This window comes from Acinetobacter sp. KS-LM10, from assembly GCF_036896575.1.
In the GTDB taxonomy this organism is placed as follows: Bacteria; Pseudomonadota; Gammaproteobacteria; order Pseudomonadales; family Moraxellaceae; genus Acinetobacter; species Acinetobacter avistercoris.
Map to the genome: position 1 here is coordinate 2,422,203 of NZ_CP145906.1, position 57,671 is coordinate 2,479,873.

The window sequence follows — 57,671 nt, forward strand, 5'->3', positions numbered from 1 at the left end:
TCAATTGCGTTGCATCCATTTTATCGGATAAAGCCAGTTGCTGACTCAGTGGAAAAAACTCAAAAACATACGCAGACTGAGGAATAATCTTTAAAATTTTACTTTGCTGTTCGATGGTCAATTTCTGAATATGCAAAGCCAAGGTTGCAGCATTGGTTTTATCAGTGATCGCTAAAAGACCAGATATATCTTGTTGTTCTAATGCAGAAATTATATTTTTCTGTAGGATATCCTGAGCAGACATTTTAACCTCTTATATTCATTATCATGTATGACCAAACCCAATTCTAATGGGTCTTTGAATGGATCTTTGAATAGACCGCTGAGAAGATGAGATCATCTAAATTTAATCTCAGCTTATAATTATTAGCTGCTCTAATAAAAACTTTACTCATCTGACTTTCTAAATAAACTTTAATAATAATCAATTAGATTTAATAACAATCGATTAGACTTCTTTCAAAATTTAGTATTCACACAACACACTCATTATGCCTATTTCCTCATCCTAAGCTTCTTCCAAAGGGATAAGGTATTTTTATATCTCAATATATTGCCAATCAATTAAAGGAGAAGAGGCTCAATAAATTAAAAAATCAAAGAACAAATCTCTAGAATACGTCCATTCCAATCTTTAACTTACTACCTTACTTTTAGTGCTAAAGATAGAGCGAATCAGTACATACATAAAGGGAATAAAAATCAAAACCAATAACGTTCCAAAAATGACACCACCTAACACACTCACACCTATCTCTTGACGGCTCGCAGCACCGGCACCCGCCGCAAAAACCAGAGGAACAACACCTGCACCAAAAGCCAAGGAGGTCATTAAGATTGGACGTAAGCGTAAACCCGCCCCTTCAATGGCTGCTTTGACGGCAGTTAATCCGCGCTCTTGCGCTACAGCAGCAAACTCTACAATTAAAATTGCATTTTTACATGACAGCCCAATTGTGGTTAAAAGTGCAATTTGGAAGTAGATGTCATTTGGAAAACCGACAAGCCAACTAAAAATGATATTGCCACCAATACCCAGTGGAATCGCAGCGATCACCACTGTTGGTATGGTCCAACTCTCGTATAAGGCAGCCAAACACAAGAAAATAAATGCAACGGAAATCAAGTACAACCATACGGCTTGAGTACTCGACTTTTGCTCTTGAAATGATAAACCACTCCATGCAATCCCTAAACCTTCATGTTGATCCACCAAGGTCTTGAGATCGCTCATCGCATCTCCAGAACTGACATTCTTTGCTGTATCAGCCTCCATCTGCAGCGCAGTATAGCCTTGAAAGCGGTTGACCACATCCGGTCCGCCATCCCAAGTGACTGTTGAGAAATTACTAAATGGAATCATTTCGTTGAGATTATTACGCACTGACCAGGCATTTAAGTCTTCTGGTTTCGAGCGATATTCTGCTTCACCTTGCATCATCACACGTTTGATTCGACCACGATCGATGAAATCATTCACATATGAACCGCCCCAAGCTGAAGAAAGCGTACTATTAATTGCTGATTGTGAAAGACCATTCACCATCACTAATTTTTGATCGATATTAACTTTCAATTTTGCTTTATCAGGATTCGATCTTTTGCCTAAATTTTCAAAACTGCTAAAATCTCGTGCTTTTTGTTCCATTAACAAGAACTGATCATTTAGATACTTACGGCCTTGACCATTGATATCCTGAATCCAGAACTCCACGCCATTGGTGTCTCCTAAGCCACTGACTGCACCTGGCAAGTTCACCATTATGCGTGCATTTTTATGCCCTTTAAAATGATTGATTGCTCGCTCTCGTATTGCTTGCGCAGAGTTATCGGCACCTGTTCGATCATCCCAGTGTTTTAATGCAACAAAGCCTGTTCCCAAGTTTTGTCCTGTACCAGAAAAGTTGCGCCCATAACGGATTTGAACCAACTCGACATTTGCGGTTTCTTTTTCCAGAAAATATTGTCTAATTTCTTCCCCCACTACACGACTGCTCGACATCGGTGCACCCTCAGCTAAGTGAAACTGAACGCTGATGAAACCTTGATCTTCACTTGGAATGAAACTTGTAGGCAATGATTTATACATCAATGCAAACACACTGATTAAACCCGCAAAAATAACCAAAACCACCCATTTCAAAGCAAATGTCTTTTGAACTAATTTTAAATACTGACCTTTCAATGCATCCATGTTCTTGTTAAACCAAATCGCCCATCGCTGAGGCTTGATATTTGGTTTTAAAATTAAAGCACATAAAGCTGGCGTCAGTATTAAAGCAACTAAGAGTGATAAGGACATCGCTGCAATTAGCGTGATCGAAAACTGGCGATAGATCACGCCTGTCGAACCACTAAAAAATGCCATAGGAATAAAGACCGCTGTCAATACGACGGTAATACCAATCAGTGCACCTGTCATTTCCTGCATGGATTCAATGGACGCCTGCCGTGGTGTCATATTGTGCTCATGCATTAAGCGTTCGACATTTTCAACCACCACAATAGCGTCATCAACCAGCAGTCCGATGGCCAATACCAGTGCAAATAAGGTCAGGGTATTAATGGTCATGCCGAGTGCATACAAAACGGCAAAAGTTCCAAAAATAACAATCGGTACAGTTAAGGTCGGAATTAAGGTTGCACGCCAACTTTGTAAAAACAAGAACATCACCAGCACCACCAAGATGATCGCTTCAATCAATGTTTTAATGACTTCTTTGATTGATTCTTGAACAAAAGGTGTGTTGTCGCGTGGATAAACGATCTTATAGCCTTCAGGCAACTTTTTGGTGATTTCGTCTAAAATCGATTTGATCTGTGCAGAGGTTTCTAAAGCATTTGCACCCGATGACATAGAAACGGCTAATCCACCAGATGGAAAACCATTAATTGTATTAAAGGCTTGATAGTTTTCCGCGCCCAATTCGACTCGGGCAATATCTTTTAAATAAACAAAACTTCCGCCTGCAGAGGCTTTAACAATAATATTATTAAATTCTTCTACGGTTCTTAACCGAGAGCCTGCTGTCACCTTGGCATTTAAATATTGGTCCTCTACTGTCGGTAGATCACCAATCCCACCTGCAGCTACTTGTGTATTTTGAGCTTCAATAGCACTCCGAACATCACTTGGCATCAGCGAGTATTGTTTCAGTAAATTGGGATTTAGCCAAATTCGCATTGCATATTGGGAGCCAAAAACATCGACCTCACCCACACCTGCAACTCGAGCAATTTCTTGTTCAATGTGATCTGCTAAATAATCAGATAGCTCAATATTATTACTCTTATTGAGGCTATCGTATAAACCGACCACCATAAAGGTGTCGCTTAAAGACTTATAAACGTTCACCCCTTGTCTTTGCACATCATCCGGCAAACGATTGATCACGCCATTAATGCTGTTTTGAACTTGTACTTGAGCAGTGTCAGGATCCGTTCCATTTTCAAAGCTGAGACTAATACGACTTCGCCCTGAAGAGTCACTGCTTGAGCTAAAATAAAGTAAGTTATCGATACCCTTGATTTGTTGTTCTAAAACTTGGGTCACACTTTCTTCTACTGTTTCAGCATCTGCCCCTGTATATGTTGCAGATACAGTAATCCGAGGAGGCGCAATATCAGGATAACGCTCCACAGGTAAGCTATTGACTGCAAAGATACCCATCGCCATAACGATGATTGCGAGTACGCCTGCAAAAATAGGACGTTCAATAAAAAATTTAGATAACATTCGTTTATTTCATTCTTGCGTTTATTTCATTCTTGGATGAAAAGAAAAATACAATGATTAAAAACAGATCAAGCCGATTGATCTTCCGTGACAACTCATAAAAAAACAAGTTTAAATAACAGAAACCTTTCAGATTTAGGAAACTATGAAGAAAATATGAAGGCGCGATCAAAGGCCCCATGATTAGAAATTAAACTTTAAAATATGCTGTATACATTTCAGTGTTCTATCGATTGAGATGTGTTTAAAATTGTATGAAAGAGTGATCTCAATTTAATACACTATTCGTGTCATCTTAATGAAAAAATAACCATAGATACTCTAAGCACTATGAGAACTTTGAATGGAAACTCGCTATTGTTTTTATTTCATATCGCATGATGGTTTTCAGCAATAAAAACAAGGCCAATTTTAAAGATGAATAGCCCTTTTAACTTATAAAAATTGAGTATCTGATGATAAAAAAAATCTTCCTTTCAAGCAGTATTTTACTTTCACTCACAGCCTGCAATAGTGATGATGACAATAACTTTATTTCTACGCCACCTCAAGTTGAAGAACCTAAAATTTTAATTATCGGTCACCGCGGAGCAAGTGCCTTAAGACCTGAACATACGTTGGCTGCATATCAAAAAGCCATTGATGATGGTGCAGACTTTATAGAACCTGATTTAGTTTCAACAAAAGATGGTTTTTTGGTGGCACGTCATGAAAATGAAATTGGTGGAACCACCAATGTCAGCACGCTCGCCCAATTTGCTGATCGTGAAAAAACAAAAATAATTGATGGGATAAGTTACAGAGGTTGGTTTACTGAGGACTTTAGTCTCGCTGAGTTGAAACAACTTAAAGCGAGAGAACGTATTCCAAAAATCCGCCCAGCCAATACTCAATATAATGATCAATTTGATATACCGACCTTAGTAGAAATACTTGATCTTGCTCAAAGTCATTATGTTAAGACAGGCAAAGTGATTGGCTTATACATCGAAACCAAACATCCAAGTTATTTTCAAAATTTAAATCTGCCACTTGAAAATACTTTGCTCGATACGCTCGCTAAACATCCATATAGCCGAGATATTGCCCCTGTATATTTACAATCTTTTGAAGTCAATAATCTCAAATATATTCGTCAACAACTGGATCAGCTTAAAACCATTAAACATGCAAAAGTCATCCAACTTTACAGCGGTAAAACCGAAATTCCAGCAGATGGTGTTCTACAAAATTCTTCTGTTAATTACGGTCAAATGGCAACACCTCAAGGTCTTGTAGCCGTATCGAAATATGCAGATGGTGTGGGTCCAAGCAAAACCTATATTGTTCCAAACACCCTTCCTGCTACGCCAACCTCATTTGTGAAAGATGCCCATGCAGCAGGACTCAAAGTTCATCCTTATACTTTACGTCCTGAAAATGAGTTTTTGCCTGACTACTTAGATTGCAGCAATAAACCTGAAGAAAAATGTGAAACTGGTGCAATCGCTGAAATGAAGATATTCTTCAAGGCCGGTGTTGATGGTGTCTTTACCGATGATCCTGCATTGGGTCGCAAAGCATTAAATGAATATTTAAAAGAATCAAAAGCGACTCCTTAATATTTTATTTCATCACATTCATCCATTAACACACACAAATAGGCATAAAAAAGGCTCATTTTGAGCCTTTTTTATGCCTAAATTTTTAGTTCCGTGGAATCGGCTGGGCTTTAACGACTGGTGCATCTGCAAGCGGTATCGTCATTGCAGGTACTGAAGTATTTGATAATTTACTTTCAGCTTTTAATTCTTTTTTTATGACTAAAGCAGGTTGAATCACTTCTTGAGCTTGTTCATGTTCTGATAGTTTTGGTTCTACTGGCTGCTCTTGATCTTGGATCACAGTCACAGGAGTCACAGGAGTCACAGGAGTCACAGGAGTCACAGGAGTCACAGGAGTCACAGGAGTCACAGGAGTCACAGGAGTCACAGGAGTCACAGGAGTCACAGGAGTCACAGGAGTCACAGGAGTCACAGGAGTCACAGGAGTCACAGGAGTCACAGGAGTCACAGGAGTCACAGGAGTCACAGGAGTCACAGGAGTCACAGGAGTCACAGGAGTCACAGGAGTCACAGGAGTCACAGGAGTCACAGGAGTCACAGGAGTCACAGGAGTCACAGGAGTCACAGGAGTCACAGGAGTCACAGGAGTCACAGGAGTCACAGGAGTCACAGGAGTCACAGGAGTCACAGGAGTCACAGGAGTCACAGGAGTCACAGGAGTCACAGGAGTCACAGGAGTCACAGGAGTCACAGGAGAACCTACAGCAATCCACTTAAATTGAGAAGCATTATTTTTCTGAATATGACCGATACCCGGAAATGGCATATGAGCAGCAGCCACCAATGTTTTATTCTGTGCAACTTTATTAAAAATATCTAAGCGTGTTTGAGCGGCTTGCTGCGCATCGACATCAAAGTCGACTGAAAATTTTGGCTGCTCAAATTGTAATTGGTACGAATGTGCCACATCACCCAAAAACAATAACTCTTGATCAGAACTACGCAATTTAAAACTTCGATGTCCGGGTGTATGGCCTGCTGAATTGACGACCTCTATACCATTAATTACTGACCCATCTTTAAATGTACGAAAACTCATAAATTGCTTATACGGCGCAATAGCTTGTGATATTTGAGCGAGCGTTGATTTAAAATTTTCTTGTGAACTCAAAGGGATTTTCGAAATGGCATTTGGCTCTAACCAATATTTTTCTTCATCTTCATGAACATAGACTGATGCATATGGAAATACGGCTTTACCTGCTTTACTGATTCCACAAACATGATCTGGTTGGAGATGCGTCAAAAACACAGTATTTATTGTATTTAAATTATAACCCGCGGCCTCAATCTGCTCTGCGGTTGAACCTAGTTTTTCTCCAAAACAGCTCGCGGCTCCACTGTCAATTAACATCACGGATTGACCATCGTCGATTAAGAATGCATTTACAGGGGTTTTAAGTGCTGATTGAATCCCGAATTGATCCAGTAAAATCAATCTTTCTTCATTTGTAATATTTTTATTAAATGATTCACGCTCAATCTCTAAATAACCATCCAGCAATGCCACAATTTTATATGGTCCGAATGTATAAACATAAAAACCAGTTTGACTTGGATTTGCCATAACTGTTGATGGTATCGCTTCAGCAGAATGTAATGTTTGTACAGCACCAAGACCAAACATCGCTGCTAAAAATAAGGCTTTCATTTTCACTCTCATTCAATTTAATTCTATTTAAGCGAAGTTAATACGCTAAATTTAATTCTATTTAAGATTAGGGTTTAGGAATTTAAAAAATATTGTTAAGACGTTGTTTAAGCAAATCATACTATAAGTGAGCTTGTCGATGGTTGGAACGATATTATTTCTTCACTCTTTTTCTTTAAAATACAAATAAAATAAAGATTCAAATCATACTTTTTTATTGATATTGAGTAATCCCTTCCCGCTTTGGTAAAAGATTAGGATGAAGAAATAATCTTGATGAGTGTCTGCTGTGAATAATGACTTTTGAAAGATATATATGACTCAAGACTAATATCAATCGATCCCTTTTAATTCCTCAATGCGCCAGCATGAATTACTGAATAAAGCTTTAAATGGTATCGGATAATCCACTCATTAAATGGCTTTAAAACCATCAGGTATTATTTGATTAGCATTTAGACAAGTATTACGACACTGTTTAAAGATAATGTTTAAAGACAAAGATTTAAGACAAATTTTAAGTTCATGATGACCTAAACAGATACAACATCTTCTTTAGATCATTACTGAATTTTTTCATCTAAAAATATAAGCTGATAAAAGGGTTTAGAAATCAACTTGATAATACGACTAGCTTAAATTTTAATATAATTTAAAAAATGATCGTTTCATCTTGAGTCATGATTACATAATGACTTTAACACCCACCTTAGGTGATAACAAAATCCCTTAATCAAGTAGATTTTAAAGTCAAAATGTAATCCATTCTCATCAATATAAATTGATATGAATCAGATAGTTTTATCTAAATTAGAAATTTAACTGCATAGTTAGACCAGCAACCCAGGCATTATCCACTTCTTTTACACCACCTGGTTGGAAAATATACTGAATATTTGGACGGAACATCACTGCAGGCGACCAACGATAGGTATAGTTCAATTCAACGTTAACTTCGTTATGTTGAATCGGCTGATATAAGCTATTGCTATAATCACTCACCGTTAAACCATTCAATTCATTTTTTAAGTTCTGTGCATCACGAACTCGATCGTTGACATCTAAATGAATGATACCAAGACCGATTGAGTCTTTTGGACGGCTATCAAATGGCCCCTTGTACCAAACGGCAAGCTGTTGCGTTGCTTCAACTTGCGCAGTGCTCTTATCATTTACTACCAAGCTTACTGAGGCAAATAGACCACGGTTTTTATCGCCATCACGCGCGGTTAACTGCTGTTGTGCGCCTGCCCAGATACCATGTTTTCTTTGATGTTCTTCGTTATTTTTAACATCAGTAACATCTACATTGGCATAAAAACCACCGAGTTTATATTCTCCTGCTAAATCGTTCAGTTTTGGCTTCCAAACGACCTCAAGTGGAATAATCGCACCTGAAGTTTCATCCATCATTAAGTTGAAACCACGATTTTCAAGCATATTTTCTGGATTGATTTCATATAAACCCGTTGCAACCGACCACTCTGGTGCAAACTGATATTTCACATTGGCAGCCCAACCTGATACAGGGAAGTTGTACCAGATACTTCCGTTGGTTTTACCGACCTGATTACCGCAAAGAAGTAAGTTTTGGAATTCACACTGACTACCACCAAAGTCTTCATTGAGTCCCATACGACCTGCTTTAACTTGCAGGGTATTCTCCATAAAGCCTTTCTTGATCCATGCTTGTGTTAAACGCCAGTTTTGACCACGACCGTAAGTTTCTTGTGTATTACTAAAATGTCCTGCACGTGGATCAGCAATACGTTGCCCAGACAAAGATTGACCATCACGTTTAGTAATCACCACACTGGCTTCAGTGTCTTTCCAACCTGCTATTTTTTCTAAATCGAGCGCTGTACCGAGTGTCAACGTATAGGCATGTAGAAGTTTATTATCATCATTATAACCACCATCTACATTGGTTGCACTTTCGGTAATAATTGAAGTATTAAATTTATAACCTTGATCTAACAATGCTTGACGATTGCCATTCCAGTCACCCAATAACCATTGTCGATCTTGCGACCAAGGCTCATTTGCAATTGAATTTTGACACATGAGTACAGCACTACAGATGATCGTCATCCGTAGAGAATAAGAGAGATTCATGGAATAATCCTAAGATAAAGACAATTTTTAGTCTTAAATTAAAAATACAAAAGATATTTGAGGCTTTATATATTACAAGAAATTTTGATATCAAATGACAAAAAATGATAATTAATGCATTTTTTCTTATATAAATACTTTATAATGTGTTTACTTTATCTCCCCGTGATAAATTTATCACATAAGTTTATCATTTGAATACTGACGCTAATCGGTCATTATTGAATATCTCAAAATATTTAAACTGATGAATTTTTTAAATAAAAAAGGTTTTATAGCACTAAAGCCTTTGAATCAATAATGTCCGATTGACATGTTTTAACGTTTATTTGAAATAGCCGAATTCAGCAAAATAGAAAATTTCATGTCTTTTGCGCAACTGGAATTCAATTTATCAATAAACGTTCTGTTGGGTCAAAATGAATTATCTGCTAATAAGTTTATATTGGGAAAAATTCAAGTTCTCAATGTTTAGCGATCAGCAGGATTCATGTTTTGGCTTTTAAAATTATCGAAATTATTGCTGGTTAATCATTTAATCCATTTTTCCTTCCAAAAATGGACTAAAGTTTAATCAAAACCATAACAGAGAAATCGAATATGTTAAACAAAATCACGAGTATTGTTATTGCAATATTCGCTCTTGCTTTAATGTATATGAGTGTCAAATTACTGATGGTTGGCGGTAGTTCAGCCTACTTTATCATCAGTATTGCACTACTCATTACAGCAGTTTTATTATTTCTTCAGAAAAAAATTGTCCTCACTTTCTATGCAGTGGTGATGTGGGCCATTCTGATTTGGATTTTAGCTGAAGTTGGTTTAGATAAATGGCAATGGATACCACGTGGTGCTATTTTTGCATTTATTGGTTTCTGGTTATCATTACCATTTATCGTCAAACCTTTATTTAAAGCTGCCTCTACAACACCAGCATCTGAAAATCGTAAGTTTCATCCTTTTTTAGGTGGAACTGTCGGTATCATGATCGTGATTGTATTTGGCTTGTTATTTCATGATTCAATTCGTGAAAAAGGCAATATTACCAATACTGCTGAAGCATCAAATGATGCTGTTGCTGACCAAGATTGGGCGGCATACGGTGGTGGTGAAAATGCACTTCGTTATTCAAAATTAGATCAAATTAACGCAACAAATGTTAAAGATCTTGAGCTTGCATGGGAATATCACACAGGTGACGTTCGTGATCCAGAAGTAGATGCTTCTGAATACACATTCCAAGCAACCCCGCTTAAAGTGAATAACACTTTATACCTCTGTACTCCAAACAACCAAATTCATGCTTTAGAGCCTGAAACTGGTAAAGTTAAATGGAAATACATCCATAAACGCGAAGGTTCATACTTACAACAACATCAAACATGTCGTGGTGTAAGTTACTTTGATGCGAATGCAACAAAAACTGCGCCTGTGGTTGCAACTACTGTCGCAGCACCAGCTCCTGTTGTACAAGAGTGTAGTAAACGTATTATTACAACGACTGCAACCAATCCAAAACTGATCGCATTAGATGCCGACACGGGTAAATTGTGTTCTGGTTTTGGTGAAAATGGCTCAGTTGATTTAATGAAAGGCATGGGTAAAGTATTACCACATGTTTATATGCAAACAGCTGTACCACTGATTGCTGATAATTTAATTATTGTTGGTGGTTCAACCATGGACAACGGTTATGCAACTGGAAATCCATCTGGTGTAATCCGTGCTTATAATGTCATGACTGGTGATTTAGTTTGGAACTTTGATCCTACCAATCCTGATATGACTGCACCATTGGCTGAAGGTCAAATCTATCCATATGACAGTCCTGTAGCATGGTCTACATTCACAGCTGACACAAAAAATGGTTTAGTTTATATTCCATTTGGTAATGGCTCACCTGACTTATTAGGTCTTGATCGTGACTTAACGAGTAACAATGAAAAATTCCGTGACTCGTTGGTTGCACTTGATCTTAAAACAGGTAAGTTAAAATGGAGTTTCCAAACTTCATATAACGACCTATGGGATCGTGATAATCCATCACAACCTTCGTTGTTAGATATTGATTACAAAGGTACAAAAGCACCTGCAATCATTCTTCCAACTAAAGTCGGTAACATTTTCGTGTTGAACCGTTTAACAGGCGAACCTGTTTATCCAGTTGAGCAAGTAAAAGTATCTACTGAAGGTAAAATCGGTGAGCAATACGCACCAACTCAACCAAAATCTGCATTGAACTTCATGCCTGAGACATTGACTGAAGCATCTATGTGGGGAATTACCCCATTTGACCAAATTCAATGTCGTATTGAGTTTAAAGAAAGCCGCTATGACGGTAATCCTTGGACACCTGCAACTGAACAAGGCTCAGTGATCTTCCCAGGTAATATTGGTGTATTTAACTGGGGTTCAGTATCCATTGATCCAGAGCGTCAAATCTTAATCGGTTCTCCTGTGCGTTTGGCATATATCTATACGCTTATCAAACGTACTCCAGAGACTGAAGAAACACGTTTATTCACCAAAGAAGGCACGCCTTACTGGAACGAGAATTTTGAAGGCCAGTATGCAACCAAAATCAAGCATTTTGCTTCTGGCTTAGGTATTCCATGTAACGCTCCACCTTGGGGTCGTTTAGCGGCAGTCGATCTTAAAACAGGTAAAACTGAATGGATGCGTCGTATTGGTAATACTAAAAACTTGAAAACAACGTTCTTACCAGGTCGTTTCCCAATTGGTTTCAATATGGGTATGTTGGCGCATGGCGGTACTTTAACCACTAAAGGTGGCGTAGTATTCCAAGGCGCAACAGCGGATAATTTCTTCCGTGCTTACGACATCAATACAGGTGATAAACTTTGGGAAACTGAACTTCCTGCGGGCGGTCAAGCAACGCCTTCTACGTTCATCGGTAAAGATAACGCACAATATGTTGTTCTTGCTGCAGGTGGCCATGGTTCATTGGGCACAACCTTAGGTGACAGCGTTATGGCATATAAAATTAAAAACTAAATTTCTATTCTTATTTTTTATAAGATAAATAGATTTTAAGTAAAAAAGAGAGCCTACGGGCTCTCTTTTTTATGCTTTGTTGACAGTTTATCGTACTAACTAAAAAAGATGAGAAAATACTATGCTGAGTATGCTATGTGAATAAAGACGTATGAATGAAATCAATGACTAACTCTTATATCAATGACTAGACAGAACGTTAGACTTCTTAAGAATTTTTGCTTTAATTTATGTGTTTTCTATTATCTAACTACTCTCTCTACTCTCTGACTAGATAGTGAGGAGTCATAATATTGATATGCTCACTTTTGTTGTTTCTTAAAATCCAAACAGTCAATAAAGTCTGGTGCCATTTTCAGACTATGTATAAAGTCTGGTGCCATTTTCAGACTATGTATTGTGTCATCGGTAATCATAAATTAAATAAGAATTCCAAATGCATCAACAGCTAATTGAATTTAAGCTTTTAACAAATATTGATTCATATAGATTATACAAAGCATCGCTAGTCAAGAATTTAACTTTTCCCTTAATTTTTATTATTCATTGTTTTACATTAAAAAATGTCAACAAACTCTAATTTTTAATCTTAGATCAATACACGGACTCCTTATTCTAAATTTTCAAAAAATAGAACAAGAAATAAATATACCCTCCTCATATAGGGATACCTGATCCATTTTTATTTACTTATATTGATGAAGTCAACATATTTTGGGGGACATGGAAGTGAAAAAAATAATTTATGCATTATCGATATGTGGTTTGCTAACGGCTTGTGGAAGTGATAGCTCAAATGATAATCCAACAGTAACTCCACCAACATCGAATACTAAAATTGGCGTACTCACTGACGGACCTGTGAGTGGTGTGAGCTATTCAATTAATGGAATAACCAAACAAACCAATGCTCAAGGTGAGTTTGAATACTTAGAAGGCGATACTGTGAGGTTCAGTCTGGGTCAAGTCCTTTTGGGTGAAGTGATCGCATCAGAGCGAATCACCCCCTTGGAGTTAGCGGACAATGAACAAAGTCGATTAAATTTACTCATATTTTTACAATCATTAGATCAGAACAACGATCATAGCGATGGTATTCAAATTTCTGAGACTGTTATTAATACCTTAAATAATACTCAAGTTGATTTTAGCAGTTCGACAACTGACTTTAGTAGCGCATTACAAAATACGTTAAATCAAATACCTGGATTTGAACAACGGACCGTCGTCGATTCTGATCAAGCTCAAGATAACTTTAAACAAGCATTTTTTAAAGATATTGCTGGAACATGGACATTTTCAAGAACTGAAATTGATGATCAATCTGAAATTGTGCTCAATATTCAGGAAAATGGTCATTATATGATGGGTGAAAGCATTCCAAATGAATCAGACAATGAAGGTAATGGCATTGAGGTAGGTGTACTCGATTGGAATCCTTTAACAGGAGAGCTTAGTGCGACGTCATCTATTGACACCAATTCAGATTGGGGACTTACAGATCCTAACTCGTCACAAAATCTTATTTTTAATATTAGCTATGATGGTCAAAATTTAAAAATTAGTGAAAAAGAAAATCCAGATGAATTTGCATTCTTTAGTAGGATAACCAGCACACCTAATCAATTGCAGGGTGCATGGAAAAATACTTCTGGTTCGCAAATCTTCGTATTTTTCCCGAATAACACCTATTATCTACTCGACCCTATCGGTGATCTTTCTGAAGAAGATCACGAATCGTGTGGAGGGCCAGGTATTGAATATGGTACTTATGAGCTTATCAATAATGGCTTCAAAGTAAAAAGTATTATCATTGATACGAATGGGTGTGCTGGAATTTCTGACTTCTTAAATATCAATCTACCTGTAAGTTTACAGTCAAATACAGTAACTTTTACAATTCCAAATGAAGAACCTTTTTCTTTAAATCGTATTCAATAATTTCATTATTGATCTCTAAATACTAAGAAGCCCAATATATGTATTGGGCTTCTTACTATTCAATATGTTTAAAGTTTTGAGTAAGTCCATGCAATAGTCTTAATAATTCTGTTTGAGAATTACATCCCGTTTTTGAATAAATAATTTTCATATAAGTTCTTAATGAACTCATGGTAATACTGCAATGCTCTGCTAACTTTTCAAAATCAGATCCATTTAAAAATAGATCACAAATTTCGACCTCACGTGGAGATAAGGAAAATAAATCTTTTAATATGCCAGAAGGAATTATTTTCTTTTCACTGGGTTTCGATATAAAAATAGCGACGACTTTTTGTCTTGCAATTTGATTTAATTCTGAAGAGTGATCATCGGTTAAAGGGAAAATAGTCAGCATGATGGGTTGTGCATGATTCGGTATTGAAATTCCCATAACACCGCCCTGTTCTTGTTTATCGTTGATTTTGACAGATGATTTATTTAAACAGCTTTCGATTAACTGATCTAATCGAACCTGATACGAAGCTGATGTTTTTAAGTTGTTCTTTTGATCTATCCATAGCTCTTTTGAGTCAAGTAAAACTTGCTGGGCGATATCATTAATAAAATACAATTCAGCTTGTGCATTTAATAAAATCACCCCCACATCAAGTTGATTAAATAATTTGTAATAGTCATTATTTTCTGCTTGAACCTGATGATAATGTCTATAAATCTGTAATGATCGACGCAGGTGTTTTGCAATTCGCTCAAGTTTAATTAATTCATTTTGTTGATAGCGACTTGCTGTGTTTGGTCGATGTACAGCAATAACGGCCCACTTATAAGGTCCATAATCGAGCAACACACCATTTAAATAGCAAATATTTGAAGGTTTTAAACATTTCTCAAAGAATTTTAGCTCATCTGAATTCGGCATAAATTCATAAGAACTACAATCGATCGTATAAGGCTGCCCAACCCCTTTTTGCTTCATGCTATCTCCATGAATTCGCATGTCAATTACATCTAAATTTTCTTCAGCATAAGTAATGAGTTCTTTTTCAGAAATATTATGTGCGACCACAAAATTCTGCTTAGGATTAAGTTGATCCATGTAGGTATATATAGAGGTTGAGCTTCCCGTATATATACATATTTCTTCAAGTACATTTTTCCATAAGTAAGGATTAATTGCAGCGTCATAAATCAATCCGATAATTTGGTTTTCATGATCTGAAATCATTCGCACCCCCAGTTATCTAAATATTTATTATTTAAAAGATTTATTTATAATTTAGTATTCAACAAAAGCACAATATAAGCAATAAATCTTTAAATTTCATATGAATAGTGCTGATAATTCTTATTCTTCCTCAAAAAGACGCAACCAGGCAGTGATATGATGAATAAAATACTGAAATGATATAATTAATAGCTTATAAGGCATGATTTAAATATAAAACAATTTATCAAGTGACTCATTTATATATAAAAATAATCAAAAACTCTTGTGATTAGTTATGCTTTCATTTTTTTCTTTTCATATGTAATACAATTAGTTTAATAATATTTATAAATTTAATTTTCATTTAAATTTTTTGTAGTATTTTGCGCTGATATTTCAATAAGATAATGTTATGCAAGAATATTCTGAATTAAAGGGTAAAACGAGAATTAAACGTATTGTGAATGCAACTGAGTATTCATTGGCTAGATTTAATTCTGCATATAAACATGAAGCAGCTTTTCGCCAAGTTGTATTTATGAACCTTATGCTTATTCCCATCACTTTTATTGTCGATATTTCGCGAGTCGAGCAAGCACTTATGATCGCTGTCTGCTTTTTGGCGATTTTTGTTGAATTATTTAACTCAGCAATTGAAGCTGTGGTTGACCGCGTATCTTTAGAGAAACATCCGCTTTCTAAAAATGCCAAAGATATGGGAAGTGCCGCACAATTTTTCTCACTAGCGATTATATTTTTCACATGGTTGCTTATTTTACTTCCTGAATAAATTAATCCCATAAAAAACCCTGCATAAGCAGGGTTTTTTTATTGGCTTAAATGATGACTTACATCATACCGCCCATACCACCCATTCCACCCATATCAGGCATAGCAGGTTTATCTTCTGGAATGTCTGTAATCATACATTCAGTAGTCAACATCAGACCCGCAACCGAAGCGGCATGTTCAAGTGCTGAACGCGTTACTTTAGCTGGATCTAGAATACCCATTTCAAGCATATCACCATATTCACCAGTCGCTGCGTTATAACCGAAGTTACCTTCACCTTTTTTCACAGCATTGATCACAACTGAAGGCTCATCACCTGAGTTAGAAACAATTTGACGAAGAGGTGCTTCAATCGCACGGCGTAAAATATTGATACCTACATTTTGGTCATCGTTCGCACCAACCACACCATCAAGCACTTTTGCTGCTCGTACTAACGCAACACCACCACCAGCAACAACACCCTCTTCTACTGCAGCACGCGTTGCATGTAGCGCATCGTCAACACGGTCTTTCTTCTCTTTCATTTCAACTTCAGTTGCTGCACCAATTTTGATAACTGCAACGCCGCCTGCTAATTTAGCTACTCGTTCTTGAAGTTTTTCTTTGTCGTATTCAGAAGATGACTCTTCGATTTGAGCACGGATCTGTTGAACACGGTCTGCAATTTGAGTTGCATTACCTGCACCATCCACAATCACTGTATTTTCTTTAGAAATCGTTACTTTATGCGCAGTACCTAAATCTTGGATATCTGCTTTCTCTAAAGTCATGCCTACTTCTTCAGAAATAACCGTTGCACCTGTTAAGATCGCGATGTCTTGTAGCATTGCTTTACGACGATCACCAAAACCAGGTGCTTTTACTGCACATACTTTGATAATGCCGCGCATGTTGTTTACAACAAGTGTAGCAAGTGCCTCGCCTTCAATATCTTCAGCGATAATAAGTAGTGGCTTACCTGTTTTAGCAACAGCTTCTAATACTGCAATCAATTCACGAATGTTGCTGATTTTTTTGTCTACAAGCAAGATGAATGGATTTTCAAGCTCAGCTGTTAAAGTGTCTTGTTTGTTAGCAAAATACGGGCTGATATAACCACGATCAAACTGCATACCTTCAACGACATCTAAAGAATCTTCAAAGCCTGAACCTTCTTCAACTGTAATCACACCTTCTTTACCGACTTTTTCCATTGCTTGAGCAATAAGTTTACCTACAGTCGTGTCAGAGTTTGCAGAAATTGAACCGACTTGTTCAATCGCTTTAGTATCAGATGCAGGTTTAGCTGTTTCTTTAATATTTGCAACAACAGCTTTAACCGCTAAATCGATACCACGTTTCAAGTCCATTGGGTTCATACCCGCAGTCACTGATTTGATACCTTCGTTCAAGATTGCTTGAGCAAGTACAGTCGCAGTCGTTGTACCATCACCAGCGATGTCATTGGTTTTTGAAGACACTTCACGAACCAATTGTGCGCCCATGTTTTCAAATTTATCTTTTAGAGTAATTTCTTTCGCAACCGTTACACCGTCTTTCGTGATATGTGGAGAACCAAAAGAACGATCGATTACAACGTTACGACCTTTAGGTCCTAACGTTACTTTCACTGCATCTGCAAGAATATTTACACCAGCAATCATTTTTGTACGTGCTGAATCACCAAATTTTACATCTTTAGCTGACATGTTTAGCTCCGAAAATTTTTAAATTTTGAACAATAATATGGTTCTGAAAAGTCAAATGCGTTTGAAGCTTAAGCTTCTAAAACCGCTAAAATATCAGACTCTTTCATCACTAGAAGTTCTTCACCATCAACTTTTACTTTTGTACCTGCAAATGTACCAAACAATACTGTATCGCCAACTTTTACATCTAAAGCACGAACACCGTTATCTGTGATTTTGCCATTACCTACAGCAATGATCTCACCTTGAGCAGGTTGTTCTGCTGCTGAAGTACTTAAAATTAAACCACCGGCAGTTTTAGTTTCCTTCTCAACTCGGCGAATCACAACGTTATCATGTAAAGGACGAATGCTGCTCATTTGAAACTCCATCAGACTATGTCTTTATTAGTAAATAGATGATGATTTCGTTATTACATCGATCATCATCAAAAAATTGATTTCGATGACACTGTTGTGGGGATGGAAAAAAAGGCTTCAAGGGCAAAAAATAAAAAAAGTTATTTTTTTGTATTTTTTTTAATCTAAACCCTACATTTATTTCAATTTATATTTGAAATTTTATAACAACTCACTCAGTACAAAATCTTGCTGCTCATCTGAATAATAATAGTGCCTCACATCTTGATTATTCAAAATGAGATTAAAGCTATTCGGCAAACCTTCATGTAGTCGATAGGATGTTGCCGTACCTGCATGGATCTCAAGGATTGGATGAGAAGCACCTAATTGATATATTTGATTTAAATCATATACAGCCGATTGGTGTAAGTGGCCATGTACCAAAGCATTCAATCCACTCTGACTCCAATTCTCCAAGGCCATACGACCTAATATTGGACAGTCTTTCACGCCATGATCATTATCTGGTGGTGTATAAAAAGGTTGATGTGCAGCAATTATTTTAATTTTTTTGGTCGGCGCTGACTTCAATAAGCCATCAATCCTCTGAATTTGTTCAATTGAGATATGACCTTTGGTATGGTGACGACGACGTATACTATTAATACCAATAATATAAAAGTGCTCCGTTTCTAAGGTTTCTTCCATTCTTCCAAAAAATAAACGATATCGTGCAAATGGACTAAAAATACGGTTCCAGACATTATAAAGCGGAATATCATGATTACCGGGCACCACCAAATAAGGTAGATTCAAACCCTCTAAAAATTTTTTACATTGATAAAATTGTTCATAACGAGCACGTTGCGTGAGATCACCACTTACAACGACCGCTTCTGGCTGATGTTGCAAACAAAATCGTTGAATAGCATCTATGCATTCAATTTTTTCAGTACCGAAATGTAAATCAGACAGATGTAGAAGCATAAGGAACCATGATTTTTAATGCATTTTTATCGACATTAAATTTTAAAGGTGTCGCGATTTCAGTAATTTCACCATCAATGGCAACGGTTAACTTGGCTTTTTTTGAATACACCGTAACTTTTTCTCCGCTAAAACTATAAACATCTGCTGCATTTTCCAATTGCCCTCGAATCAACTGAAATAAGGTTTTAAATAAACTCATTTTATCGCTTCTGGCTAAGACGACTCCTGCAACCTCACCTATTTCAGCACATTTGGCAATTTTTAAATTCATTTCCTGTAACTGAAGCTGATTATTGCCAAAAAATATTAAGGAGGTTTTTACTGGGTATTTCTGCTGATTGACTTCAATTTCCAGTTTAAGCTCTTTACGATCTCGTATGAGCACATCTAAACCTGATGTATAAGCATGTAAAGGAAAACGACCAAATTTACGATTATAAAGTTCCCGTTTTTTTATAAATAAAGGATAAAGACCTAAACTAGCATTATTCAGATAAATACGATCATTAATCCGAGCCACATGTGATGATCGTGACTCTCCTGTCGCAATAACATCCGCAGCTTGAATGATATCCAAAGGAATATTTAATACCCGCGCAACATAATTAAAAGTTCCTAATGGCAATACACCCAAAGGTATTTCTTGATGCAATAATTCAGAAGCCACTGCATTTAAAGTGCCATCACCACCCGCTGCAACGATTACTCCGATATTGTCATAAAGCTTATGTCTCGCTTTAACTTTGTCCATGAGAACTTTAAAATTAGCTTCTGAACCAATATCAAAAACTTGAATCTCAAATCCATAATCCGACCATTTGGTCATCAACTGTTCATAAATTTTGTCATTTTTAGTTGCATGAAATCCAGATTTCTCATTATAAATCATGGACAATGGCTTGAGCGATCTATTCATTTATTTGATGAAGTTAAAGTAATTACACTAATTTCGTCTAATCTCTAAGCAATTAATAGCTCATTTATGTAAAATTCGGATTAGGCTTATTCAATATTCCAATCATTCATTTGATTCATTTATGTGAAATAAACCTATAATTTAGAATAACATTTATAATATAAATACTGAACATTTATAAAATACATGTATTTAAAAAACAACCAATACATCTGTTTTTTTTATTTTATTCAATAAGATACAACCACACATAAGCTTTGATTGTTTTTAGCCTTTAGTCTTATTTTTTTTATGAAAATATGCTTTAATACAGCCACTTTTTTCATACTTAAATCTAGATATTGTCATCCAGTATCTGGATTGCTATTTGTACGCACATTGTACACTTTTGATATAGGCCTCACCATGACCCAAGTGAACGCACCAGAATTCGTTCGTCATCCCAAGCTTATTGCATGGGTTGAAGAAATTGCAAAATTAACAAAACCAGCGAAAATTGAATGGTGTGACGGAAGCGAAGAAGAATATCAACGTTATATTAACTTGATGATCGCTAACGGCACAATGCAAACGCTGAACCCAGAAACTCATCCTGGTTCTTATTTAGCGAATTCTGATCCTTCTGACGTTGCTCGTGTTGAAGGCCGCACTTATATTTGTTCTGAAAACAAAGATGATGCTGGCGCAACCAATAACTGGGAAGCACCTGCAGAAATGCGTACACGCTTGAACGGTTTGTTTGACGGTGCAATGGCTGGTCGTACTTTATATGTTGTTCCGTTCTCTATGGGTCCTTTAGGTTCTCATATTGCACATATTGGTATCGAATTGACTGACTCTCCTTATGTAGCAGTTAGCATGTCAAAAATGGCTCGTATGGGTAAAGCTGTTTATGACGTTTTAGGTACTGATGGTGAATTTGTACCATGTGTACATACAGTGGGTGCTCCACTTGCTGAAGGCGAGAAAGATGTTGCTTGGCCTTGCAACCCAGAAAAATATATCGTTCATTACCCTGAGACGCGTGAAATTTGGTCTTACGGTTCTGGTTATGGTGGTAATGCATTGTTGGGTAAAAAATGCCTAGCTTTACGTATTGCTTCATCAATGGGTCGTCAACAAGGCTGGTTAGCTGAACATATGCTGATCCTTGGCGTGACGAATCCTAAAGGTGAAAAACACTACATCGCAGCTGCTTTCCCTTCTGCTTGTGGTAAAACCAACTTTGCAATGTTGATTCCACCAGCTGGATATGAAGGTTGGAAAATTGAAACTGTAGGTGACGATATTGCTTGGATCAAACCAGGTGAAGATGGTCGCTTATATGCAATCAATCCTGAAGCTGGTTTCTTCGGTGTTGCACCTGGTACAAATACCAAGACTAACCCGAACTGCATGGCGACTTTGACTAAAGACGTAATTTACACCAACGTTGCTGTGACTGATAACGGTGAAGTGTGGTGGGAAGGTTTAACCAAAGAAGCGCCTGCTAACCTAACCAACTGGAAAGGCCAACCACACACTGGCGAAGAAAAAGCTGCGCATCCAAATGCTCGCTTCACTGTAGCTGCTGGTCAATGCCCTTCAATTGACGCTGACTGGGAAAATCCAGCAGGCGTGCCAATTTCTGCATTCATTTTTGGTGGTCGTCGTGCAGACACAGTGCCATTGATTTCTGAAGCATTTGATTGGGTAGATGGCGTTTATAAAGCTGCAACTATGGGTTCTGAAACGACTGCTGCTGTCGGTCAACAAGGTGTCGTTCGTCGTGATCCATTCGCAATGCTTCCATTTGCGGGTTACAACATGGCTGATTACTTCACACATTGGTTAGATATGGGTGAAGATCTTGCGACTAAAGCTGAAGCTGCGGGCAACAAACTTCCAGGTATCTACAATGTAAACTGGTTCCGCCGTGATGCTGAAGGCAACTTCGTGTGGCCTGGTTTCGGTCAAAACATGCGTGTTCTTGAGTGGATCATTGACCGTTGTGAAGGTCGTGCTGATGCCGTTAAAACACCAATTGGCCTTGTTCCAACATACGAACAGTTAAATTGGACTGGTTCTGACTTCACTAAAGAACAATTTGATCTTGTGACTGCACAAGACAAAGACCAGTGGATTAAAGAACTTGAAAGCCACACTGAATTATTTGACAAATTAGGTGAGCGTTTACCTGCTGCACTTAAAATACGTCAAAATGAATTACTTGAAGCAGTTAAAGCTGTTTAAGTCTTAATTCAATAAAAAGGTCACTTCGGTGACCTTTTTTTATGACTTAAATTTAACTTTCAATCCTCGTTTTTAAGACATTTAACATCTATAAAAGAAATAATTTACGCTTAAAACCCAACGAATAAATACCAATAAAACAATATAAACCATGATCATGCCGCAATAAGATGCTTTTTGATCATAATTTCAATTAATCAAAAAATTCCAACCGACTAAAGTCGCATAAAAAATATGAAGTGATAAGCGTATAACGTCTGCATTCATTTTATCTCCCTCAATTCATCTCCCTCAATCATAAAATATATTTTTTTAAGTTTCGTTATCTCAATGGAATTTAAAAGGATGCATTTTAGTAACATTCTTTAGGAGAATGTTTGTGTCAAGTTCATCACCTCAAGTTGCAGCATCGCAACTTGATCGGAAAACGCGTGTCAAATCGATACTCGGTGGTTCAGCTGGTAACTTGGTTGAATGGTATGACTGGTATGTGTACGCTGCATTCACACTATATTTTGCATCTCAATTCTTCCCTGAAGGCGATGACACAGTCAAATTACTTCAAGCCGCAGCAGTTTTCGCACTCGGCTTTCTTATGCGTCCGATTGGCGCATGGATTATGGGTATTTATGCTGACCGTAAAGGACGTAAAGCTGGCTTAACCATATCTGTATCCCTCATGTGTATTGGCTCACTGATTATTGCCTGTGCGCCCACCTATGAATCTGTCGGTATGTTGGCACCCGCCCTATTATTATTTGCTCGCTTGCTTCAAGGTTTAAGCGTCGGTGGTGAATACGGCTCAAGTGCGACTTACTTGACTGAAATGGCGGGCAAAAATCATCGTGGTTTTTTCTCAAGCTTCCAGTATGTCACCTTAATATCTGGACAATTACTCGCACTTTGCGTTTTGATTGTTTTACAACGCACGCTGACTGACAGTCAGTTATCAGAATGGGGCTGGCGTATTCCTTTTGCGATTGGCGCGCTACTTGCGATTGTGGTGTTCTGGATTCGTCGTGGCTTAGTTGAAACAGAGTCTTCCAAACAAGCTCAAGAACAAGCAAAAAATGGCGGCCCTCAATCGGGTGCTCTTGCATTATTTACCAAATATCCGAAACAAGCATTCACCGTGATTATGCTCACAGCGGGAGGTACTTTAGCGTTTAATACCTTCACGACGTATCTACAAAAATACTTAGTGAATACTTCAGGCTTTGAAAAGACTACAGCAACTGAAATCACCACCGCTGCCATTTTTATATTTATGTTATTACAACCTGCTGTAGGCGCTTTGTCAGATAAAATTGGTCGTAAGCCAATTATGATCGCTTTTGGTGTATTGGGCGTTTTATTTACCATTCCGATCTTCAATGGTTTAGGCTCAACCACAAATCCCACCACTGCCTTCATGCTGTGTATGAGTGGTATGGTTATTGTGACTGGTTACACCGCTATTAATGCTGTGGTTAAAGCAGAACTCTTCCCTGCGCATATTCGCGCCTTAGGTGTTGCACTCCCCTATGCAATTGCAAACACTTTATTTGGTGGTACTGCTGAACTGGTGGCTTTGAGCTTTAAAAATGCGGGGCATGAAAATTACTTCTTCTATTACATCACTTTCATGATTGGACTTTCATTAATTACGTATATTTTTATGAAAGACACCAAAAAACATAGCATGATCACGGACAATTAGAAAACATATTCAATTAAGCCATGACGCAGCTTTTCATATTTTCCTTTTTTATATTTTAGCTTTTCATGTTTTTAGCTTTTCAAATCGCGTACATTTGAAAAGCTTTTTTCATTGTTAAGCAGTAAAAAATGAGCGGAGCTATGGCATACTCAATTTAGCTCAGTCAGGATGTTTTAATGATGAAAAAAATATATAGCCTCATCGGATTCAGTGTAGTCGCCGTTGCACTTACAGCATGTCAAACCGCACCCCGTGAATTTAATGGAATGACAGGTTATCAAATTGAAAGTCAAGGCGAAAATACTGCGACACTGGCTTATACACTGGCAGGTCGAGCAGACCTCAAGCTAGATGAAAATAAATTACAACGCGCTTGCCAAAAGACCCTTAACAGCACTCAAGTTTATAAAATCAATATTCTTAGTACCAATGAAATCATGAATCCTTCACTGGGACTAAGAAGTGAAGAAGCGATTAAACTTGGCCAATCTCGTACTTCATTTGGACTTTCAAACACACCAAACTTGAACAGTAATGAAGATTTTGCTACACGCCAAGCCTTGGAAAGTAAACCAAGTTCATTACAAGTGGTTCGTTACACCTGTTCTTGATACAACCAAGAGCTTTATAAGCACTTAAAATAAATAAGACGCTCATTATAGCGTCTTATAAAAATTCACATTTCTGAATTCTTGCGATTCATCCAAATCAGGCCATGTTGTGGCACTACGTTCATCCAGTTTTTGATATTTTGGATGACTAAAGTTTTTTACTCGACTATCCGCAACCCACACTTCAGGTGCAAATTTCAAGAATTCATCTAAAAAGAATCGATTACATTGATCATAGAGCACATCCGCAGCCAGCAAGACATCAACCTGTTCAGCCTTATACAAATCTTCTAAATACTCTAGTTCAACATCATTCAGCTCTGCATTGGCAGCACAAGCTTCTAGACTGATCTGATCTATATCGCAACAGATCACGCGTTTTGCCCCCGCCATTTTTGCAGCAATAGCGACCACACCTGAGCCCGCACCAAAATCCAGCACCACTTTGCCTTTCACATGATGTGGCTCAGCAAGCAGCCACTGTGCCATAGCAAGACCAGATGCCCAGCAAAAAATCCAATACGGCGTATCATTCCAGATGCGTCGAATGACTTCATCATCAAGACGATCTGTGGGAAATACGGGAGGAATCAACCACAACGAAATTGGTGTTTCAGGTAGTTTTTGCGCCAAAAGCTCACAATTCGGAATGACATCATGCAACGCTTTAATGAGATGTTCTGGTGCTTTAGGAAATTGAAAAGTACAGCTCATTGGATTTTATTTTTCATATATGCAAATTTTGATTTAAAAAACTTTCAATTCTAATGAAAGTTTCCTCTCTTGAGCGAGATTTAAAGTACTGCTTTTAAAGCAAAGCACAAGAGAGGCTTAGAGAAAGGTTTCCCCTCATCCCCTTGCGGGGCATGCTCCTCATCCCAGAGAGAGAAGGAACACTGGAGGAATTAAACTAAAGCTTTCTCAGCGGCTTCAACCGTCTGACGGATTAACGTGGTAATCGTCATTGGACCCACACCACCTGGAACAGGTGTATAAGCAGAAGCGATATCTTCAATACCCACCAATTGAATATCACCCACTCCACCACCATCGCGTGGATGGAAACCGGCATCAACCACAACTGCGCCTTGCTTAATCCAGTCTTTCTGAATCAATTCGGCTTTACCTACAGCACCGACAATAATATCGGCTTGTTTTACGAAATCAGCAAGATTTTGTGTACGTGAATGACAAACCGTAACCGTTGCATTCGCTTCCAAAAGCATTGCTGCCATTGGTTTACCTAAAATCGCTGAACGCCCAACAACCACAGCATGCTTTCCAGCAATTTCGATTTTATTTTCTTTTAAAATGGTCATGATGCCTGCAGGAGTCGCTGATCCGTATGCTGCCTCGCCCATAGCCATACGACCAAAACCTAGACAAGTCACACCATCGACATCTTTAGCCAGTGATATTGCATCAAAACATGCGCGTTCATCAATTTGTGCAGGCACTGGATGTTGTAACAAAATCCCGTGAACATCTGGATTAGCATTCAATTTTTCAATTTCAGCCAACAACTGCTCAGTCGTGGTTTCTTTTGAAAGCTCAATTTTTAATGAATCCATACCCACTCGACGGCAAGCATTACCCTTCATGCGTACATAAGTTGCAGATGCACCATCATCACCTACCAAAATAGTTGCAAGAATTGGGGTTCGACCAGTCTTTTCTTTTAACGCTTCTACGCGAATTAACAAGTCAGCTTCAATTTGCTTCGCCAATGCACGACCATCTAAAACTAATGCCACGGCACATCTCCAAGTGTTGATATGAATCAATTTTGCACATAATACATGATTATTTTAATTATTTTTCCCTATATGCCGTTTTTATGCACATCTGATGAATGACTCCTATTGTTTTTTTTTCAGAGCTTGCTAATATACGCATCAACAAGCAATGGCGGGGTGGCAGAGTGGTCATGCAGCGGACTGCAACTCCGTGTACGCCGGTTCGATTCCGACCTCCGCCTCCATCTTGTTAAAATGCCCGAGTGGTGAAATCGGTAGACACAGGGGATTTAAAATCCCCCGCCCACAAAGCGTGCCAGTTCGAGTCTGGCCTCGGGCACCATTTTAATACTTCTTAAAATGGTGCAATAAAATTTCCAGCTTATGCTGGTTTTTTTATGCCTAAAATTCGATATTTCATATATATTACAACTACTCTTTGAATATCCCACACTGCATGATCAGCACTAAACACACCGAACATTATCTGAAAGAGCTACAGCAGCAACACCCTATAGCATTTACAAGAAATTTTATTCTATATGGTCAAGTGAAAACCAAAGGCATAATGGATGAGCTGAAAGAGTTTATTCCATTCGGCATTGCTTTAGCGATTTTCATTCCGCTCTCTTACGCCTTATCGGAACTGATAGCATTCATTCAACCCAATTTTGAAGGTTTTCAGGCCAGTGCAATTTCCACATTGCTGATTATGATGTTGTTCATGCTGATCTCACCCATCGTTTTAAAACAAATTAAACACAGCAGTGTTTCTTTATATGCCCAGTTAAAAAACACCCCCATAAAGTTGACTGTTTTAATTTTACTGCAAGCCTTAAATATCCTGTTTATAGAAAATTGGTTAATACAAGGCGTCCTATTCTTTTTTGCAATGCGTTTTGGCTTTATTCAATTTTGTAAAGAGAATATGTTTAGAGAGACCGCCACAACTCAGCAATACCAACATATTCAAGAGATTCGTCGTATTTGTTATTGGACTTATAAACAATGCGTCAAAATAAACATTAAACTCATCTTCACGTCAAAATCATCAGATCGATATCTTGAGCTTTTAAATACTAAACTCAAAATTGCATCCCTACATACAGAATTGATTAATTATGAAAACAAACTGTGTATGACGCACAAACACATTGATATAGATAAATACTTAGATGAGATCATGTAATGAGATACATGATCCCTATCCAAATTTCATTTATGGACTTCAAAACACAATTTAAAGCTTTCAAGTGTGAACTTTTAGACCATGAACCACTTTTAAATAATGATTCGCTTTTAAATAATGATTCACTTTTAAAAACTATGCACTTTTAGACAATGGCTGTATTAAATTAAGATCTAAATCAAAATTTAGTGAATGTTTTCGACCGTTATCAAGTTCATATTGTTGATTTTTAATTGTATTTATATACACCCATTCTGATGTCATTTCAGTTGCAGTAAAACTGACTTTCATATATCCACGTTGATTTAAATTAGTGTATTCCAACTCATCAATCAGCGTTGTAAATGCAAATTCAAATTCATGTAGCTGCTCAATGGGAATATTTAAGTATTTTTCCATACCAGGAGAAGACACAGAACTTGTTGCCAACTCCACCCCAACTTTATCACCTTGTACATCTCTTAAAGTCGATTGCCATGCATTATGGGTATCACCCGCCAATACAACCAATTTTTTATTAAGCTGTTTTGCTTTTGCGTACAGTTTTTCACGCTCAGCATAATAACCATCCCAAGCATCAAGATTATACGGCGCAACTGTCTTTAAACGAATACGATCTTGATCTGTTAAAGTCTGATCACCAGCCAACATTCGTATTTTTAACTTCACCAAAGCGGTAATTTGAGCATTCAACGCTGCCAGCGCGGCAGCATCTGCCTGACCACTGGTTACCGCACCTAAAGACAATAATAACTCAGCTGGAATCATCATCTTAGTCATTAACACTTGTTGACCAAGCACATTCCACGTTGCCGTAGATTGCGCTAATTTACCCTCCAACCATTCTCGTTGTGTATATCCCATCAAGGTACGTGTAGGACTGATTAAATCCGTTTGAAAACGGGGGAAGTCCATGCCTTGGGCGGTCATATAATTCGCATAATTCAACTGTTGATCACGTGCCAAAATACGTGTATCCAGCATACTTAATTGCACGAGATTGCCAAAATCAAATTGACGATAAATATTTAAATGATCATTTTCAGCGACAGGACGGATCGGCATCCACTCAAAATAAGCTTGTAATGCCGCCAATTTACGGTCAACAAAATTTCCTTCATTCTCTTGATGGTTTTCGGCACCCTCTCGCCATGTGTCATTGGTCAGCTCATGGTCATCCCAAATCACAATAAATGGATGACGTTGATGCAATGCTTGTAGATCAACATCGGTTCTATAAAGAGCGTAACGTTTGCGATAATCATCCAGTTTAACAATTTCAGCACTATTGTCTTGTGCCAAAGTACGCCCTAGTTTTACAGCATCTTCCGTTGCATACCCATCAGCACCATATTCGTATATGTAGTCACCCAGATGAATCACCACATCAAAATCTTGCTTTGCCATTTCCTTATAGACATGAAAATAGCCAGCTGGATAATTTGAGCATGAACAAACTGCAAATTTTACCGATGTTGTTGTTTCCGCCAAGGTCTTGGTTCGTCCTACAGGTGAAATCACATCCCCAAACATAAAACGATAATAATAGTGCTGGTCAGCTTTTAATAAATCCGCATCTACCTTAACGGTAAAATCCTGCGCTTGAGTGGTCTCTACTTTTCCAGTATTAATGATTTGGCTAAAGTTTTGATCGGTTGCAATTTCCCAAATCACTTCCAATCTTGCACTGAGATCATCAGGTGTTATTCGTGTCCAAAGAATCACGCGATCTTTTAATGGATCACCACTGGCTACACCATGTAAAAAAGCAACATTGATCTTTGGAGTCATCACCGTATCATGATCATCCCCACAAGCCGTTAAACCAATCGGTAAAGACACCGCACCAAAACCCGCTAAGGCCTTTTGAATCAATTCACGACGGGAAATTTTTGTTTTCATCATTTTGTGCCAGACCAATATTTTTAAAGCAACACTAGCCCTCAAATATGAAGGCTTGATCTCAAACAGATGACAATGGGATTAAATCACCATCAAATCAGTACAAAACCCATTTATTTTATTATTTAAGCCCTGAATTGCTTGAAATTAAAGCAATTGAAAAGATTTAGACTTGCCAAGTTTTATTTCGTCCTCTATTATTGCGCACATGCCCGAGTGGTGAAATCGGTAGACACAGGGGATTTAAAATCCCCCGCCCACAAAGCGTGCCAGTTCGAGTCTGGCCTCGGGCACCATTTTAATACTTGTTAAAATGGTGCAATAAAACTTCCAGCTTATGCTGGTTTTTTTATACCTAAAACAATGAAAATAAATTAAAGCGCATCATATTATGGTGAAAATGAAAAATTTATTCAGCTATCTCTTCCTCACCTTCATTCTACTGACTGTATCAAACTCTCTGACTGCTCAAACGAACAAGCATGAGCAAACAAAATCATCAGAAATATTTTACGACTTCTTTCCTGGAACAATCGTACAAGAGAATAACGAACTTTATTTACATAGCTGCCAAACCTTTGATGCGAAATTTAAACTGAGTTTTAATCATCAAAAAGACAAGCGAAGAGTTCTAGAACTTTTGCAACAGCATCCTCAATTTTGGGTGCATTTAACTGCAAGTGCTACAGAAGATAATGGACAATACTTAATGGATGTTGAAGGTATTTATGAAGAATATCCAAATCAAACATGTCATTTAATGGAACTACTTGAACAAATCTCGGATGAACAGGCTCAGAATAAAATATAAGGTAAAATAGAGAGTGAATTACCACTCTCTATTAGATACCAACTCTTCAAGTTCAATTTCAAGATAACCCTCATCTTGAACCACCATCATCATCGCTTCCGCTATATAGTCTGCAGCGGCATCATCTAAGGATGAATCTAAATCCTCAAATTGAGGTTTCATTTCATTAATTTCAGATACAGTATCTTTCGCAAGTTTGTAAATATCAAAGTCTGAATTCACTTTCGCAACTTTTTTAGCAAACTGCTCAATCAACTGTTTAACTTCGGCAACGAGAATATCTGGATAATATTCATCATCAAACATAGGGAGAAGTAAATCATTAAACATATTAAAGCTCACATTGTAGCAATAACAAAAACCGAGCTTGTATAACATAATACGAACAATTAACCAACCTAAAAAATACTTCAAATAGTCTTATTGAAAAAGAGTACAACTAAAGTACTCTTTTTCTTGATAATTAAAACTTATGACTACTTTGTCACACTTAAACTTTTTGCTGTTTTCAGTAGATCCATAAATTCTGCTTTCAAGCCAAACTCATCCGGCTGCTTCAGCGTTTGACCCAGTTTGATAATACTATCCCAGTCCATTTTACCATTGTACTGCCCACCTTTGAGCTGTTGACCATATGCAGCGACCACCACGGCAAACTGAGTGTCCTTAGTCGCTTGATTTAACGCTGCACTACGATTCGAAATCGCTTGAGTTAAAAGAATACTCTCACTCTGATTGGGACGTTTATATCTTAAATTCAAAAATCCATATTCATTTGTTTTCGAATCAACCGCTGGTGTTTTTTGATAGCGCGAATCATTCAACCAACCCTTCTGACCAACAGGAATGACTTCATACAATGCCGTTACGGTATGTCCCGCACCTATATCTCCCGCATCCACCTGATCGTTGTTAAAATCCTCATTCTTCAGCATGCGGTTTTCATAACCCACCAAACGATATTCTTTCACTGTAGCGGGGTTGAACTCCATCTGAATTTTGACATCTTGCGCAACAGTGGCAAGCGTTGAACTCAATTGACGCTGCACAACCTTCTTGGCTTCTTTTTCATTATCAATATAACTATAGTTCCCATCGCCAGCATCAGCTAATTGCTCCATCAATTTTTCATTATAATTTCCAGTACCAAAACCTAAAGTCGTCAAAGAAATACCTGATTTTCGTTTTTCAGCAATTAAACCTTTTAACGTTTCAAAATTGGTAATCCCGACATTAAAATCACCATCAGTTGCGATCAAAATACGGTTAATCCCCTCTTTCATAAATGATTTCTGAGCTTCACTATATGCCATTTGAATTGCACGTTCGCCCGAAGTCGCACCAGCGGCACTTAATTGATTAATGGCCTTTAAAATTTTATTTTTTTCATCACCTGCCGTTGGTGGTAGAACCAATTTTTCACCACTCGAATAACTAACAATCGTGACTTTGTCCTGAGGTCTCAGCTGTTCCGTCAAAATTCTTAAGGTCTTTTTTACCAATGGAAGTTTATTCGGCTCATTCATACTACCTGAGACATCAACTAAAAAAACCAAATTGGCTGCTGGAAGATTTTCATACTCAACATCATTGGCTTTAATCCCAATACGAATCAATTTTGCATTGGGTTGCCATGGTGAATCAACAGTTTCAGTACTGACTGTAAAAGGATGTTGAGATTTAACTTGCGGATACTGATAAGAGAAGTAATTAATGAGCTCTTCTATACGTACCGCATCTACAGGCGTTAAGCGCCCCTCATTGAACAATATTCGTCTTATATTTGAGTAACTTCCCGTATCCACATCAATACTAAAAGTAGAAACAGGCTCTTGCGCTACACTTTTTACAGGATTAACTTCGTTGGTCTGATATTTTTCATTGTCAGCTTGCAGTATACGATCACGCTCATTAGGATTTAAGGCGCCAACATAAGCTCCAGTATGATTTGACGCATGATTCAAGCCAACTCGGCGTGGAGAGCTTTGCTTTTGAGATTGTGCAGCGGCATATACTGGGCTCATCGGTGCCGGAGCCACGACTGCATTATTTCTGGCATCACTTGCAGGCACTGCCCCAATATATTGATTGGGTTTTTGCTTGGTGGTACACGCTGAAAGCATTAATGTTGCGACCATCAAGCTAAGCAAATGATTTTTTAAAGAAATAAGATGAGGCTGCTGCATTTTTTTATCCTTTTTATTGTGCTTATTTAGTCGGTTTATTCATTGAGTTTGTTCATTGGACTAATTAATTGTATTTAATTTTTTAATATTTAAGCATAGATATTCATCATTATCGATATTTAAGATTAAAGATGAAATGGGATAACCATTAAGCAAATTAAAATGTATGAAATTTAAGCTTAATCACCCATACACATCAACAATTATGCAAAGAATAAAATCTAGCAAACAATAACAACAAAAGTGATTGTTCATCTTTTGTTGTTATGTTGCATAAATACTATTTTTCTTCATTATCTTTCTAGATGATTGTTTTAATTATTAAAACCTTAAAATGCCCATTTAAATCTTCAAACTATCGTACTCAAACTATAGTGAGTATTCAAACATCAATGACTAAACATCAATTACTCATTGTTGCTGACCATATCTTCAACGCATCTGACATCGCTTTGACATCATGTACACGCACCATACTCGCGCCTTGCTGAACACTGATTAAATGCGCTGCAACAGAGCCTACCGCACGATTTTGCGCATCAGCACCATCTAAAGCTTCACCAATAAAACGTTTACGCGAAAGTGCAGACAATATTGGATAACCCATTGTATTGAGTTGATATAATTCATTGAGTAATTTTAAATTTTGCTGTGCATTTTTAGCAAAACCAAAGCCTGGATCAATCATAATATTTTCAGATTTAACACCAGCATCAATAGCATCATTCACACGTTGCTTTAACTCATGTATCACGTCCAATGTGACATTGTCATATTGATCCAATCCATTCATCGTGGTTGGCTCACCACGCATATGCATAATAATAACGGGTATGTTCAGTTCAGCCGCCGTTGTCAACGCTTGTGGACGCGTTAACGCACGAACGTCATTCCAAATATGTGCACCTGCCTTTACAGCCGCCTGAATCACTTTTGGCTCAGATGTATCTATTGAAATCACTACGTCTAAAGCTGAAAGTGCTTCCACCACTGGAAAAATACGACGAATTTCCTCATCAACCTCTACAACACTTGCGCCTGGTCTGGTGGATTCACCTCCAACATCAATAACAGTTGCACCATCAGCAATCATCTGTTTTGCATGCGCTATCGCCTGCTCTTTATGTGTATATTTACCACCATCACTAAATGAGTCAGGTGTAATATTTAATATACCCATTATCTGAGGTTGTGATAAATCTAATATTTTAGATCCGCAATTTAATATTTTCTGGGGGAGATTAACCAACTGCATAGCAAAACCATCTTTAAATAAAGCCCTGCTATTCTACTCTTTTATTTGCAAAACCTTAACTTTTAGAGCGCTTACATCATAGATGACTTGATAAAAAAACCACCCGAAGGTGGTTTTCAATATTCATATTTTAAATTTAAGTTTTAGGTAATGATGGTAACGGTGGAGGTGTTTCAAGATCAACCACAGGAGCAACATCTACTACAGGATTGTCAGCAACATAGATTTTCGGCGGGTTCGGTTCACGACCTTCCATAATATCTCTGATTTGCTCACGATCAATCGTTTCCCATTCCATCAACGCTTTAACCATGGCATGTGCGATATCCATGTTATTTTCTAAAATATCACGCGCCACACGATACTGCTGATCTAGGATGTTACGGATTTCACGATCAATTTCGAGCTGAGTTGTTTCAGAAATAGTACGACTACCTATACTTCCCATGAACGATTGCTGTGCATCTTCTTCATAGACCATAACGCCCATTTTGTCAGACATACCATATCGAGTCACCATTGCACGCGCCATTTTCGTGGCACGTTCAAAGTCATTCGAAGCTCCCGTAGACATCTGATTGATGAATACTTCTTCAGCAATACGACCACCAAAAAGAATAGAAAGTTCTTTCAACATCTTATCTTTGTAATGACTGGTCACATCATGCTCAGGCAACTGCCAAGTCACACCCAAAGCCCAACCGCGCGGCATAATCGTGACTTTATGCACAGGGTCTGTACCCTCAAGCATTTCAGCAACAATCGCATGGCCCGCTTCATGATAAGCCGTAGCACGACGCTCTTCTTCACGAATCACCATCGATTTACGCTCAGGTCCCATGTACAGCTTGTCTTTAGCATCTTCAAAGTCATGCATATCGACAGTGTTCTTGTTACGACGAGCAGCAAATAATGCAGCTTCGTTAATCAAGTTTGCCAATTGCGCACCTGAGAAACCTGGTGTACCACGTGCAAGCACCTGTACATCAACACCGGTTACTGAAGGTAATTTCTTCAAGTGAACATTTAAAATTTGCTCACGGCCTTTAATATCTGGCAAACCTACCATGACTTGACGGTCAAAACGTCCTGGACGCAATAACGCTTTATCAAGTACATCTGCACGGTTTGTGGCAGCAATAACGATAATACCTTCATTGCCATCAAAACCATCCATCTCAACCAACATTTGGTTAAGTGTTTGCTCGCGTTCGTCGTTCCCGCCGCCCGTACCTGAACCACGATGACGACCCACTGCATCAATCTCATCAATGAAGATAATACATGGTGCATGGCGCTTCGCTTGTTCAAACATATCGCGGACACGAGACGCACCCACACCTACGAACATTTCAACAAAGTCAGAACCTGAGATACTAAAGAATGGAACCTTAGCTTCACCAGCAATAGCCTTAGCAAGCAAAGTTTTACCAGTACCTGGAGGACCCACCATCAAAACACCACGTGGAATACTCGCACCAAGACGTTTAAATTTAGTTGGGTCTTTTAAGAAATCAACAATTTCGACCACTTCTTGTTTCGCTTCATCACAACCAGCAACGTCATTAAACGTCACCTTAATTTGGTCATCAGACAGCATTTTCGCTTTAGACTTACCAAAGCTCATTGGGCCGTTTTTACCACCTGCACCACCACCCATGTTGCGCATAAAGAACATGAATAACAAAATGATTAAAAGCACAGGGAAACTTGCGATTAATAGTTGCATAATCAAGCCTTGGCGTTGCGGTGCAGTACCTTCAACAACGACATTGTTCTTGATTAAATTTGGCATCAATTCAGGATCTTGAATTGCAGGACGAATGCTTTCGAATGGAGAACCATTCACTTTTTCGCCATTAATTCTTTCACCATCAATAGTCACTTGCTTAATTTGACCCGCATTGACTGCCGCAACAAATTCTGAATAATTCAATGCTGCAGGCTTATCACGGTCACTAATGTTACTGAATATCAAAATCAGTACACCAAGTATAACAAGCCACAAAATAGCATTCTTAAAGAGATCGCTCAAAGCTTCATTCCCATATCAATCAAATTTGATCATGCCCATAGTGGGTGACCCTAACCAAAAGCCTGTAATCAGCTTATAATATTTTAAAATTGTACAAAATGCACAATTTTGAAGAGGTTGGCAAGTAAACTTTAACCTAAAGATTTTTTACGACCTTGTCCAATTAAGAAAACTTCTTTCGAACGAGCACGTGATGCTAAAGGTTTTGAGGTTTTTAACACATCAAAGCTATCGACAACTTGCTTACGAAACTCATCAAAACCTGTGCCTTGGAAAACTTTTACCACAAATTGCCCTTTTGGTCCTAGAACCTTATTGGCAAAATCTAATGCAAGTTCACATAGGTAAATTTGACGAGGCTGATCAACCGCCTTATTACCTGATGTATTGGGGGCCATATCTGAAATTACAACGTCTACGGCACGTCCATCTAAAATATTTAACAATTTTTCGAATACTTCTTCTTCTCGGAAGTCACCTTGCAAAAAGGTCACATCAGGCAAAGCATCCATTTCCAAAATATCAGATGCAATCAATAAACCTTTACTTCCCACCAACTTACCCGCAATTTGCGACCAGCTTCCAGGTGCAGCACCCAAATCAACCACGGTCATCCCTGGTTTAATAATTTTATACTTCTCTTGCATTTCCAAGAGTTTATAGGCTGCACGCGCTCGATAACCTTCCTTTTGTGCTTTTTTTACATAAGGATCGTCTAAATGCTCTCTCATCCAATCACGACTACTTTTAGATAACTTTTGGTTGGTAATGCGTGTAGCCATAACTCTCTATTTACATGAAAACAATTAGGGTTAATTGTACGTGAAAAAGATCCTAGATGCAGTATCCATCTGTATCTAAATCATCAACGCTCATCGTGAATTTAAAAAATAATGTCCTACGATTATTTCTACAGAAATTACAGCGTTTGAATACGCTTTTTGCTATAATGAGTCGTTTTTAAAATTAGGTTTATCTTTATGGCAGTTTTATCTATTCAAGAACGGAAACGTTTGCGTCAAATCGGACATGCGCTTAACCCTGTGGTTATGCTTGGTGGTCAAGGTTTGAGTGAAAATGTCATTGAAGAAATTAACCGCGCTTTAAATGATCATGAATTGATTAAAGTCAAAGTCGCAGGTGAAGACCGCGAAGCTCGTCAAGCCATCATCGCTGAAATTGCTGAAAAAACTGAAGCTCAAATTGCTCAAACGATTGGCAAGATTGTTTTGCTTTACAAAAAAGCTGCAAAACAAAATCCAAAACTTTCTAATTTAGTTCGTTTTGCTAACGCTGCAAATTAATTAATTTATGGCAAGTTATGAGTTGAGCGACTTCGATCGTCGCTTTCAAGCAATTTCTCTTGTTGGTGCAGTTGAACAACAAGGTTTAAATTCGCTTAATGTCGGTTTTTGGCTTCGTGACCCGAACCAATTAATTGTCTACCCAGACGTGATTGCTGATCATCCTCGCGAAGATTTCCTCTGGCAACAAACCTGTTTTGAAATTTTCATTGGCGTACACGGTGAAGATTATTATCGTGAGATTAATCTCTCCCCTTCGCAAGCGTGGCAGGCCTATCAATTTGAGGAATATCGTTATCCCGAAGATATGCCTCCACAAGTTGCGCACGATATAGAATTAAATCAATTGAAGAAAACCCATTACGGTTTAAATGTCAGCATTGATCTATCGCAATTTATGCTGAAAAACAATCTCAAATGGGCTGATATGTTTTTAGGTCTTTCAGCTGTTTTAAAAACGTCTGATAAAGAACATTATTATGCGATGCAACACAGCAGCCCACAGGCTGACTTTCACAATAAACGTGACTGGTTACATGTGTTTTAAGCATTCCAAATTGAATTAAGAAAGTGAGGCCTTAACCTCACTTTTTTATTGTCTACATTTTTATCTCTTAGAATTTATATAACTTAATTTGTTTAACTTCATTAGACTTCTTTCAAAAGTCATTATTCAAACAACATAGTCATTATGAATACTCCCTCATCCTAACCTTCTCCCAAAGGGAGGAAGAATTTTTACAGATCAATTTATTACCACTTAATGATCTTTTTTTAACTTATGAAAGAGATGTATTTTCATATCTTTCATTTAACTCTTAGAGAGAAACAATCCAAGCCCTATATTTAGATAGGACCAAAATATATTGTATTAAGGCTTATTTGTACTATTTCTCATATTTGTACTATTTCTCATAAGTGTTATTTTTCAGAAATCTTTTCCCAAACTTCTAAAGTATGTTCTTTGGAACGTTTTAATGTGCCGACCACATGATCTATATGCTTATCTGAAATTTGCCCTGCATCTGCTTTAATTTCTTGAACCAATGCTGTTAATTCACCCCAAATCACGTTCAATTCTTTCCGCACAAAGGTTTTCAATTCAGCAATATCTTGCTGTGAAAGATCAATTTTATCTTTAATAATACTGACACGTTCTAAAACATCAGACTTAAAGTCTTTTAATTGGGTTTTAATATTTTCACTTAACTCGACCACATCTGCACTGATGATTTCTTTCTGTTCATTCAGCACTTCAATGCTTTGATTTTTGGCATCTAATCCAATTTTCTCAAAAGCATCCACTCCATCTATCGCTGTTTTTATCACTCTTTCCTTGAGCATAGACACAGCTATAATATTTTTATCTTTAGCATTCATCATCTTGAACCTTTTTTAAGCGATGGAATTTAGAATATGCTTTTTTGATAAAACTTAAGTTCTGAATTGTTAAACAATTCTTAAATTATTTCACTTTTCGACAGAAGATCAAAAAACAGACTTTTAGATAAAAAACAAGAGATATATCTGCTTATATCCAAGCAAAGAGAATGGACTTTAGCCTATTCTCTCCGTATAATACCGTGTTAAGTTCAAGCGAGCAGACATAGGAGGGTGGGTTTACAAAGTAGCCTTCCTTTTTTTTCGTCTTCTCGCTTTTTTACAGCCTAAATTTCAGGAGCTTTGGTTTGAGCACCCCAGCAATTTTAGCCCTTGCCGACGGAACTATCTTTAAAGGTACTTCTATTGGCGCATCGGGTAGTACGACTGGTGAAGTCGTTTTCAATACTGCCATGACTGGCTATCAAGAAATTTTGACTGATCCAAGTTATGCACAGCAACTTGTCACTTTAACTTACCCACATATCGGTAATACAGGTTGTAATGATGAAGACGCTGAGTCAGGTCGAATTCATAAAGTATGGGCAAACGGTTTAATTATCCGTGACCTTCCTTTATTGCATAGCAACTTCCGTTCAACGCAATCCTTAGGTGAATACCTAGAGCAACACAATGTTGTTGCTATTGCAGATATCGACACCCGTAAACTGACACGTATTTTACGTGATAAAGGCGCGCAGAATGGTTGCATCCTTGCTGGCGACAATATCACGGAAGAAGAAGCTTTAGAAAAAGCTCGTGCATTTGGCGGTTTAAACGGTTTAGATCTTGCAAAAGAATGTTGCGATCCTGAAGGTTTTGAATGGACTGAAGGTTCTTGGACATTAGGCAAAGGTTTTTCTCAACCAGAACTTAAATTTCATGTCGTTGCATACGATTACGGTGTCAAAACCAACATCTTACGTATGCTCGCAGACCGCGGTTGCAAACTGACTGTCGTGCCTGCGCAAACTCCTGCAGCTGACGTATTGGCTTTGAATCCAGATGGCGTATTCTTGTCAAATGGTCCTGGCGATCCAGCTGCGTGTGACTACGCGATTGAAGCTGTAAAAACCATTGTAGAAGATGCGCGAAACATCCCTGTATTTGGTATTTGCTTGGGTCACCAAATTCTTGCACTTTCTTCAGGTGCAAAAACTGTGAAAATGCCGCACGGTCACCATGGTGCAAATCACCCTGTACAGAATCTTGAAACTGGCATTGTGATGATTACTTCTCAGAACCATGGCTTCGCAGTGGATGCAGACTCTTTACCTGCAAACCTAAAAGCAACGCATAAGTCTTTGTTCGATCAGACCCTACAAGGGATTCATCGCACGGATAAACCAGCGTTCAGCTTCCAAGGTCACCCTGAAGCAAGCCCTGGTCCGCATGACTGCGCACCATTGTTCGATCATTTCATCGAACTTATCGAAGCATCGAAGAAGTAATTAAGGAAGCGATCATGGCTAAACGTACAGACATTAAAAGCATCTTAATTATTGGTGCAGGTCCGATTGTCATCGGTCAAGCATGTGAGTTCGATTACTCAGGTGCTCAAGCATGTAAAGCGCTTCGTGAAGAAGGTTACCGTGTTATTTTAGTGAACTCTAATCCAGCCACTATTATGACCGATCCTTCAATGGCAGACGCAACATACATCGAGCCAATCACTTGGCAAACTGTTGCGGCAATCATTGAAAAAGAACGCCCTGATGCTGTCCTTCCTACAATGGGTGGTCAAACGGCATTAAACTGTGCGCTCGCATTAGATGAGCATGGCATTCTTGCGAAATACAATGTTGAACTCATTGGTGCGTCTAAAGAAGCGATTGAAAAAGCTGAAGATCGCAAATTATTCGATATCGCAATGCGTAAAATTGGGCTTGAATGTCCAAAAGCAGACATTGCTGAATCAATGGAAGAAGCATTAGCCATTCAAGCGCGTTTTGGCTTTCCTGTGATTATTCGTCCGTCGTTTACGATGGGTGGTTCAGGTGGTGGTATTGCTTACAACCGCGAAGAATTTATTGAAATCTGTGAACGTGGTTTCGATCTTTCTCCAACCAAACAGTTATTGATCGATGAATCTTTAATTGGTTGGAAAGAATATGAGATGGAAGTTGTTCGTGACAAAAACGACAACTGCATCATCGTCTGTGCAATTGAAAACTTCGACCCAATGGGTGTGCATACGGGTGACTCAATCACTGTAGCCCCTGCTCAAACGCTAACAGACAAAGAATATCAATTGATGCGTAATGCATCTTTAGCAGTTCTTCGTGAAATTGGTGTTGAAACGGGTGGTTCAAACGTACAGTTTGGTATCAATCCGAAAGATGGCCGCATGGTGATCATCGAGATGAACCCTCGTGTTTCACGCTCATCAGCACTTGCATCAAAAGCAACTGGTTTCCCAATCGCGCGTATTGCTGCAAAATTGGCTGTAGGTTACACCCTTGATGAATTGAAAAATGACATCACTGGTGGAACGACACCTGCGTCATTCGAACCATCAATTGACTATGTCGTGACCAAGATTCCTCGTTTTAACTTCGAGAAATTCCCACAAGCTGATGCAACACTAACGACTCAAATGAAGTCTGTTGGTGAAGTGATGGCGATTGGTCGTAATTTCCAAGAGTCAATGCAAAAGGCACTTCGTGGTTTAGAAGTCGGCGTATGTGGTTTTGATGAAAAACTCGAAGTTGGTGCTGAAGGTGCGCGCGAGAAAATTCTTCAAGAACTTAAAGTGCCAGGTCCAGAGCGTATTTGGTTTATTGGTGATGCATTCCGTCATGGTTTTAGCCTCGACGAAGTGTTTGCTGCGACCAATATTGATAAATGGTTCCTGATTCAAATCGAAGACATTATCAAAACTGAAGAACAAGTGAAAACTTTGGGCTTTGGTGATTTAAATGCAGACAACATCCGCTCATTTAAACGCAAAGGCTTGTCTGATCTTCGTATTGCAGACTTGATGGGGATTTCACAAAAGCAATTCCGTAAACAACGTTGGAACTTGGGCGTATACCCAGTTTACAAACGTGTTGATACCTGTGCAGCAGAGTTTGAATCTGACACTGCTTACATGTACTCAACTTACGATGACGAATGTGAAGCAAAACCATCAAATCGTGACAAAATCATGGTGATTGGTGGTGGACCTAACCGTATTGGTCAAGGGATCGAGTTCGATTACTGTTGTGTACATGCTGCGCTTGCAATGCGTGAAGATGGCTATGAAACAATCATGGTTAACTGTAACCCTGAAACGGTTTCTACTGATTATGACACTTCAGATCGTTTGTACTTCGAACCGATTACGCTTGAAGATGTTTTAGAAATCGTACGTATCGAAAAGCCTAAAGGCATTATCGTGCAGTACGGTGGTCAAACGCCTTTAAAATTGGCTCGCGCTTTAGAAGAAGCTGGTGCACCAATTATCGGTACATCGCCTGATGCGATTGATCGTGCAGAAGACCGTGAACGTTTCCAACAAATGATTCAACGTCTGCAACTTCGTCAGCCGAACAACAGCATTGTAAAATCTGCTGAAGAAGGTATGGCTGAAGCATCTAAAGTGGGCTACCCACTTGTTGTACGCCCATCTTATGTTCTAGGTGGTCGTGCGATGGAAATCGTCTATAACGATGATGAACTTAAACGCTACTTACGTGATGCTGTTCAAGCATCAAATGAAGCACCAGTTCTTCTTGACCGTTTCTTGGATGACGCGATTGAAGTCGATGTAGACTGTGTATCTGACGGTAAAGATGTGGTGATTGGCGGTATTATGCAACACATTGAACAAGCGGGTATTCACTCTGGTGACTCAGCATGTTCAATTCCGCCTTACTCTTTAAGCAAAGATGTACAAGACGAAATGCGTCGTCAAACTGTGGCTATGGCGAAAGAGCTTGGCGTGATCGGTTTGATGAACGTTCAGTTTGCGGTTAAAGGTGAAGACGTTTATATTTTAGAAGTGAATCCACGTGCATCACGTACTGTGCCATTCGTATCTAAATGTATCGGCGAATCTTTAGCGAAAGTTGCAGCACGCTGTATGGCAGGTCAATCTCTTGAGTCGCAAGGTTTTACGAAGGAAATTATTCCTGAGTACTTCTCTGTGAAAGAAGCTGTATTCCCATTCAATAAATTCCCTGGTGTTGACCCTATTCTCGGACCTGAGATGAAGTCTACAGGTGAAGTGATGGGCGTTGGTAAAACATTTGGTGAAGCATTCTATAAAGCTGTGTTAGGCTCGAATGATCGCTTACCTGGTAAACCAACGGCTGACGAAGTGAAACACGTCTTTATTTCAGTACGTCATTCAGACAAGCCACGTGCTGTCGGTATTGCGCAGAAACTGGTAGATTTAGGCTTCAAAGTTATCGCTACTGGCGGTACTTATGATGTGATAAAAGATGCTGGTATTGAATGTGAACGTGTGAATAAAGTCACAGAAGGTCGTCCTAATATCGTCGACCGCTTGAAAAATGGCGAGATTCACCTCATTATCAATACAACTGAAGGTAAACAAGCGCAGGAAGATTCGTTCTCTATTCGACGTTCTGCTCTTCAAGGCAAAGTGTATTACACCACAACCTTGAATGGCGCTGATGCTGTTTGCCAAGCTTTAGCGATTCAATTACCAATGGATGTATACCGCTTGCAAGATTTGCAAACTGTAGGTTAATACGTTTCCGATAAGACCCGCCACCTTATCGGTGGCGGGCTTTTTTTATTTTTTAAACATCGTATTTATTTTAAATACATAACTTGAGGGACAACAATGATACGTTATCCTATGACTCCCGAAGGCAAAATTGCCTTAGAGAAAGAATTACACCAATTAAAAACAGTTGATCGCCCAAGGATTATTGCAGCGATTGCGGAAGCACGTGAACACGGTGATTTGAAAGAAAACGCTGAGTATCATGCTGCGCGTGAACAACAAGGCTTCTGCGAAGGTCGTATTCAAGATATTGAAGGGAAACTTGGCGCTGTTCAGTTGATCGACATTAAAGACCTAGAGCAAAACGGTCGTGTCGTGTTTGGTGTAACAGTAACCATTGAAAACTTAGACACACAAGAGCAAAAAACTTATAAAATCGTTGGCGATGACGAAGCAGATTTTAAAATTAATAAAATCTCAGTGAACTCTCCTATCGCTCGTGGTCTTTTGGGTAAAAGCGAAGGCGATGATGCTAAAATTCAAACACCCAACGGTGAAGTTGAATACGAAATTGTGAAAGTTGAATATCTTTAATACTTAAATTTTTTGTTTTAAAGATCCTGTTCTTAAGATCAAATTTTAAAGATCTAGTTTCAAAGATTAAATTTCAAAGAGTCAGTATTAATGTTTCAATTCTAAAGCCCCTCACTAGAGGGGCTTTTTAGTGTATATCGATTATTTTAAGAAACCAGAAGCGAAAAGCTCAAATGCCTGCAATGCTTGTGGTAATGCGTCTTCAGAATTTTCACTTGATGCCACCCATAACGCTGCATTCATAGCTGCTCCATTGAGCAATACAGCAGCAGCCATTGCATCGACTAACTTAATTCGACCGTCTTGTAACAGCTGTTCAATACAGACACAGGTCGACTGTAAACATTTATTTTGACTTGGCCAATGCGCTGGATCACCTAAAACTGCAGGACCATCTCTCAGCACAATACGCTGAAATTCTGGATTAAGTGCATTTTGAATATAGGTACGCCCCTCCAACATTAAGCCTTCCCACAAATCATTATTCTCTTCCACATACTGTTTTGAGGACGCTGCCATTTCGGAATCTATTTGATCGACTACAGCAGCAAACAATCCTCGCTTATCACCAAAATGATGATAAAGCGCACCACGTGTAAGCCCTGCTTCCGCTGTTAGTTTATCCATTGATGTTTCAGCATAACCCAATGTTGCAAATGCTTGTCGTGCAACTTGAATCAGTTTTTTTCGAGTCTCCAACATTTTCAGTTCACGGATCGACATATTTTTACCAAATTTAATTTAGATAAATTTTATTTGACATACGTTACGTATGTCAAATATATTTACATACGGCCCGTATGTTAGATTTCTTTCCTATTAAGTTTTGATCGAAAACATATCGAGATTGGCAATATTAAAAACAACCACATCGAGATGTACTATGACAAGAATCGCAATTTTTCCCGAAAACCGTCACGAACTCTATGAACAGCATGGCTACTCTGCAGCTATCCAATCTGGAGATCTCATTTTTGTATCTGGTCAAGTCGGCAGCCATGAAGATGGTCGTGCTGAACCTGATTTTGAAAAACAAGTGGTACTTGCTTTTAGCAACTTAACAAATACATTAGCTGCAGCTGGGTGTACTTTGGATGATATTGTCGATGTAACCACATTCCACACCGATCCAGAGCAGCAGTTTGAAACTATTATGAAAATTAAAAATCAAGTCTTTAACCAAAAGCCATATCCAAACTGGACAGCTGTTGGAGTGAATTGGCTTGCAGGCTTCGACTTTGAAATCAAAGTGATTGCTCGTATTCCTGATATTTCTAAATGAGTCCAGTATTAGAAATTAAGCAGTGATTTATCTTGAGCTTATTTCGCAACGAATATGCTCAATTGGTTATAATGCTTCACCCCATTATGTTGTTCATTTTATGTCTGAGTCATTGATTAATTCTCCTGTTAAACACTGGTGTGAATTTGAATTTATTTCGAAGACGGTGAAAAATCCAAATATTCATATCAAAGGAAATTATTCTTATTATTCAGCCTATTGGGATCAAGGTTTTGAGCGCTGTGTGGTTCGCTACTTACATAACAAACATTCAACGACTGAGAAGCCAATAGATCAGCTTTATATCGGTAACTTTGTCTGTTTTGGTGCGGAATGCGTGATTATGATGGGCGGTAATCAGTTGCATCGAACGGATTGGATATCGGCATTTCCCTTTGATACCCGCAGTTTTCAACCTGCTGGCGATACCAACATTGGAGATGGTTGTTGGATTGGTTCACGCGCGATGATTATGCAAGGTGTAACGCTGGGTGAAGGGGCGATCATTGCAACAGGTGCTGTAGTAACCAAAGACGTGCCACCTTATGCTGTTGTCGGTGGGGTTCCTGCCACAATTATTAAATACCGTTTCTCTGAAACAGATATTGAAAAGCTGCTTTCTCTTAATCTATACGAATTAGAAGAAAAGCAATTTCTAAAAATGCGTGAGCAATTGCAAACCGATGATGTTGAAACATTAGTTAAATACTTTCATACGAATCAACTAAATTATTAAACCCATAGCAATAAGCCTTTCAAATCTATTATTTCACTCGCATAATTCTTTGATGTGTTGGATGTATCGTCTTCCCTATTTCGAGCAAATATTCTGCATGAAATTTTCGACCTAAAATACTTTCATAACTCAAAAGAATGATGCGTTTAAATGGAGTATTTTGCTCATATAAAGCTATCTCATTTTCAGTCAACGCATTTTTAACGACCCTAGATTTGCCATTGAGTAATATTTCAAATGTTTGAGAATCATCATCCTCTTTATCTGATCTATTATTTTGTATAGTGATATTTCTTGCTTCATTATTCGATTGATTCTTAATAGAAAAATGAATAATTCCACCAAAATTATGAATGTTTAATTCTGCAGATACCCTCAAAATGGGCATCACTGAATGATGACGCTCTTCAACTTCTAATCGATATAATTCAGCCATGATCTTTTGTTGATCAACGGACTCTTTCATTTCTTCGATTTGAAAATTCATTGCCTCAGTTGATTTTTGCAATTCATCAGCTTGCATTCTCAAGGCTTTAGAGTTTTGATAAAACCCAGCAACTAACCAAAAAAAGCCCAATGGTGCAAATACACCAGCAAGAAAATCTCCGATTTCATTCAATTCAAGTAAGGGCAGCTTATTCCATTTAAATAGAATGAGCACAAAGACAAGAACAACCCAAACGATAGAAATCCACTTTACTTTATTTTCTGAAAATATTTGATTCATAGATATTTTTAATTAATACATATTATTTTCTAAATTCAATTGTAGTTAGAATTAACTCGAAAATTCAAGCTTTGAGCACGTAACGATTAACTTATTGAATATTGAACTCATACATCAATCTGCAAATGAAGATATAAAGATAATAAATTGATATTCAAAATTTTCATCTTCAAGACGAAGGCAAGGATGAAGTCATATTGATGAAGAGTTGGTTGTTTATAAATGACTGATTAAACAAGCCTATCGATATCTCGTCATTTCATTTAAATATCTTTCTTTCACTCAAATACAGACAATATTCAATCACCTTTAGACTTTAGACTTTAGACTTTAGACTTTAGACTTTAGACTTTAGACTTTAGACTTTAGACTTTAGACTTTAGACTTTAGACTTTAGACTTTAGACTTTAGACTTTAGACTCATGATGATCTCTTTCGTTTAATATTTAAATCTCAAAAATGAGAATAACAAGTTCATAAATACAAGCACTTACAATCAAACTGATTCGCTTCAACAATTTGAATTACTTATGTTCAATCTCATGTTAAATTAATAAAGAGTGTACCAACACTCAAATATCAATTATCCCTATGAATTTACTAGGTTTTGTTTTAAATAAATCCAGTATATGATCAAGAAATTATAATATTCAAATGTTCATATTTAAAACAGATTATATAACGGTGATAAGGAGATAAAAATGTCGTATCAAAACATACTCGTACCTGTGGATGGTTCAGAAATTTCGCTAAATGTTGTCAAACATGCGGTTGAATTATCAAAAGCATTTAATAGTAAAATTACTGTTGTGCAAGTGATGACACTTGATCCCTATATAGCAGCGGAATATCTTTCAGCTGGACAATCCAATCAAATGATTGATCGTGCTAAAAATTTTATACGCGGTAATCTTGATACAGCCAAAGCTCAATTTGAAGCTGCGGGAGTCGTTGTTGAAACACAAATGCTGGAGGGAGAAAGTATTCATCGTACTCTTTTAAAAGCGGTTGATGACTTAAGTATTGATCTGGTTGTCATTAGTTCGCATGGTCGCAGCGGAATTAAAAAGTTACTTATGGGTAGCGTTGCTCAAAGCTTAATTACACAAGTCGACGTCCCTGTATTTGTGGTTAAACAGTCGTAATTTCTTAGTTTAATAGCATATCAATCTAAGGTTTTTAACTTTAAATAGTTTCTGAATCTACGTAGTTTCTGAGTCTAAATAAATCCAAAATCCTCAGCCAACTCTGGTTGAGGATTTTTTGATGTTAATATATTTTTTAAATTTTTAATTCAAAATTCTAAAATTTCAAATATTAATGACAATATTTTTTTCAACATTATTCGGTATGCCATCCGAACTTTCTAAAGCTAATCTTGCCATTCACAATGTCTACCCCTTCAGCAATCAGTCTGGCTTGTTGTTCGTTATAGCCAAAATCATCAAGTCTACTTAGGCTAATTCTACCTTGTGAATTAATAACCCTGTGCCACGGCAATTCACTTGAACTATCCATTTGACTCAATACACGGCCTACCAACCTTGCATGTCTTGGTAAGCCTGCCATTGCAGCAATTTGACCATAGCTTGCGACTTTTCCATAAGGAATTAATGCGACAGTGCTCAGAATAACCTGTGCCAATTCATCTGATGAAGAATGTGTTGTCATAATTGAATTGACCCAAAGTAGAAATGGTTGGAGGTTTTGGCAAATGTATTTTTATAAGCAGTCGCCTAATCTAAAACTTAAATAATATAACAATCAATGAGTATAAATAATGAAATGGAATTTTCATCATGTTGTCTTTGCCGTATCGTTGAGCTTAGGTACAGCAATGACGACATTACCAGTGAACAGTTATGCTGCTGCTCCAAGCATCAATATTCAAAGTATCTTACAACAAGAACGTGCTTGGGCAGGACTCAATAGCAAACGTGTCAAAGTCGCAGATATAGATTGGGCATATAGCGAAGGTGGCACAAAAGGTAAACCTGTGGTTCTTTTGGTGCATGGACTTGCTGGAAGTCGAGACAACTGGAATCGAGTAGCCCGCTACTTAACGCCACACTACCATGTGATTATTCCTGACCTACCCGGCCAAGGAGACAGTCGAGTTCCGAATGATTTTGACTATTCAATTCCCAATTTAACTGAAAAATTACGTCGCTTTATTGAAGCAATAGACGTTGATCCAAATTTACATATATCTGGTCACTCTATGGGCGGAGCTGTATCACTACTCTATGCTGCACAATATCCAATAGATACTAAATCTCTATTTCTTGTAGACACCGCTGGCGTATTCAAAACGGGCAACACACCTTACTTAAAAGATCCAAATTTACTTAGAAACTTCATCGTTTCTAAACCTGGAGATTTTGATCGATTATTTAAAATTGCTGCTCATATGCCTCCTTTTATTCCCAATGAATTAAAAGTTGAACAAGAAAAATTAATGATTTCAAATGTTGCCAACAATACCAAATTGGTTGAACAACTCATCTTAATGTCTAAAACCTATACGCCTGAAACCTTTGCGCTTGCAGCTCGATCTATCGATCAACCTGTATTAATTTTATGGGGAGATAAAGATCAAATTATTAATGTTGAAGCCGCAGGCGAATTAAAAAGCTTACTTAAAAATGCAAAGGAACCTATTATTTTAAAAGATGTCGGTCATACCCCGATTCTTGAACAGGAACAAATTGTAGTGAATCATTATCTAGAATTTTTAAAAAACTTAAGTAAGAAATAGTTTTTTTGACAATACGCATTAAGTATATACATTCATTTGAATATGGTGGCTTAAAGTGATTAGGTGAATTCGAGGTGTTACGATCCGATCATCTTTATTTTCTTAAGCCACTAAATTTAACACTCAGCATCAATTTTAAATCTTAATACATCAGAATAATTCTTCAATTCTTCAATTCTTCAATTCTTCAATTCTTCAATTCTTCAATTCTTCAATTCTTCAATTCTTCAATTCTTCAATATATTTTTGAATTTAAAACTTCAAAATAATTTTACTTAACGAACTTTTTATTTGAATCAGCTTTTCTTCATTAAATTATATTTTGGTTCATTTTAAACGACACGATTAATCAGATATAAAAAAAGAGGATCCTAGGATCCTCTCTTATTCAATTAACTTAAGTTCAAATTAGAACAATAAGTGGTTTTTATTCAACAATTCTTGTAGCGATACATCCGTATTATTAAACGTAATGAGTTCAACTTTGCTGAACGTCGTACCTGTACCATCACGGTCAATACTTAACTTAGTATTGTTACCGTCTTTCTCAACAAAGATGAATTTATTGAGGTTTTGACTAGTCGCATCATCAGATAACAAATCAGAAACATCAATCTTCACATTGCTACCCAGTTTGAAATCATTGATCGTATCGACACCATTACCGCCGTTTTGGCTATTTTTGTTTAGAACGTTGAAGATCAACTTATCTAGACCATTCGCCGAAACAGTTTCATTTAAGTACGTTGAATTAAACTTACCAGCAGATTCATTTGCAAGTGCTTGAGCATCATTTGCATTCGCTTCAGGGGTAAATTTACTCCATGCCAAGGCACCACCAGACTTAGAATCAATTTGAACAACCAAACTCGCTGTATCAGATTTTCCTGTTACTGGATCAGTAATCGTATAATTAAATACATCCGTCTTACCAATAGCTTTCAAATCACTATTTGGTTTGTAAGTATATGAACCATTTGACTGGATACTTAATGTGCCATACTCGCCCTTAACTGAAGTTAAGCCATTTAGAACTACACCGTTCACAGCTTTAACAACAGCACCTGAAACCACAAGATCTTTACCAAATACTGGGTCTAAATCAGTAATTACATTTCCATCAATTGATTTCACATTATCGATTTTTGCTTCACCAAAAGTATTTTTAGTCGTTGAAATTAAATCAACACTAATGTTACCAAATAATGCAGCAGCATTCTTATTACTTACTTGAAGGAGATATTCACCAGGTTCTAAACCTTTTGCAGTAAAACCATCCCTATTCGGGAATATACCAAAAAAGTCAAAAATTCCGCCTGTTTTACTCTGACTCAGATCGACCCAATTATTACCCTCTTTTTTCAAGAAGCGGTAATCAACAGATTGGAAAATTGCCCCAATCGCACTACTTTTAATGAGAACTTGTAAATCAGTAGTCTCTTTAATAGTGATCGTGGTTTCACCAGATTTTTGACCCAGCACCAAACCAACTAATGAAGCAAACCAACTGTATTTAATGGCATCAGTTTTTGTATTGGTTTGAACAGGATATGACCACTCGATTTCAGCTTTAGCTACATTATCAACGGCATCCACAAGAATATTTGGAGCTGTTAAGAATTTAGCTGGTGATTCCCCTGCTAAATCTGTAGCAGTCACAGATACTTTTTGAGCATCATTCAAGCTAGGTGATAGTTTAATAGAATATTGTCCATTGTTCGCTGCGACAGCAGTTCCGATTACATTACCGCTTGCATCTTTAATTTTTACTGTTGACAACGGTTGAGCTGTACCATTCACCAAAGAGCCATCAGCATTGAAATTTGCTGTAGGTGCATCTGGTGGAGTTATATCTAAAATGAAGCTCGTACTAGAAGTTTGACCTGTATTACCCGCTTTATCTGTCGCTTTAGCTTCAACAAGGATAGTACCTTCTGGTAAATCTTTAGTTGGAACATAAGACCAAGAACCATTCGGATTTACTTGAACTTTAGCTTGGTCAATAACGCGACCCGTTGCATCTTTAATGATCAAATCAACAATCGCATTTGCTTCTGCTGTACCTGTGAGTGCTGGTTTTAGATTACCCGTTTGAACCACTGGATTAATCACAACAAGACCTGGTGCAACAGTATCAATTGTCAATTTTTGCGAAGCAGTAGTTTGATTCTTAGCACTATCAGTCGATGTCGCTTGTACTGTGTAATTGCCATCTTTAATATTTGCTGGAGGAACATAAGTCCAGTTACCAGAACCATCTACAACCGCTGTACCAGTATCCACTGTTACGCCATTGCCATCTTTAATTTCAACTTTAACAGTCGTGTTTGCTTCTGTTTTACCTGAAATTAATGGCGTCGCATCATTTGTAGGTTTAAGTTCATTTATATTCAAATCAGGTGCAGTAATATCAACACCAAACTTTTGTATAGCAGGTTTACTTGTGTTACCCGCTTTGTCTTTGGCTTGTATTTCAACTGTATAGATACCTTCTACTAACGGCTGCTTCGGAGTGTAACTCCAACGATCACCTTTAATATCAGCAAATCCACTATCAACAATTTGACCAGCCGCATTTTTGAATACAACAGTGATTACATTTGCATCTTTTGAAGGTCCAGCAAATGTACGTTGTGGATTATTTGTATAAGCAATTGAAGGATCATTAGCAAACAAGACTGGCCCAGCATTAACGTCTACAGGGTCAGCGACTCTTGCTAAAGCAGCTGATTTTACGAAAATTACTTCATCAAACGCCAATTCGCCATCAGAATTTAAATCATCAAATCCTACAAAAGGAATAACTGGCTCAAATGGATCGAAATCGATTTCTGGATCTGTCAAATCAATTGAAAATTCTTGTTCAGTCGTATTACCCTTATTCCCAGCTTCATCTATAGGTGTAACTATAATTTTATAATCACCTTCCTTCAAATCTGCCGTAGGTGTATGTGTCCAATTACCTTTATCATCAACAGGTACAGTCACTTTTTCTTCAAAACCATCTGGTCCAGTAATAATGATATCTACTTTAGAGTTTGGTTCACCTTGACCATCGATTTTAGGTTTCGAATCATTACTTTCAAAATCATCCCCACCGATTGGATCAATAGTTACGTCATCAGGTGGAGTAGTATCAATTACAAGCGGAGCAATAACTTTGCTTCCTTGATTTCCTGCTTTATCTGAAGGCGTTACTTCAATTTTATGATCACCTTCAGGTAATGGTGTTGGAGGCGTGTATGACCAAGTACCATCCGGATTAACAGTCGCTTGTCCTTCTGAAATAATTTTTCCAGTCTCATCAGTAATCACTACTGCAATTTTAGCACTTGGCTCAGTCTTACCTGAAATAGTAGGTGTCGTATCATTTGTAGGTTTGAGATCATCAATCGATACATCTGGTGCAACAGTATCGACTTCGAAAGTGACTGGCTTAGACGTACCTGTGTTTCCAGCTTTGTCTTTCGCTTCAGCAGTTACCGTGTAGTCGCCATCTTTCAAATCAGCGCTTGGTGTATATGTCCACGTTTTATCCGTAACTGTCGCAGGACCTGTCGCGACAACATTACCGTCTTTGTCACGTACCACTACAGTCACAGTCGTACCTGCTTCTGTTGTACCCGTGATTTCTGGAGTCTTGTCGTTCGTGTCTGCAATTGGATTAACAGTGACGTCTTTATCGCTTGGAGGCGTAGTGTCAATATTAAAGCCTGTATCAGTTGTTGCTGTTGCTTTGTTGCCTACAGCATCAGTTGCATCCGCTTTAATCTTGTACTCACCTTCAGCCAATGGCGTTGTAGGCGTGTATGACCAAGTACCATCGGGATTAACTGTTGCAGGACCTGTTGCTACAACCTTGCCATCTTTGTCTACGATTTCAACATTAACTTTAGCACCTGGCTCAGTCTTACCTGAAACAGTTGGTGTTGTATCATTCGTATCTTTCAGATCATTAATCGATACATCTGGTGCAACAGTATCGACTTCGAAAGTGACTGGCTTAGACGTACCTGTGTTTCCAGCTTTGTCTTTCGCTTCAGCAGTCACCGTGTAATCGCCATCTTTCAAATCAGCGCTTGGTGTATACGTCCACGTTTTATCCGTAACTGTCGCAGGACCTGTCGCGACAACATTACCGTCTTTGTCACGTACCACTACAGTCACAGTCGTACCTGCTTCTGTTGTACCCGTGATTTCTGGAGTCTTGTCGTTTGTATCAGCAATTGGATTAACGGTGACGTCTTTATCGCTTGGAGGCGTCGTGTCAATATTAAGCTCTAAAGACTCTTTGGTTTTACCAGTATTACCCGCTTTGTCCGTTGCTTCGGCAGAAATTGAATATTTCCCTTCAGCCAATGGCGTTGTAGGCGTGTATGACCAAGTACCATCTGGATTAACTGTTGCAGGGCCGGTTGCTACAACCTTGCCATCTTTGTCTACGATTTCAACATTAACTTTAGCACCTGGTTCAGTTTTACCCGTAATAGCTGGCTGAACATTAGAAGAATCAGATACTGGGTCGATCGTAACGTCAGGATCGATCGTATCTACAGTAACGTCTATTTTAGCTTTAGGGCTTAGGTTTCCAGCAGCATCAGTAGCCGTAGCTTCAACAGTATAATTACCATCAGCCAGTGGCGTTTTAGGCACATATGACCATGACCCATCAGCAGCAACTTTAACATTGGCTGTCTCAACAACTTTACCTGTTGTGTCTTTAATATCAACTTTAACTAAAGTAGCGCCATCCTTCGTTTTACCTTGGAAAGTTGGAACAGATAAGTTCGTTAATGGAAGTTCATTCATTTCAATTGATGGAGGCGTAATATCGACAGTAAAATTAGTTTTAGCTGTTTTATTATTCCCTGCTTTATCAAAAGCAGTTGCTTCAATTGTAAAATTACCTTCAGTTAACTCTACTGGAGTTTTGAAAGACCACTTATTATTTTCAAGTGTAGCTGTACCAGACGCTACAACTTTACCATCCTTATCGCGTATTACGATTTCTACGCGTGAACTGTCTTTCGTTGTACCTGTAAATGTTGGTGTTGTATTTTTTATAGAAGCCACTGCAGAAGTCTCCGATTTAAGAATTAATGGTGTAATTGCACTTTTTGCGACTACAGGTGTAATTGAATCTAATGAAGCAGGAGAATTGATTGGATCAATATCCACCTCAGGATCTGTGAGATCAATTACAAAGTTTTTCTCAGTTTCCTCACCTTTATTACCTGCGCCATCAATAGGTGTCACAATGATTTTAAAATCACCTTCTTTGAATGGATTATCAGGCGTATATTCCCACTTGCCTTTATCATCTGTTGGCACAGTTTTCTGATCTATAACTTTTCCGTCTTTGTCGATGATTTTAATGTCTACAGTTGACTTAGGCTCAGAATCACCCGTGATTTTGGGCTTATCAATGTTGGTTTCACCATCCACTTTACCAATCGGATCAATGGTGATTTTGTCCGGCGACTTAGTGTCTACATTAAAATTAATCGATGGTGATTTATCACTTTCTTTACCACCCACAGTTTGAGTAGCACTAATCTTGTAAGAACCATCTACAAAAGGTACAGCAGGCGTTAAGCTCCACGTTCCATCCGCAAGTGCAACTGTTTCTCCGATTAATTGATCGCCGTTATACACCTTAATGTTAGCGTTCGCTTTAGCACCTGCACCCGATATCGCTGGCTGTGTGTCGTTAGTATCCTCACCCTCTAATACTGGCCCTACTTGGGGTTCAACATCGTCAAATATTTTTGGCGTTTCAAGAGCATCTAAATCTGCGTCGGCATCAGCATCCGCGTCGGCATCAGCATCCGCGTCAGCGTCAGCATCCGCATCTGCATCTGCATCTGCATCCGCGTCGGCATCAGCATCCGCGTCGGCATCAGCGTCGGCATCAGCGTCGGCATCTGCATCTGCATCAGCGTCGGCATCAGCATCAGCATCTGCATCTGCATCTGCATCAGCATCAGCGTCGGCATCAGCATCGGCATCAGCGTCGGCATCAGCATCGGCATCAGCATCAGCATCCGCGTCAGCATCAGCATCAGCGTCGGCATCGGCATCGGCATCAGCGTCGGCATCAGCATCAGCATCAGCATCGGCATCAGCATCAGCATCGGCATCAGCATCAGCATCGGCATCAGCATCAGCTTCCGCATCTGCGTCGGCATCAGCATCAGCGTCGGCATCAGCATCAGCGTCAGCGTCAGCATCCGCATCTGCATCTGCATCCGCGTCGGCATCAGCATCCGCGTCGGCATCAGCGTCGGCATCAGCGTCGGCATCTGCATCTGCATCAGCGTCGGCATCAGCATCAGCATCAGCATCAGCATCAGCATCAGCATCAGCATCAGCATCAGCATCAGCGTCGGCATCAGCATCGGCATCGGCATCAGCGTCGGCATCAGCGTCGGCATCAGCATCGGCATCAGCATCAGCATCAGCATCAGCATCCGCGTCAGCATCAGCATCAGCATCAGCGTCGGCATCGGCATCAGCGTCGGCATCAGCATCAGCATCGGCATCAGCATCAGCATCAGCATCAGCATCAGCATCCGCATCCGCATCTGCATCCGCATCTGCGTCGGCATCAGCATCAGCATCAGCATCAGCATCAGCATCAGCATCAGCATCAGCGTCGGCATCAGCATCTGCATCCGCGTCGGCATCAGCATCAGCGTCGGCATCAGCATCGGCATCAGCGTCGGCATCAGCGTCGGCATCAGCGTCGGCATCAGCATCTGCGTCGGCATCAGCATCCGCGTCGGCATCAGCATCCGCGTCAGCGTCAGCATCTGCATCTGCGTCGGCATCAGCATCTGCGTCGGCATCAGCATCCGCGTCGGCATCAGCATCCGCGTCGGCATCACCATCAGCATCTGCGTCGGCATCAGCGTCGGCATCCGCATCTGCGTCGGCATCAGCATCTGCATCTGCATCAGCATCTGCGTCGGCATCAGCATCAGCATCAGCGTCGGCATCTGCATCTGCATCGGCGTCAGCATCAGAATCGGCGTCAGAATCAGTATCTGGATTTGGAGGAGTGGGTTTAGAGTTCGAATCATTAGCAGCTGCTGCAACCGCACCTGCAACACCGCCTGCAGCTAACCATGGTAGAATCCCACCTACAAAGTTATCTGAATACAAAAGTGGCTCGATTTCTTGAATTGGATAATATTGGATCGTTTCAGCAATAGTGCCGTCTGCGTTTGTAAACTTAACCCAGTTTAAAGCACCATCTTGATCTTCAAACACAAGACTATTATCAGGAAATTCTGGACTAAAGAAATTTTGAAGTACAATGACTTCACCATTTCGAAGGTTAATAAGTGCGTTATTATTTTCACGAGTGATTGAGGCGACATCTTCTTTTGATACTTGCACTAGAACAACTGAATTTTCAGTTAACCCCACATTATTAGAGGTCACTTTTTCTAAAACTTGGTGACTCTCCTTGGAGATAATTGAGATATTTTGCATAGTTTTGGTCTCTTATTGATTTTATTCTAACCATTTTCAAAAAATCAAAAATGGTGTACAGGTCAAATACTTTTATATAATTTGTGATTTATATCACACTTTTTTATTTTTTTAATAGATAGGTGATAGGTGTCATAAATTTTATGTTATATTTTGAACGATTTATTAAAATAAATTATAAATATCAATAACTTAATTCCAAAATATACAAATTGTATTTTTTGTAACCGTTATTTTTAAATTTTAGTCATATCAATAACTTATTGTTTACAAAAAAAATTCTTTTTTCAAAATAATCAAATTTTCACACATTTTCAGTTTTATGGATTGTTTGTATTATCATGTTAAAAAGTATTTACTCTCTTAAAACACGCATAAAGCTGATCATGTAATTAATGAGGTTCATCTGAATTTTGATGGCACAATTTTGTATCAAAGCTTAAATTTTTAATCTGACCCATGAGGTGCGTCAATTAAGCTCATACCATTACGCTCTTAAAATCATTTAATATTAATAACCATCATTTTCGATCTAAACTCAGCGGGTTTTAATTAAAATAAAGCAAAATAATATAATCACGTTTTTAAAAATTATTAGGATTTTCTAAACGTGTTATTTCTTCTGCTTGAGCAGGATGATAAACAGATGCAACACCATCTTCGGCTTTTTTATCTAATTGAACTTCAGGATTATAAATGGTGATTATCTCATTGCCTTGTGCATCTTCACCGACAAGATATTTAAAACCCTTCCGATTCATTTTATTACACAGACGCTGATACCAGCCTTTAAAGCCTTCTGTTTCTTCATTCGGATTGTAGTAGAAGGCATTCATCACTGAAGGCAAGCCCAAACCACAGACCAAACCAGAAAGTAAAACAACGATAAATGTATAACCAATCAATATACTGCTGTACTCACTTAACTGTGGCACATTTGCAACAGCCAATACCAATGCTAAGGAAATACCACCTCTCACACCACCCCATGACAGAATAGCCAAGCTGCCGTTATAACTTTTATTTCTAAATGATGGGAAAAATGCAAAAGAAAGATAAT

41 protein-coding genes and 3 tRNA genes (2 of these 44 cut by a window edge) are annotated in these 57,671 nt (G+C 38.3%); 21 read left to right on the forward strand and 23 right to left on the reverse strand.

The window, feature by feature from the left end; genetic code table 11:
• Positions 1 to 244, reverse strand: the 5' portion of a protein-coding gene (gene mgtE / locus V5M36_RS11040; protein WP_338558936.1) for a magnesium transporter. The gene continues 1,106 nt to the left of window position 1, outside the view; only the first 244 of its 1,350 coding nucleotides appear in the window; its start codon is at positions 242 to 244; its stop codon lies beyond the left edge, outside the window.
• 390 nt (positions 245 to 634) lie between these two features.
• Positions 635 to 3,736: a multidrug efflux RND transporter permease subunit gene (locus V5M36_RS11045; RefSeq protein WP_338558938.1), complete on the reverse strand. Its 3,102-nt coding sequence runs from the start codon at positions 3,734 to 3,736 to the stop codon at positions 635 to 637.
• 455 nt (positions 3,737 to 4,191) lie between these two features.
• Here V5M36_RS11045 and V5M36_RS11050 point away from each other — a divergent pair, with 455 nt between their 5' ends.
• Positions 4,192 to 5,337, forward strand: coding sequence for a glycerophosphodiester phosphodiesterase (locus tag V5M36_RS11050; RefSeq protein WP_338558940.1), 1,146 nt, complete (start codon positions 4,192 to 4,194; stop codon positions 5,335 to 5,337).
• A gap of 85 nt (positions 5,338 to 5,422) precedes the next feature.
• On the opposite strand, the gene V5M36_RS11055 is transcribed toward V5M36_RS11050, so the two are convergent.
• Together V5M36_RS11055 and V5M36_RS11060 are read right to left on the reverse strand one after the other, a co-directional pair.
• On the reverse strand, positions 5,423 to 6,991 hold the full coding sequence (locus tag V5M36_RS11055; RefSeq protein ID WP_338558943.1) for an MBL fold metallo-hydrolase: 1,569 nt from the start codon (positions 6,989 to 6,991) through the stop codon (positions 5,423 to 5,425).
• Between the two features lie 810 nt (positions 6,992 to 7,801).
• Complete coding sequence (locus V5M36_RS11060) at positions 7,802 to 9,106, reverse strand: carbohydrate porin (RefSeq protein WP_338558946.1); 1,305 nt, start codon at positions 9,104 to 9,106, stop codon at positions 7,802 to 7,804.
• A gap of 600 nt (positions 9,107 to 9,706) precedes the next feature.
• Here V5M36_RS11060 and V5M36_RS11065 point away from each other — a divergent pair.
• Complete coding sequence (locus V5M36_RS11065; protein ID WP_338558948.1) at positions 9,707 to 12,121, forward strand: membrane-bound PQQ-dependent dehydrogenase, glucose/quinate/shikimate family; 2,415 nt, start codon at positions 9,707 to 9,709, stop codon at positions 12,119 to 12,121.
• 729 nt (positions 12,122 to 12,850) lie between these two features.
• Positions 12,851 to 14,062: a hypothetical protein gene (locus tag V5M36_RS11070; RefSeq protein WP_338558950.1), complete on the forward strand. Its 1,212-nt coding sequence runs from the start codon at positions 12,851 to 12,853 to the stop codon at positions 14,060 to 14,062.
• Between the two features lie 55 nt (positions 14,063 to 14,117).
• On the opposite strand, the gene V5M36_RS11075 is transcribed toward V5M36_RS11070, so the two are convergent.
• Positions 14,118 to 15,287: a helix-turn-helix transcriptional regulator gene (locus tag V5M36_RS11075; RefSeq protein ID WP_338558952.1), complete on the reverse strand. Its 1,170-nt coding sequence runs from the start codon at positions 15,285 to 15,287 to the stop codon at positions 14,118 to 14,120.
• Positions 15,288 to 15,681: 394 nt separating this feature from the next.
• Here V5M36_RS11075 and V5M36_RS11080 point away from each other — a divergent pair, with 394 nt between their 5' ends.
• Positions 15,682 to 16,059 carry a diacylglycerol kinase gene (locus V5M36_RS11080; RefSeq protein WP_338558954.1) on the forward strand — a complete coding sequence of 126 codons (378 nt, stop codon included), beginning with the start codon at positions 15,682 to 15,684 and terminating at the stop codon, positions 16,057 to 16,059.
• Between the two features lie 58 nt (positions 16,060 to 16,117).
• Here V5M36_RS11080 and groL read toward each other — a convergent pair whose 3' ends face one another.
• The 4 genes from groL to V5M36_RS11100 form a co-directional block, all read right to left on the reverse strand.
• Positions 16,118 to 17,752, reverse strand: coding sequence for a chaperonin GroEL (gene groL / locus V5M36_RS11085; RefSeq protein WP_338558956.1), 1,635 nt, complete (start codon positions 17,750 to 17,752; stop codon positions 16,118 to 16,120).
• Between the two features lie 68 nt (positions 17,753 to 17,820).
• Positions 17,821 to 18,111, reverse strand: a complete 291-nt coding sequence (locus tag V5M36_RS11090) for a co-chaperone GroES (RefSeq protein WP_338558958.1) — start codon at positions 18,109 to 18,111, stop codon at positions 17,821 to 17,823.
• Between the two features lie 201 nt (positions 18,112 to 18,312).
• Positions 18,313 to 19,080: a metallophosphoesterase family protein gene (locus V5M36_RS11095; protein WP_338558959.1), complete on the reverse strand. Its 768-nt coding sequence runs from the start codon at positions 19,078 to 19,080 to the stop codon at positions 18,313 to 18,315.
• Positions 19,061 to 19,999: a diacylglycerol/lipid kinase family protein gene (locus V5M36_RS11100; RefSeq protein ID WP_338558961.1), complete on the reverse strand. Its 939-nt coding sequence runs from the start codon at positions 19,997 to 19,999 to the stop codon at positions 19,061 to 19,063. Before V5M36_RS11100 ends, V5M36_RS11095 begins: the two co-directional genes overlap by 20 nt.
• A 405-nt stretch (positions 20,000 to 20,404) precedes the next feature.
• On the opposite strand from V5M36_RS11100, the gene V5M36_RS11105 reads away from it, so the two are divergent.
• The 3 genes from V5M36_RS11105 to V5M36_RS11115 all read left to right on the forward strand — a co-directional run bounded on the left by V5M36_RS11105 (position 20,405) and on the right by V5M36_RS11115 (position 24,541).
• Positions 20,405 to 22,231 (forward strand): phosphoenolpyruvate carboxykinase (GTP), encoded by a 1,827-nt coding sequence (locus V5M36_RS11105; protein ID WP_338558963.1) that lies wholly within the window; start codon positions 20,405 to 20,407, stop codon positions 22,229 to 22,231.
• A 379-nt stretch (positions 22,232 to 22,610) separates the two neighbouring features.
• Positions 22,611 to 23,930 (forward strand): MFS transporter, encoded by a 1,320-nt coding sequence (locus tag V5M36_RS11110; RefSeq protein ID WP_338558965.1) that lies wholly within the window; start codon positions 22,611 to 22,613, stop codon positions 23,928 to 23,930.
• A gap of 179 nt (positions 23,931 to 24,109) precedes the next feature.
• The gene (locus tag V5M36_RS11115; RefSeq protein WP_338564165.1) at positions 24,110 to 24,541 is read left to right on the forward strand and encodes a hypothetical protein; all 432 of its coding nucleotides are present in this window, start codon (positions 24,110 to 24,112) and stop codon (positions 24,539 to 24,541) included.
• A gap of 45 nt (positions 24,542 to 24,586) precedes the next feature.
• Here V5M36_RS11115 and V5M36_RS11120 read toward each other — a convergent pair whose 3' ends face one another.
• Both V5M36_RS11120 and folD read right to left on the reverse strand, forming a co-directional pair.
• Entirely contained in the window at positions 24,587 to 25,255 is a 669-nt protein-coding gene (locus tag V5M36_RS11120; RefSeq protein WP_338558968.1) for a class I SAM-dependent methyltransferase, read from the reverse strand.
• A 191-nt stretch (positions 25,256 to 25,446) separates the two neighbouring features.
• On the reverse strand, positions 25,447 to 26,295 hold the full coding sequence (gene folD / locus V5M36_RS11125; protein ID WP_338558970.1) for a bifunctional methylenetetrahydrofolate dehydrogenase/methenyltetrahydrofolate cyclohydrolase FolD: 849 nt from the start codon (positions 26,293 to 26,295) through the stop codon (positions 25,447 to 25,449).
• Between the two features lie 153 nt (positions 26,296 to 26,448).
• Here folD and V5M36_RS11130 point away from each other — a divergent pair.
• The 3 genes from V5M36_RS11130 (at position 26,449) to V5M36_RS11140 (ending at position 27,466) form a co-directional block, all read left to right on the forward strand.
• A tRNA-Cys gene (locus V5M36_RS11130) sits at positions 26,449 to 26,522 on the forward strand.
• Between the two features lie 12 nt (positions 26,523 to 26,534).
• Positions 26,535 to 26,620: transfer RNA gene (locus tag V5M36_RS11135), tRNA-Leu, on the forward strand.
• Between the two features lie 114 nt (positions 26,621 to 26,734).
• Positions 26,735 to 27,466: a hypothetical protein gene (locus V5M36_RS11140; RefSeq protein ID WP_338558972.1), complete on the forward strand. Its 732-nt coding sequence runs from the start codon at positions 26,735 to 26,737 to the stop codon at positions 27,464 to 27,466.
• Between the two features lie 135 nt (positions 27,467 to 27,601).
• Here the strand turns inward: V5M36_RS11140 and V5M36_RS11145 are convergent, their stop codons facing one another.
• Positions 27,602 to 29,368 carry an alkaline phosphatase D family protein gene (locus V5M36_RS11145; RefSeq protein ID WP_338564168.1) on the reverse strand — a complete coding sequence of 589 codons (1,767 nt, stop codon included), beginning with the start codon at positions 29,366 to 29,368 and terminating at the stop codon, positions 27,602 to 27,604.
• Between the two features lie 210 nt (positions 29,369 to 29,578).
• On the opposite strand from V5M36_RS11145, the gene V5M36_RS11150 reads away from it, so the two are divergent.
• Together V5M36_RS11150 and V5M36_RS11155 are read left to right on the forward strand one after the other, a co-directional pair.
• Positions 29,579 to 29,664 (forward strand) — tRNA-Leu (locus V5M36_RS11150).
• A 104-nt stretch (positions 29,665 to 29,768) separates the two neighbouring features.
• Positions 29,769 to 30,179, forward strand: coding sequence for a hypothetical protein (locus tag V5M36_RS11155; protein ID WP_338558974.1), 411 nt, complete (start codon positions 29,769 to 29,771; stop codon positions 30,177 to 30,179).
• An 18-nt stretch (positions 30,180 to 30,197) separates the two neighbouring features.
• Here V5M36_RS11155 and V5M36_RS11160 read toward each other — a convergent pair whose 3' ends face one another.
• From V5M36_RS11160 to rlmE, 5 genes are all read right to left on the reverse strand, one after another.
• Positions 30,198 to 30,509, reverse strand: coding sequence for a DUF5713 family protein (locus V5M36_RS11160; protein ID WP_338558976.1), 312 nt, complete (start codon positions 30,507 to 30,509; stop codon positions 30,198 to 30,200).
• Positions 30,510 to 30,655: 146 nt separating this feature from the next.
• On the reverse strand, positions 30,656 to 32,347 hold the full coding sequence (locus V5M36_RS11165) for a vWA domain-containing protein (protein WP_445206332.1): 1,692 nt from the start codon (positions 32,345 to 32,347) through the stop codon (positions 30,656 to 30,658).
• 421 nt (positions 32,348 to 32,768) lie between these two features.
• Positions 32,769 to 33,620 carry a dihydropteroate synthase gene (gene folP / locus V5M36_RS11170; protein ID WP_338558980.1) on the reverse strand — a complete coding sequence of 284 codons (852 nt, stop codon included), beginning with the start codon at positions 33,618 to 33,620 and terminating at the stop codon, positions 32,769 to 32,771.
• 136 nt (positions 33,621 to 33,756) lie between these two features.
• Positions 33,757 to 35,655, reverse strand: a complete 1,899-nt coding sequence (gene ftsH, locus V5M36_RS11175) for an ATP-dependent zinc metalloprotease FtsH (protein ID WP_338558982.1) — start codon at positions 35,653 to 35,655, stop codon at positions 33,757 to 33,759.
• Positions 35,656 to 35,786: 131 nt separating this feature from the next.
• Positions 35,787 to 36,437 carry a 23S rRNA (uridine(2552)-2'-O)-methyltransferase RlmE gene (gene rlmE, locus V5M36_RS11180; protein ID WP_338558984.1) on the reverse strand — a complete coding sequence of 217 codons (651 nt, stop codon included), beginning with the start codon at positions 36,435 to 36,437 and terminating at the stop codon, positions 35,787 to 35,789.
• A 198-nt stretch (positions 36,438 to 36,635) separates the two neighbouring features.
• On the opposite strand from rlmE, the gene yhbY reads away from it, so the two are divergent.
• Together yhbY and V5M36_RS11190 are read left to right on the forward strand one after the other, a co-directional pair.
• The gene (gene yhbY / locus V5M36_RS11185; protein ID WP_338558986.1) at positions 36,636 to 36,959 is read left to right on the forward strand and encodes a ribosome assembly RNA-binding protein YhbY; all 324 of its coding nucleotides are present in this window, start codon (positions 36,636 to 36,638) and stop codon (positions 36,957 to 36,959) included.
• A 7-nt stretch (positions 36,960 to 36,966) separates the two neighbouring features.
• Positions 36,967 to 37,506, forward strand: a complete 540-nt coding sequence (locus tag V5M36_RS11190) for a DOMON-like domain-containing protein (RefSeq protein ID WP_338558988.1) — start codon at positions 36,967 to 36,969, stop codon at positions 37,504 to 37,506.
• A gap of 374 nt (positions 37,507 to 37,880) precedes the next feature.
• Here the strand turns inward: V5M36_RS11190 and V5M36_RS11195 are convergent, their stop codons facing one another.
• Entirely contained in the window at positions 37,881 to 38,339 is a 459-nt protein-coding gene (locus V5M36_RS11195; protein WP_338558990.1) for a hypothetical protein, read from the reverse strand.
• Positions 38,340 to 38,647: 308 nt separating this feature from the next.
• Between V5M36_RS11195 and carA the strand changes: the two genes are divergently transcribed.
• The 3 genes from carA (at position 38,648) to greA (ending at position 43,611) form a co-directional block, all read left to right on the forward strand.
• Positions 38,648 to 39,790, forward strand: a complete 1,143-nt coding sequence (gene carA, locus V5M36_RS11200) for a glutamine-hydrolyzing carbamoyl-phosphate synthase small subunit (protein ID WP_338558992.1) — start codon at positions 38,648 to 38,650, stop codon at positions 39,788 to 39,790.
• Positions 39,791 to 39,804: 14 nt separating this feature from the next.
• Positions 39,805 to 43,038, forward strand: coding sequence for a carbamoyl-phosphate synthase large subunit (carB, locus tag V5M36_RS11205; protein ID WP_338558995.1), 3,234 nt, complete (start codon positions 39,805 to 39,807; stop codon positions 43,036 to 43,038).
• A gap of 96 nt (positions 43,039 to 43,134) precedes the next feature.
• Positions 43,135 to 43,611, forward strand: coding sequence for a transcription elongation factor GreA (gene greA, locus V5M36_RS11210; RefSeq protein WP_338558998.1), 477 nt, complete (start codon positions 43,135 to 43,137; stop codon positions 43,609 to 43,611).
• A 141-nt stretch (positions 43,612 to 43,752) separates the two neighbouring features.
• Here the strand turns inward: greA and V5M36_RS11215 are convergent, their stop codons facing one another.
• Positions 43,753 to 44,334, reverse strand: coding sequence for a TetR/AcrR family transcriptional regulator (locus tag V5M36_RS11215; RefSeq protein ID WP_338559001.1), 582 nt, complete (start codon positions 44,332 to 44,334; stop codon positions 43,753 to 43,755).
• Between the two features lie 160 nt (positions 44,335 to 44,494).
• On the opposite strand from V5M36_RS11215, the gene V5M36_RS11220 reads away from it, so the two are divergent.
• Complete coding sequence (locus V5M36_RS11220) at positions 44,495 to 44,893, forward strand: RidA family protein (protein ID WP_338559003.1); 399 nt, start codon at positions 44,495 to 44,497, stop codon at positions 44,891 to 44,893.
• A 100-nt stretch (positions 44,894 to 44,993) separates the two neighbouring features.
• Positions 44,994 to 45,629 (forward strand): CatB-related O-acetyltransferase, encoded by a 636-nt coding sequence (locus V5M36_RS11225; protein WP_338559005.1) that lies wholly within the window; start codon positions 44,994 to 44,996, stop codon positions 45,627 to 45,629.
• Between the two features lie 28 nt (positions 45,630 to 45,657).
• On the opposite strand, the gene V5M36_RS11230 is transcribed toward V5M36_RS11225, so the two are convergent.
• Complete coding sequence (locus tag V5M36_RS11230) at positions 45,658 to 46,356, reverse strand: hypothetical protein (protein ID WP_338559007.1); 699 nt, start codon at positions 46,354 to 46,356, stop codon at positions 45,658 to 45,660.
• A gap of 701 nt (positions 46,357 to 47,057) precedes the next feature.
• Between V5M36_RS11230 and V5M36_RS11235 the strand changes: the two genes are divergently transcribed.
• Positions 47,058 to 47,501: a universal stress protein gene (locus V5M36_RS11235; RefSeq protein WP_338559009.1), complete on the forward strand. Its 444-nt coding sequence runs from the start codon at positions 47,058 to 47,060 to the stop codon at positions 47,499 to 47,501.
• Positions 47,502 to 47,697: 196 nt separating this feature from the next.
• Here V5M36_RS11235 and V5M36_RS11240 read toward each other — a convergent pair whose 3' ends face one another.
• A complete protein-coding gene (locus tag V5M36_RS11240) occupies positions 47,698 to 48,027 on the reverse strand; it encodes an MGMT family protein (RefSeq protein WP_338559012.1) in 330 nt (109 codons plus the stop codon).
• Positions 48,028 to 48,136: 109 nt separating this feature from the next.
• On the opposite strand from V5M36_RS11240, the gene V5M36_RS11245 reads away from it, so the two are divergent.
• A complete protein-coding gene (locus V5M36_RS11245; RefSeq protein WP_338559014.1) occupies positions 48,137 to 49,114 on the forward strand; it encodes an alpha/beta fold hydrolase in 978 nt (325 codons plus the stop codon).
• A 408-nt stretch (positions 49,115 to 49,522) separates the two neighbouring features.
• Here V5M36_RS11245 and V5M36_RS11250 read toward each other — a convergent pair whose 3' ends face one another.
• Both V5M36_RS11250 and V5M36_RS11255 read right to left on the reverse strand, forming a co-directional pair.
• Positions 49,523 to 56,611, reverse strand: a complete 7,089-nt coding sequence (locus V5M36_RS11250; protein WP_338559016.1) for an Ig-like domain-containing protein — start codon at positions 56,609 to 56,611, stop codon at positions 49,523 to 49,525.
• Positions 56,612 to 57,195: 584 nt separating this feature from the next.
• On the reverse strand, positions 57,196 to 57,671 hold the 3' end of the coding sequence (locus V5M36_RS11255; protein WP_338559018.1) for a cation:proton antiporter. 1,024 nt of this gene lie beyond the right edge of the window; only the last 476 of its 1,500 coding nucleotides appear in the window; the start codon falls outside the window, past its right edge; its stop codon occupies positions 57,196 to 57,198.

What these genes read in the sequence shown, in the direction of transcription:
- V5M36_RS11045 (WP_338558938.1), bottom strand. Translation starts at nt 3,736, where the DNA reads ATGTTATCTAAATTTTTTATTGAACGTCCTATTTTTGCAGGCGTACTC.
- V5M36_RS11050 (WP_338558940.1), top strand. Translation starts at nt 4,192, where the DNA reads ATGATAAAAAAAATCTTCCTTTCAAGCAGTATTTTACTTTCACTCACA.
- V5M36_RS11055 (WP_338558943.1), bottom strand. Translation starts at nt 6,991, where the DNA reads ATGAAAGCCTTATTTTTAGCAGCGATGTTTGGTCTTGGTGCTGTACAA.
- V5M36_RS11060 (WP_338558946.1), bottom strand. Translation starts at nt 9,106, where the DNA reads ATGAATCTCTCTTATTCTCTACGGATGACGATCATCTGTAGTGCTGTA.
- V5M36_RS11065 (WP_338558948.1), top strand. Translation starts at nt 9,707, where the DNA reads ATGTTAAACAAAATCACGAGTATTGTTATTGCAATATTCGCTCTTGCT.
- V5M36_RS11075 (WP_338558952.1), bottom strand. Translation starts at nt 15,287, where the DNA reads ATGATTTCAGATCATGAAAACCAAATTATCGGATTGATTTATGACGCT.
- V5M36_RS11080 (WP_338558954.1), top strand. Translation starts at nt 15,682, where the DNA reads ATGCAAGAATATTCTGAATTAAAGGGTAAAACGAGAATTAAACGTATT.
- groL (WP_338558956.1), bottom strand. Translation starts at nt 17,752, where the DNA reads ATGTCAGCTAAAGATGTAAAATTTGGTGATTCAGCACGTACAAAAATG.
- V5M36_RS11090 (WP_338558958.1), bottom strand. Translation starts at nt 18,111, where the DNA reads ATGAGCAGCATTCGTCCTTTACATGATAACGTTGTGATTCGCCGAGTT.
- V5M36_RS11095 (WP_338558959.1), bottom strand. Translation starts at nt 19,080, where the DNA reads ATGCTTCTACATCTGTCTGATTTACATTTCGGTACTGAAAAAATTGAA.
- V5M36_RS11100 (WP_338558961.1), bottom strand. Translation starts at nt 19,999, where the DNA reads ATGAATAGATCGCTCAAGCCATTGTCCATGATTTATAATGAGAAATCT.
- V5M36_RS11105 (WP_338558963.1), top strand. Translation starts at nt 20,405, where the DNA reads ATGACCCAAGTGAACGCACCAGAATTCGTTCGTCATCCCAAGCTTATT.
- V5M36_RS11115 (WP_338564165.1), top strand. Translation starts at nt 24,110, where the DNA reads ATGAAAAAAATATATAGCCTCATCGGATTCAGTGTAGTCGCCGTTGCA.
- V5M36_RS11120 (WP_338558968.1), bottom strand. Translation starts at nt 25,255, where the DNA reads ATGAGCTGTACTTTTCAATTTCCTAAAGCACCAGAACATCTCATTAAA.
- V5M36_RS11140 (WP_338558972.1), top strand. Translation starts at nt 26,735, where the DNA reads ATGATCAGCACTAAACACACCGAACATTATCTGAAAGAGCTACAGCAG.
- V5M36_RS11145 (WP_338564168.1), bottom strand. Translation starts at nt 29,368, where the DNA reads ATGAAAACAAAAATTTCCCGTCGTGAATTGATTCAAAAGGCCTTAGCG.
- V5M36_RS11155 (WP_338558974.1), top strand. Translation starts at nt 29,769, where the DNA reads ATGAAAAATTTATTCAGCTATCTCTTCCTCACCTTCATTCTACTGACT.
- V5M36_RS11160 (WP_338558976.1), bottom strand. Translation starts at nt 30,509, where the DNA reads ATGTTTAATGATTTACTTCTCCCTATGTTTGATGATGAATATTATCCA.
- folP (WP_338558980.1), bottom strand. Translation starts at nt 33,620, where the DNA reads ATGCAGTTGGTTAATCTCCCCCAGAAAATATTAAATTGCGGATCTAAA.
- rlmE (WP_338558984.1), bottom strand. Translation starts at nt 36,437, where the DNA reads ATGGCTACACGCATTACCAACCAAAAGTTATCTAAAAGTAGTCGTGAT.
- yhbY (WP_338558986.1), top strand. Translation starts at nt 36,636, where the DNA reads ATGGCAGTTTTATCTATTCAAGAACGGAAACGTTTGCGTCAAATCGGA.
- V5M36_RS11190 (WP_338558988.1), top strand. Translation starts at nt 36,967, where the DNA reads ATGGCAAGTTATGAGTTGAGCGACTTCGATCGTCGCTTTCAAGCAATT.
- V5M36_RS11195 (WP_338558990.1), bottom strand. Translation starts at nt 38,339, where the DNA reads ATGAATGCTAAAGATAAAAATATTATAGCTGTGTCTATGCTCAAGGAA.
- carB (WP_338558995.1), top strand. Translation starts at nt 39,805, where the DNA reads ATGGCTAAACGTACAGACATTAAAAGCATCTTAATTATTGGTGCAGGT.
- greA (WP_338558998.1), top strand. Translation starts at nt 43,135, where the DNA reads ATGATACGTTATCCTATGACTCCCGAAGGCAAAATTGCCTTAGAGAAA.
- V5M36_RS11215 (WP_338559001.1), bottom strand. Translation starts at nt 44,334, where the DNA reads ATGTCGATCCGTGAACTGAAAATGTTGGAGACTCGAAAAAAACTGATT.
- V5M36_RS11220 (WP_338559003.1), top strand. Translation starts at nt 44,495, where the DNA reads ATGACAAGAATCGCAATTTTTCCCGAAAACCGTCACGAACTCTATGAA.
- V5M36_RS11225 (WP_338559005.1), top strand. Translation starts at nt 44,994, where the DNA reads ATGTCTGAGTCATTGATTAATTCTCCTGTTAAACACTGGTGTGAATTT.
- V5M36_RS11230 (WP_338559007.1), bottom strand. Translation starts at nt 46,356, where the DNA reads ATGAATCAAATATTTTCAGAAAATAAAGTAAAGTGGATTTCTATCGTT.
- V5M36_RS11235 (WP_338559009.1), top strand. Translation starts at nt 47,058, where the DNA reads ATGTCGTATCAAAACATACTCGTACCTGTGGATGGTTCAGAAATTTCG.
- V5M36_RS11240 (WP_338559012.1), bottom strand. Translation starts at nt 48,027, where the DNA reads ATGACAACACATTCTTCATCAGATGAATTGGCACAGGTTATTCTGAGC.
- V5M36_RS11245 (WP_338559014.1), top strand. Translation starts at nt 48,137, where the DNA reads ATGAAATGGAATTTTCATCATGTTGTCTTTGCCGTATCGTTGAGCTTA.
- V5M36_RS11250 (WP_338559016.1), bottom strand. Translation starts at nt 56,611, where the DNA reads ATGCAAAATATCTCAATTATCTCCAAGGAGAGTCACCAAGTTTTAGAA.